This is a genomic window from Haliea atlantica, assembly GCF_054779855.1.
Genome location: NZ_BAAGXL010000007.1, coordinates 1 through 57,671, shown reverse-complemented (window position 1 = coordinate 57,671; position 57,671 = coordinate 1). Strand labels below are relative to the sequence as shown.

Annotated in this window: 39 protein-coding genes and 1 pseudogene (1 of these 40 running past the window's edge); 24 read left to right on the top strand and 16 right to left on the bottom strand. The window is 64.6% G+C overall.

Going from position 1 to position 57,671, the window contains the following annotated elements; translation table 11 throughout:
• Positions 1–703, bottom strand: the 5' portion of a protein-coding gene (locus tag ACYVGS_RS08245; RefSeq protein WP_460588195.1) for a PhoX family protein. 1,163 nt of this gene lie to the left of the window's left edge; only the first 703 of its 1,866 coding nucleotides appear in the window; the start codon lies at positions 701–703; the stop codon falls past the left edge of the window.
• A gap of 195 nt (positions 704–898) precedes the next feature.
• Entirely contained in the window at positions 899–3,331 is a 2,433-nt protein-coding gene (locus ACYVGS_RS08240) for a TonB-dependent receptor (RefSeq protein ID WP_460588194.1), read from the bottom strand.
• A 501-nt stretch (positions 3,332–3,832) separates the two neighbouring features.
• Here ACYVGS_RS08240 and ACYVGS_RS08235 point away from each other — a divergent pair.
• Positions 3,833–7,102, top strand: coding sequence for a bifunctional diguanylate cyclase/phosphodiesterase (locus tag ACYVGS_RS08235; protein ID WP_460588193.1), 3,270 nt, complete (start codon positions 3,833–3,835; stop codon positions 7,100–7,102).
• Here the strand turns inward: ACYVGS_RS08235 and ACYVGS_RS08230 are convergent.
• The 5 genes from ACYVGS_RS08230 to ACYVGS_RS08210 form a co-directional block, all read right to left on the bottom strand.
• Positions 7,085–8,053: a sodium:calcium antiporter gene (locus ACYVGS_RS08230; RefSeq protein ID WP_460588192.1), complete on the bottom strand. Its 969-nt coding sequence runs from the start codon at positions 8,051–8,053 to the stop codon at positions 7,085–7,087. The genes ACYVGS_RS08235 and ACYVGS_RS08230 overlap by 18 nt on opposite strands.
• 112 nt (positions 8,054–8,165) lie before the next feature.
• Positions 8,166–9,179, bottom strand: a complete 1,014-nt coding sequence (locus ACYVGS_RS08225) for an LLM class flavin-dependent oxidoreductase (protein ID WP_460588191.1) — start codon at positions 9,177–9,179, stop codon at positions 8,166–8,168.
• Positions 9,176–10,063 (bottom strand): DUF3014 domain-containing protein, encoded by an 888-nt coding sequence (locus ACYVGS_RS08220; RefSeq protein ID WP_460588190.1) that lies wholly within the window; start codon positions 10,061–10,063, stop codon positions 9,176–9,178. Before ACYVGS_RS08220 ends, ACYVGS_RS08225 begins: the two co-directional genes overlap by 4 nt.
• Before the next feature lie 35 nt (positions 10,064–10,098).
• Entirely contained in the window at positions 10,099–10,812 is a 714-nt protein-coding gene (locus ACYVGS_RS08215; protein WP_460588189.1) for a TSCPD domain-containing protein, read from the bottom strand.
• A gap of 2 nt (positions 10,813–10,814) precedes the next feature.
• Entirely contained in the window at positions 10,815–12,971 is a 2,157-nt protein-coding gene (locus ACYVGS_RS08210) for an adenosylcobalamin-dependent ribonucleoside-diphosphate reductase (RefSeq protein WP_460588188.1), read from the bottom strand.
• Positions 12,972–13,259: 288 nt separating this feature from the next.
• Between ACYVGS_RS08210 and ACYVGS_RS08205 the strand changes: the two genes are divergently transcribed.
• Positions 13,260–13,688: an FKBP-type peptidyl-prolyl cis-trans isomerase gene (locus ACYVGS_RS08205; protein ID WP_460588187.1), complete on the top strand. Its 429-nt coding sequence runs from the start codon at positions 13,260–13,262 to the stop codon at positions 13,686–13,688.
• 13 nt (positions 13,689–13,701) lie between these two features.
• Here the strand turns inward: ACYVGS_RS08205 and ACYVGS_RS08200 are convergent, their stop codons facing one another.
• Positions 13,702–15,348 carry an acetolactate synthase large subunit gene (locus ACYVGS_RS08200; RefSeq protein WP_460588186.1) on the bottom strand — a complete coding sequence of 549 codons (1,647 nt, stop codon included), beginning with the start codon at positions 15,346–15,348 and terminating at the stop codon, positions 13,702–13,704.
• Positions 15,349–15,439: 91 nt separating this feature from the next.
• A complete protein-coding gene (locus ACYVGS_RS08195; protein ID WP_460588185.1) occupies positions 15,440–16,795 on the bottom strand; it encodes a sigma-54 interaction domain-containing protein in 1,356 nt (451 codons plus the stop codon).
• Between the two features lie 193 nt (positions 16,796–16,988).
• Here ACYVGS_RS08195 and ACYVGS_RS08190 point away from each other — a divergent pair, with 193 nt between their 5' ends.
• The 7 genes from ACYVGS_RS08190 to ACYVGS_RS08160 all read left to right on the top strand — a co-directional run bounded on the left by ACYVGS_RS08190 (position 16,989) and on the right by ACYVGS_RS08160 (position 27,189).
• On the top strand, positions 16,989–18,326 hold the full coding sequence (locus tag ACYVGS_RS08190) for a cytochrome ubiquinol oxidase subunit I (protein ID WP_460588184.1): 1,338 nt from the start codon (positions 16,989–16,991) through the stop codon (positions 18,324–18,326).
• A 2-nt stretch (positions 18,327–18,328) separates the two neighbouring features.
• Positions 18,329–19,321 carry a cytochrome d ubiquinol oxidase subunit II gene (locus ACYVGS_RS08185; protein ID WP_460588183.1) on the top strand — a complete coding sequence of 331 codons (993 nt, stop codon included), beginning with the start codon at positions 18,329–18,331 and terminating at the stop codon, positions 19,319–19,321.
• A gap of 61 nt (positions 19,322–19,382) precedes the next feature.
• The gene (locus ACYVGS_RS08180) at positions 19,383–20,279 is read left to right on the top strand and encodes an MBL fold metallo-hydrolase (protein WP_460588182.1); all 897 of its coding nucleotides are present in this window, start codon (positions 19,383–19,385) and stop codon (positions 20,277–20,279) included.
• 14 nt (positions 20,280–20,293) lie between these two features.
• Positions 20,294–21,970: a bifunctional protein tyrosine phosphatase family protein/NAD(P)/FAD-dependent oxidoreductase gene (locus ACYVGS_RS08175; RefSeq protein WP_460588181.1), complete on the top strand. Its 1,677-nt coding sequence runs from the start codon at positions 20,294–20,296 to the stop codon at positions 21,968–21,970.
• Between the two features lie 3 nt (positions 21,971–21,973).
• The gene (locus tag ACYVGS_RS08170) at positions 21,974–23,731 is read left to right on the top strand and encodes a SulP family inorganic anion transporter (protein WP_460588180.1); all 1,758 of its coding nucleotides are present in this window, start codon (positions 21,974–21,976) and stop codon (positions 23,729–23,731) included.
• A gap of 73 nt (positions 23,732–23,804) precedes the next feature.
• Positions 23,805–25,013, top strand: coding sequence for a chromate transporter (chrA, locus tag ACYVGS_RS08165; protein WP_460588179.1), 1,209 nt, complete (start codon positions 23,805–23,807; stop codon positions 25,011–25,013).
• Positions 25,014–25,125: 112 nt separating this feature from the next.
• Positions 25,126–27,189 (top strand): SDR family oxidoreductase, encoded by a 2,064-nt coding sequence (locus ACYVGS_RS08160; RefSeq protein ID WP_460588178.1) that lies wholly within the window; start codon positions 25,126–25,128, stop codon positions 27,187–27,189.
• Positions 27,190–27,228: 39 nt separating this feature from the next.
• Here the strand turns inward: ACYVGS_RS08160 and ACYVGS_RS08155 are convergent, their stop codons facing one another.
• The 4 genes from ACYVGS_RS08155 to ACYVGS_RS08140 form a co-directional block, all read right to left on the bottom strand.
• Positions 27,229–27,720 carry a hypothetical protein gene (locus tag ACYVGS_RS08155; protein WP_460588177.1) on the bottom strand — a complete coding sequence of 164 codons (492 nt, stop codon included), beginning with the start codon at positions 27,718–27,720 and terminating at the stop codon, positions 27,229–27,231.
• A gap of 63 nt (positions 27,721–27,783) precedes the next feature.
• Positions 27,784–27,942 carry a hypothetical protein gene (locus tag ACYVGS_RS08150; RefSeq protein ID WP_460588176.1) on the bottom strand — a complete coding sequence of 53 codons (159 nt, stop codon included), beginning with the start codon at positions 27,940–27,942 and terminating at the stop codon, positions 27,784–27,786.
• A 68-nt stretch (positions 27,943–28,010) separates the two neighbouring features.
• The gene (locus tag ACYVGS_RS08145) at positions 28,011–29,051 is read right to left on the bottom strand and encodes a DUF2804 domain-containing protein (protein ID WP_460588175.1); all 1,041 of its coding nucleotides are present in this window, start codon (positions 29,049–29,051) and stop codon (positions 28,011–28,013) included.
• A gap of 8 nt (positions 29,052–29,059) precedes the next feature.
• Positions 29,060–31,423, bottom strand: coding sequence for a TonB-dependent receptor (locus ACYVGS_RS08140; protein WP_460588174.1), 2,364 nt, complete (start codon positions 31,421–31,423; stop codon positions 29,060–29,062).
• Positions 31,424–32,129: 706 nt separating this feature from the next.
• Between ACYVGS_RS08140 and ACYVGS_RS08135 the strand changes: the two genes are divergently transcribed.
• The 11 genes from ACYVGS_RS08135 (at position 32,130) to ACYVGS_RS08085 (ending at position 46,651) form a co-directional block, all read left to right on the top strand.
• Positions 32,130–33,416 carry a TolC family protein gene (locus ACYVGS_RS08135; RefSeq protein ID WP_460588173.1) on the top strand — a complete coding sequence of 429 codons (1,287 nt, stop codon included), beginning with the start codon at positions 32,130–32,132 and terminating at the stop codon, positions 33,414–33,416.
• Complete coding sequence (locus tag ACYVGS_RS08130) at positions 33,413–34,732, top strand: efflux RND transporter periplasmic adaptor subunit (RefSeq protein ID WP_460588172.1); 1,320 nt, start codon at positions 33,413–33,415, stop codon at positions 34,730–34,732. Before ACYVGS_RS08135 ends, ACYVGS_RS08130 begins: the two co-directional genes overlap by 4 nt.
• Positions 34,729–37,851: an efflux RND transporter permease subunit gene (locus tag ACYVGS_RS08125; RefSeq protein WP_460588171.1), complete on the top strand. Its 3,123-nt coding sequence runs from the start codon at positions 34,729–34,731 to the stop codon at positions 37,849–37,851. The genes ACYVGS_RS08130 and ACYVGS_RS08125 overlap by 4 nt, the downstream gene beginning before the upstream one ends.
• 39 nt (positions 37,852–37,890) lie before the next feature.
• On the top strand, positions 37,891–38,793 hold the full coding sequence (locus ACYVGS_RS08120; RefSeq protein WP_460588170.1) for a cation diffusion facilitator family transporter: 903 nt from the start codon (positions 37,891–37,893) through the stop codon (positions 38,791–38,793).
• Positions 38,794–38,863: 70 nt separating this feature from the next.
• Positions 38,864–39,271, top strand: a complete 408-nt coding sequence (locus tag ACYVGS_RS08115) for a BlaI/MecI/CopY family transcriptional regulator (protein ID WP_460588169.1) — start codon at positions 38,864–38,866, stop codon at positions 39,269–39,271.
• Entirely contained in the window at positions 39,268–40,239 is a 972-nt protein-coding gene (locus ACYVGS_RS08110; protein WP_460588168.1) for a M56 family metallopeptidase, read from the top strand. Before ACYVGS_RS08115 ends, ACYVGS_RS08110 begins: the two co-directional genes overlap by 4 nt.
• Positions 40,236–41,417: a TolC family protein gene (locus tag ACYVGS_RS08105; RefSeq protein ID WP_460588167.1), complete on the top strand. Its 1,182-nt coding sequence runs from the start codon at positions 40,236–40,238 to the stop codon at positions 41,415–41,417. Before ACYVGS_RS08110 ends, ACYVGS_RS08105 begins: the two co-directional genes overlap by 4 nt.
• Complete coding sequence (locus tag ACYVGS_RS08100; RefSeq protein ID WP_460588166.1) at positions 41,414–41,665, top strand: hypothetical protein; 252 nt, start codon at positions 41,414–41,416, stop codon at positions 41,663–41,665. Before ACYVGS_RS08105 ends, ACYVGS_RS08100 begins: the two co-directional genes overlap by 4 nt.
• Positions 41,655–43,184, top strand: coding sequence for an efflux RND transporter periplasmic adaptor subunit (locus ACYVGS_RS08095; RefSeq protein ID WP_460588165.1), 1,530 nt, complete (start codon positions 41,655–41,657; stop codon positions 43,182–43,184). Before ACYVGS_RS08100 ends, ACYVGS_RS08095 begins: the two co-directional genes overlap by 11 nt.
• 14 nt (positions 43,185–43,198) lie before the next feature.
• Entirely contained in the window at positions 43,199–46,291 is a 3,093-nt protein-coding gene (locus ACYVGS_RS08090; RefSeq protein ID WP_460588164.1) for an efflux RND transporter permease subunit, read from the top strand.
• Between the two features lie 9 nt (positions 46,292–46,300).
• On the top strand, positions 46,301–46,651 hold the full coding sequence (locus ACYVGS_RS08085; protein ID WP_460588163.1) for a DUF3147 family protein: 351 nt from the start codon (positions 46,301–46,303) through the stop codon (positions 46,649–46,651).
• A gap of 9 nt (positions 46,652–46,660) precedes the next feature.
• On the opposite strand, the gene ACYVGS_RS08080 is transcribed toward ACYVGS_RS08085, so the two are convergent.
• The 3 genes from ACYVGS_RS08080 to ACYVGS_RS08070 form a co-directional block, all read right to left on the bottom strand.
• Positions 46,661–47,752 carry a glycosyltransferase gene (locus ACYVGS_RS08080; RefSeq protein WP_460588162.1) on the bottom strand — a complete coding sequence of 364 codons (1,092 nt, stop codon included), beginning with the start codon at positions 47,750–47,752 and terminating at the stop codon, positions 46,661–46,663.
• Positions 47,749–48,822 carry a quinolinate synthase gene (nadA, locus tag ACYVGS_RS08075; RefSeq protein WP_460588161.1) on the bottom strand — a complete coding sequence of 358 codons (1,074 nt, stop codon included), beginning with the start codon at positions 48,820–48,822 and terminating at the stop codon, positions 47,749–47,751. The genes ACYVGS_RS08080 and nadA overlap by 4 nt, the downstream gene beginning before the upstream one ends.
• 76 nt (positions 48,823–48,898) lie before the next feature.
• The gene (locus ACYVGS_RS08070) at positions 48,899–51,163 is read right to left on the bottom strand and encodes a hybrid sensor histidine kinase/response regulator (protein WP_460588160.1); all 2,265 of its coding nucleotides are present in this window, start codon (positions 51,161–51,163) and stop codon (positions 48,899–48,901) included.
• Between the two features lie 234 nt (positions 51,164–51,397).
• Between ACYVGS_RS08070 and ACYVGS_RS08065 the strand changes: the two genes are divergently transcribed.
• The 4 genes and pseudogenes from ACYVGS_RS08065 to ACYVGS_RS08050 all read left to right on the top strand — a co-directional run.
• A complete protein-coding gene (locus ACYVGS_RS08065) occupies positions 51,398–53,092 on the top strand; it encodes a putative bifunctional diguanylate cyclase/phosphodiesterase (protein WP_460588159.1) in 1,695 nt (564 codons plus the stop codon).
• A gap of 80 nt (positions 53,093–53,172) precedes the next feature.
• Positions 53,173–54,996 (top strand): putative bifunctional diguanylate cyclase/phosphodiesterase, encoded by a 1,824-nt coding sequence (locus ACYVGS_RS08060; RefSeq protein WP_460588158.1) that lies wholly within the window; start codon positions 53,173–53,175, stop codon positions 54,994–54,996.
• A 1-nt stretch (position 54,997) separates the two neighbouring features.
• The gene (locus ACYVGS_RS08055) at positions 54,998–56,995 is read left to right on the top strand and encodes a S8 family peptidase (protein ID WP_460588157.1); all 1,998 of its coding nucleotides are present in this window, start codon (positions 54,998–55,000) and stop codon (positions 56,993–56,995) included.
• Between the two features lie 291 nt (positions 56,996–57,286).
• Positions 57,287–57,671, top strand: a pseudogene (locus ACYVGS_RS08050) (hypothetical protein); the annotation flags it as partial.

Below are 57,671 nucleotides of genomic sequence, written 5' to 3'. Positions count from 1 at the left end.
TGTTGAGCGTACCCATGGGGGTGCTGTCACCAGCGATGAACTCACTGCCGACCACCGGTCCACTGAAGCTTACTTCGGTGTTGCCATGGACGCGGCGATTGTAAATGCTGTCCTTGACCAGGTGCCAACGGCCGCTATCGTCGCGACGCAGTTCCAGCACGGAAATGCCGTGGGCATGCTGGGAGATGCGTACGTCGTCGATGGAGGTGGGCAGGCTCTTGCCCAGGACATGACCGTTACCCCCGAACTCGTGGTTGATCGCCAGCAGGCCTCGGCTGTTGCTGCGCCGGAAAGGGAAGAACCACATGCCATCGTGGCCGATACCTACCTGCTGCTCCTGGTAGGCCAGTGCCGAGCGGTCCGTTTCCCCTTCGTAGCTGGGGATGCCCGACTTCAGAGCCTCGCCCCAGGGGATGATGACCTGGTACTGGTAGTCTTCGGAGATGCTGGGCACCGGGCCGCTGCCTTCGGCAACCGGCACAGGGGTGAAATTGATCAGACCGTTTTGCCGGTTCTGGCCAGTGGGTGCGTTGGGCCCTTTCTTGCCACCCTTGGCCGCCAGTGCTGAGCTGGCGAAGAAGGTCCCTGCTGCCAGGGTCAGGCCGCCCTTGACCACCTCGCGCCGGGAGGAGAAGACTTCCAGAACGCTCTGGAATGTGCGGTTTTTCGAGTCGTTGCTGATACCGTCGTCGTTGATGTTCATGCTGGTATACCCCGTGAGAGCCATCGGTGATGTGACCGGCGGGTCTCCGGCCGGGGAGATTGGCTCCCGGACGTCCCGCAGGCGACTTCCATGATTCTCCGGCGTTGTTGCAGCATGGTGACGCCCCCATTGCGGGGGCGTGACAGTTTGTGACAGGAGGGCGTCCCGGCCGTGTGGCCGGGACGGGAGCAGGAGCTAGAAGTTGTAGACCGCGTCGATACCGAATGTGCGCGGGCGACCATAGGTGTTGCCGGCAAAGCCGAGGCTGCCGAAGTCGATGCCCCACTCCCGGTACTCCTCGTCGGTGAGGTTTTTCACCCAGGCGGACAGCCGCAGGGAGCTGTCATTCCCAATCGACAGGTCATCCAGCGTGAGCCGTGCGTTGACCAGGGTCCTGCTGTCAGCACTGTCGAAGGTGTTCAGGAAGGGGTGGAAGGTATAGCCATCGGTGTAGGCGAAGTCCACCCGTGCCGAGAGCGCGCCGAGGTCGGTGGGCTGGAAGGTGTACTGCAGGCCCAGCGAGGCGGTGTTCTCCGGCGCCCGGGTCACCGTGGTGATGTCGGAGATGTCCTCGATCTGGTTGGTGGCGGGGTTGCGGGCGTTGTACTCGTCGAATTCGGAGTCCATGTAGCCGTAGCTGAACTCGGCGGTCAGGCCTTGCGTCAGCAGGGCGATCACCTCCAGTTCCAGGCCCATGTAGGTGGCTTCGCCGGCGTTGACGATCCGGCTTGAGGCACCGCCGCTGCCCGCTTCGAATACCGCCAGCTGCATGTCCTTGTAGTTGTTGTAGAAAGCCGCGGCATTGACCCGCAAGCGACGATCCCACCAGTCGGATTTCAGGCCCACTTCAAAGGCGTCGATGGTCTCCTCGTCCACCGCCTCTTCCCAGGCCGTCAGCGTGGAAGCCCGCGAGTTGAAGCCGCCGCTGTTGAAGCCGGTGGAGTGGGTGAAATAGAGCCGGGCGTCCTGGGTCAGGGCATAGTTCAGGGTCAGCAGGTAGCTGATGTTGTCCCACTTGTCGTCGTTGAACAGCCGGTCGTCGAAGCTGCTGTGGCCGAGACTTTCATTGAAAAGGAAGGCATCCCGCTCGTCCTCGGTGTAGCGGATGCCCGCGGTCAGGTCGAGGTCGTTGGTCAGAGAATAGGTGAACTGGCCATAGGCCGCGGTCGACTCGGTTTTCTGCCCGTAGATGAAATCCACGAAGCCGTTCATGTTGGGGTCGGCACCGGGGAAGGGGAAGGGCAGCGGCAGTCGCTGGCTGCCCTGGCAGAAGGGGCCGATCCCCGGGATCTGCTGGCAGAAGCCGGCGTCAAAGTAGGCCTGGTCCAGGGCGCTGCCGAGGAGGAACTGGATCGGCAGGCCGAAGGTCTGCGGGTTGTCCTGGTAGACCTCTTCCTCGTAGTAGTAGAAGCCCAGGGTGTACTGCAGGCGGTCATCCATGGCGTCGCCGATGAACTGCAGCTCATGGGTTTCCAGGTCGATCCAGCCCTCGGGGATACCGGCGTGGAAACCGGGGAAGGGCACCGGCTGGCCGCCGCCGTAAAACAAATCCGGGGCGACGTGAGCGCCGCCGTCCAGGTCGGTTGACCCATACCCGGACTCGGTCTCCCGGTTGGCATAGATGTACTTCACGGTAACGGGGTCGAGCTCCCAGGCCACCGTCAGGTTGTGCCCCTGGACTTCCAGCCATTCCTTGGTGGAGCCGTCCAGAGTGTAGTTTTCCCGGCGGTCCTTGGGATTGCCCACCGTGGCTGCCATCTGCTGGTAGAGTGGGCCGCCGAGCGTGGTGAAGGGCACATCCGAGCGGGTGAAGCCGTCGAACAGGCTGTCCTTGACCTTGCTGATCTGGAAGGGCGTGGGAACGCCCTCGTTGTCGGTGTCGTCGTAGGCGTAGTCGATGGTCAGGCCGTCCATTGGCTCGAAGCGGAAAGCCACGCGGAAGGAGGTGTTGTCCTCACTGGCGAGATCCGGCTCCGCCCCTGGGAAATCGTTGGTGGCCCAGCCGTCATACTCCATCTTGGCCGCGGACAGTTTGACCGACAGCAGGTCGGCAAATTTGGGCAGGTCGATCGATCCCGCGAGGCGTCGATAACCGTCATTGCCCAGGCTGGCTTCCAGACGCCCGCCCAGTTCCCCGCTGGGTTTGACCGTGGTGACGTTGACGGCACCCCCGGTGCTGTTGCGGCCGAACAGGGTGCCCTGGGGCCCCCGCAACACTTCCACGGCCTGCAGGTCGACGATATCGAAGACCGCGCCGACCGTCTTGCTCATGTAGACCCCATCCAGGTAGAAGCTGGTTTTCGGGTCCACCATCAGCGAGGTCTCGCCACTGCCCACACCGCGGATATAGATGGACATGTTGGAGTTGGAGGAGGGCTGCTTCTGGATATTGGTGTTGGGGACATAGCCACCGAGATCGGTGACATCGTAGACGCCGAGATCGGCAATCTTTTCCGCACTGAAGGCGGTCACTGCGATGGGGGTGTCCTGCAGCAGGGTTTCCCGCCGCTGTGCGGTCACCACGACTTCCTCCAGGGCGCCGGCCTGGGCAAATACCGGGACGGAAACGGGCAGGGCAGTCGCAGCCATCAAGGCAGCGGCAATCGGGGTGGGCAAGGTCTTCGACATAGTGAGACTCCATCTAATTATTATCGCCAACCGGTGACCGGAGGCGGGTCCGTGTCTACTCTGCAGCACTCTGTGCTGGCATTCGAGGGTGGGTTGTGCTAACCGACCTCATCTGCAGTGTATCCCCAGCGACCGGACTGCGACCAACCTTTACCCTTGTCAGGGAAAATAGTTCAAAAAAATGAACCAATAAAGGTGAATATTGCGCTTTGTCCGGGTGATTGCCCGGGTATGCCGGGTTTGCCGGGATGGCCGGCTGTTGCGGGGGCGCCGGGTCTATCGCCACGGTGAGCCCTTCGGGTATCGCCCCTGACACCGTGGGCGGGCGGGTCCCGGTGCGTTAAACCGTTTGCGTGCCTCCCGCGTAAAGCAAGATGACATTTCTCAAAAATAATCCACACCGGGGCTGCGGTAATTGCTAGGATTCTGCAGTAGAGGGGCCGGGTCGGCGTATCAGTGAACCGGCGCGGCGGTCGTCATCGGGAGTGCGCCACTATTGCCATGTTCGCTCAAGTGTTCAGGCACCTGAGGCTGTTGGCCCTGCCCGGGGTGCTGGCCCTGGCGGTTTTGTCCGCCGGGGTGTCGGTCACCCTGATTTATCAGGACGTGGTGCGGGATCGCGAGCAGGCCGCCCTGCAGCAGGCCTTTCGGGCCAGTGCCGACCGCGCCGCCGCCCTGATTCAGCGAGAGTTCGGCATTTACAAAACCGTCCTGCGCGGGCTACAGGGCTTCTTCCAAGGCTCCAGTTCGGTCTCCTTCGATGAATTCCAGCGCTACGTTCGCTCGCTGCACCTGCATTCGGATTTGTCGGCCCTGCGCGCGGTGGGCTGGGTGCCCTGGCTGTCGCGTGAGGAGGTGCCCAGGTATCTCGCGCGCCTGCACTATGAGGTCCCGGGCGAGCACCGGATCTACCCGGATACGGGCGCCGAACACCTGGCACCCATTACCTACATTTATCCTCTTGATGCAGACAATCGCAGCGCCATCGGTTTCGATATCCTCTCTAACCGCGGTGCGGGCGCGGCTGCCCTGGCTGCCCGGGACAGCGGCGAAATGCATATCTCCGAGCCGACGACGCTGATCCAGGACATCGATAAACCCGCCAAGGCCTTTGTCATGTACCTGCCCGTGTATCGGGGGGGTGCTGTTCCCCCCTCGGTGGCGGAGCGGCGGCAGCGCCTGTTGGGCTGGGTGGATGTGCCGCTGCGCGTGGAGGACTTCTTCGCCGGTCTGGCGGCAGAGCTGGATCCGGCAGTCAGGTTGCGTCTCTACGATGGGGTGCCGGGTGAAGGCACTGCCCCTATGATCCATGACACGCATCCGGTCGCTGGCCACCCGGTCACCCTGTCACATCGCTATGACCTCGCCATCGGGGGACGTACCTGGACGCTCGAGGCCTGTGCCACAGCCGATTTCCGTGCCGGTCTGGGGGTGTTGCCGCCATCCCGGATGGTAATGGCATCGGGCTTGTTGCTGAGCCTGGCGGGTGCGCTGCTGGTCTTCATGGTAGCCCGCAGCCGGGATCGCTCCGCGCGTCGAGCCCTGCGCCTGGAAGACCTCTACCACGCCTTGAGCGAAGTCAACCAGGCGATTGTGCGCATGGGGCAGGAGGAGGACCTGTTCCCCCTGGTCTGTCGCATGGCCGTGGACTACGGCGGTATGGATATGGCCTGGGTGGGTTCCCTGGATACCGTCAGCGGGCGGATCCAGCCGTCGGCTGTATGGGGGGACACGCAGGATTACCTTGCCGGGGTAGATGTCAGCGTCGATGCCGAGCTGCCCAGTGGTCGCGGGCCTTGCGGTACCGCGGTGCGGGAAAGTCGCCCGGTTGTGGTCAACGACTATTACGCCGTGTCCTCCACACAGCCGTGGCACCGGCGTGTGCGGGAGGCGGGCTGGAGATCCGCGGCGGCCTTCCCGATCCTGCGGGGAGGCCGCCCATATGCCGTGCTCAATGTCTATCACCGCAAGGCGGGGGTTTTCGATGACCACGCCACCCGCCTGCTGACAGAGATGAGCACGGATATCAGCTTCGCCCTGGACAACTTCGATCGCGAAGCGGAGCGGGGGCGTATCCAGGCGGCGCTGCGGGAGAGCGAGGCCCGGCTGTCGACCATCCTGGAAAACGTCGGAGCCTGCATCTATCTCAAGGATACCGGGGGGCGCTACCTCTATGCCAACCAGCAGGTGAAAGACCTGTGGGGTGTGGGTTCCGGGGATGTGGTGGGGCAGACCGATGAGGCCTTCTTCGATGCCGCGACGGTGAAGCGGCTGCGCGAGAACGACCGCCGCGTGCTGGAGGGCGGAGAGATCCTGGAACTGGAGGAGGTGGATACGGTCAAGGGTGAGGAGGGCCCGCGGGTATTCTGGTCGGTCAAATTGCCCATGCGCCGGGAGGACGGCAGTATTTATGCCCTCTGCGGGATCTCTACGGATATCACCGAGCACAAGCGCAACCGCGAGCAGATCGATTTCCTTACTCACTACGACGCGCTCACCGGCCTGCCCAACATGTCTTTGCTGCGGGAGCGAGCGCGCCAGGCACTGGCCCAGGCCGCTGCCAGTGGTCAGCCATTAACGCTGTTGTGCATTGACCTCGATCGCTTCAAGAACGTCAATGACTCCATGGGCCTGGACATGGGTGACCAGGTGATACAGGGTCTGGCCAAGCGTCTGCTGGAGCGCCTGCACCTGAATGCCAGCCTGTGCCGCAGTGGCGGCGACGAGTTTTTCGTGCTGTTGCCGGGTACCAGTGCGGCGGGCGCGGAGCAGCTGGCAGGGACTCTCTTGCGCGAGATTGCCAGGCCCCTGGAAGTGCGTGGGCAGCGCTTTACCTTGACGGCGAGTATTGGCATTGCCTGTTTCCCCCAGCATGGCAGCAATTTCGACGAGCTCAATCAGGCGGCGGACGCGGCGCTGTTTGAAGCCAAGCATGCCGGACGCAATACCTTCGCCCTGTTTACCTCCAGCATGCGCGACCAGGCCACCCGGGCCCTGCGTCTGGAAACCGAGTTGCGCGACGCCATGGCGCTGGGCCAGCTCGAGCTGCACTATCAGCCCCAGGTGGATATCCACAGCGGGGAGCTGCTGGGGCTTGAGGCCCTGTTGCGCTGGCGTCACCCCGAATCCGGCTATATTGCGCCGTCCCGTTTTATCCCTGTGGCAGAGGAAAGCGGCCTGATCTCGGAGCTGGACGCCTGGGTGATGCGTACCGCCCTGGCCCAGCAGGCGGCCTGGCGCGCCGCCGGTTTCCGCATTCCCACGGTCTCCGTGAATGTCTCTGCCACCCGCTTCTATCGCACGGATTTCTGCGATCAGGTGGCAGCCCTGCTGAAAGAGTACTGGGTGGCCCCCGAGTGTCTGGACCTGGAGCTCACCGAGCGTATAGCCATGGTGCACAGCAGCGCGACCCTGAACACCCTGACGCGCCTGCACGACATGGGTCTGACCCTGTCGATCGATGACTTCGGTACCGGCTATTCATCCCTGAGCTATCTGAAGCGCTATCCGGTCAGCAAGTTGAAGATCGACAAGTCCTTTGTCGATGGCCTGGCCGACGACCCCGAGGACCAGGCCATCGTGTTGGCCATTATCGGTGTGGCGCGGGGGCTCGGCTTCAAGACCGTCGCCGAAGGTGTGGAAACCGAGCAGCAACTGGCCTTCCTGCGCGAGCACGGTTGCGATGCCTACCAGGGCTATCTGTACAGCCGTCCGCAAGCGGCCGAGGTGATCGAGCCCTTGTTGACCCGGGCCTCAGAGGAGCACGGTTGATACCAGGTAGGCGTTGTAGCCGAGGAAGCAGGCGAGCAGAAACACGCCGGCCAGACGCCCTATCTGGCCGTGCCCTTCGCGCCGGTAGCTGAGGCCGAGTATCAACAAGGTCAGCGCACCCATGACAGCAGCATCCCGGGTCAACACTTCCGGCTCCACGGTCATGGGGTGGATGGTGCCGGCGATCCCCACCACGGCCAGGGTATTGAACAGGTTGGAGCCGATCACGTTGCCCAGGGCAATATCGTTTTCACCCTTGCGGCAGGCGGCAATGGAGGAGGCCAGCTCCGGCAGTGAAGTGCCGATGGCGACGATGGTGAGGCCGATGATCAGGTCGCTGACACCCAGTCCCTGGGCGATTTCCACCGAGCCCCAGACCAGGGCGCGGGAGCTGGCAATCAGCAGCAACAGCCCCAGCAGCAGCCAGAACAGGGCGGGCCCCAGCTTGTTCTGGTGCGTGCTCATTTCCGCTGTCACTTCCTGGGCCAGGACGTCGTCCGGTTGCCGGAGCCCATGCCAGATGGCAAGCCCCATGATGCCGGCGAAAACGACCAGCAGGATGATGCCCTCCAGGCGGGTGATCGCGCCATCGGCGAGTTGCCAGACGGCGATGAGGGTAGCACCAATGAGTACCGGGAGTTCGCGCCGGACGATCTGCGACTGCACCACGATAGGGGCGATCACGGCGGTGGTCCCGAGGATCAGCGCGATGTTGCTGATGTTGGAGCCGTAGGCGTTTCCCAGCGCGATACCCGGGTTGCCTTCGCTCGAGGCCAGTGCGGAGACCACCAGTTCCGGTGCCGAGGTGCCGAAGCCGATGATCACCATGCCGATCAGCAGCGGCGGAACACCCAGGATGGCCGCGGTGTCTGCGGCGCCCTCGACAAACCGGTCGGCACTCCAGATCAGGACGACAAGACCGATCAGGACGGCAATAGCCGGAAGCAACATAGGTGAACCTCGTGAGTGACGTTTTGGCCATGGCGGGCGGGTACCCGGCCCCCGGGGCCGGCATTGTCCCGGCTCGGCGGACAATTGTCGATCCCCGGTGGGCTGCCTGGTATCACGCCGCCTGGGGTTGCAGCCCGGTCGCCTCGGCGATCAGCTCGCAGGAGCGCAAACGGTCCGCCTGGTGGTAGACATCGGAAACCACCATCAACTCGTCGGCCCCGGTTTCCTCCAGCAGGGCTTCCACGCCCCGGCGCACGGTGCCGGGGGAGCCGATGATGGAGCGTTCCAGCATGGCCATCACGCTGGCCTTTTCGGCGGGTGTCCAGAATTCGTCGATGTTGTCGACTGGCGGCTGGCTGAGGAGGCGGCTGCCGCGGAACAGATTGGTGTAGCCCATGCGCTGGCTGCTGGCGAGAAATTGCGCCTGTTCATCGCTGTCGGCTGCAATGATATTGACACCGACCATGCAGTGCGGGCGCTGAAGTTGCCGGGAAGGCTTGAAGCGCTGGCGGTAGACGGACAGGGCGGCGTGCAGTTGCTGGGGTGCGAAATGCGAGGCAAAGGCATAGGGCAGCCCCAGCTCCCCGGCCAGCATGGCGCCAAAGGTGCTCGAGCCGAGGATCCACAGGGGGACTTCAGTGCCAGCACCCGGCACCGCCACGATGGCCTGGTTGGGCTGCGGCGGCGCGAGCAGGGCCTGCAGCTCCAGCACATCCTGGGGAAAACGCTCGGCGGCGGCATGATTGCGGCGCAATGCGCGCAGGGTCTGCCCGTCGGTGCCCGGGGCGCGGCCGAGCCCGAGGTCTATGCGGCCGGGATGCAGAGCCTCCAGCGTGCCGAACTGCTCGGCAATCACCAGTGGCGAGTGGTTGGGCAGCATGATGCCGCCGGCACCGACGCGAATGTGACGGGTGCCGGCGGCAATGTGATTGATCACCAGGGACGTCGCAGCACTGGCGATGCCCGGAATATTGTGGTGTTCCGCCACCCACACGCGATTGAAGCCCACGGCTTCCGCGCGCTGGGCCGTCTCCCGGGCGCAGGCAAGCGCCGAAGCGACGTCGCCGTCACGATTGACACGCCCCACCTCCAGCAGGGAGAGGGGCGCCAGGCCGGATGCACTCATGTCGGGCTGTTGGCTCCCAGCAGCGCTTCGCGCAGCTCCCGGGCCTGGGCCTTGATCAAGCGCAGGTTGGCCGGTCCCATCCGCAGCAACTGTTTTTGCAGCGGCGTCAGCGCCTCGAGCTCAGGGTCGGCGTAGGTGTACATCACGGCTTCCTGCTCCAGGGCCACTGGCCCCTCCAGCTCCGGTGTCGCCAGGATGCGGTCGAGGGTGCGGATGACCGCATTGTCAAAGTCCTCGGGTGCCAGGCCCAGCTGCTGCCAGCCCGCCTCGAACAGGGGGCGCAGGCGGTGGAACTGTGCCGCCATGGCTTCTGTGTCCAGGCCGGCGATGGCCAGGGCGTAGGGGTTATAGCGCTGGTAGCCCGAGGGGTCCATGATGGTCAGGCCATCGTCGGTCTGCATGACCGGGAAGGGCGCTTCGGGCGCCTCAACCGGAAGCAGTTTGCGCATGATGACGCCGCGACTGCTGCCGTCCACCAGCGCCCCGAGTGTCGAAACCAGGTTTTCCTTTTCCTGCAGTGGCTCGAACAGCCCGCTCGTGGCGCCCACCTCCTGCAGTGAATCGCGCAGCACCGGGTCGCTTTCTTCCAGCGGCGGCAGGGGTTCGGCCTCAGGCTCGGCGGGGCTTTCCGCTGGGGCCTCCGCCTCGACCGGCTGTGCCGGGGCGGTCGGCTTGGGAATGTCCTCGGCCGGGGGCAATGCCGCGGGCGCTGCCGCCGTGTCGGGGGTAGCGACAGTCTCCGCCTCGGGAGGAGCGTCGTTCTGCCTGGGCCAGAACAGGGCCGCCAGCACCGCGAGTGCGGCTGCCCCCAGGACAAGAGCCCTGATCGGCAGTCCGCCGCTCTTGTTGTGGCGAGTCAGCTGGTCATCGGGGTTGGCTTGCATGACAGTCTCCGTGGCTCATTTACCCGTAGTGTAGACTACCCGCACTTGGAGTCGCCGCAGTTGAGGCAGGTCATGCAACCGTCCATGAGGATCATGGCCTGGGTCATGCATTTGCCGCAGAGCTGGGCGCCCTCGGGGAAGCCTCCCTGGCCGCCCTCGTCCTTGCCTTTGCCCTTGCTCTGGCGCGATTCATACTCCGCCCGCTTCTGTTCGAGAATGCGGCGTTGGTGCTCGGGAAGTTCCGGTGCCTCTATCAGACCGATACTCTTCATGTGAGTTTCCAGGCACTCGCCGATTTCTGCCACCAGGGAAGGCATGAACTTGCCGCCGCGCTTGAAGTAGCCCCCCTTGGGGTCAAACACGGCCTTCATTTCCTCGACCAGGAAGGTGCAATCGCCCCCCTTGCGGAACACCGCGGAGAGCACTCGGGTCAGGGCAACCACCCACTGGAAGTGGTCCATGTTCTTGGAGTTGATGAACACCTCGAAGGGGCGCCGCTGCTCGTGGTCGGTGCCCGGGTTGAGCACGATGTCGTTGATGGTGATGTACAGCGCGTGATCCGAAAGCGGTGTCTTGATCTTGTAGGTGGTGCCGTGCAGCGTCTCGGGGCGATCGACGTTCTCGTCCATCTGCTGTACGGCCAGCTCCAGGCTCTCCGGGGCCGTACTGTTGGCCGCTTCGGCCTCTGCCCGCGCCTCCGGTGTGAGCACCTTGTAGCTGACGATTTTCTTGTCCAGTTTTACAGTCATGTTCAGAACTTCCCGTAGTAGCCTTCTTTCAGGGCGTCGAAGAGGTTGGCGGCGGTGTGCTCCTCGCCGTCGTATTCCACTTTTTCATTGCCCTTGAGTTCCACTTTGCTGCCATCTTCCAGGGTGAACTGGTAGGTGGTGTTCTCCAGGTCTTTTTCCTTGACCAGCACGCCCTGGAAGGCCTCCGGGTTGAAGCGGAAGGTGGTGCAGCCCTTGAGGCCGTTCTGCCAGGCGTAGAGGTAGATGTCCTTGAACTCCTCGAAGGGGAAGTCCGTCGGCACATTGATGGTTTTCGAGATCGACGAGTCGACCCATTTCTGCGCCGCGGCCTGCACGTCGACGTGCTGGATCGGCTTGATGTCGTCGGCGGTGACGAAGTAGTCCGGCAGTTGCTCCCCGGGGTTGTCCGAGTAGGGCATGGCGTGGGCGTTGACCAGTTCCCGGTAGGCGAGCAGTTCGTAGGAAAATACGTCCACCTTTTCCTTGCTCTTCTTGCCCTCGCGAATCACGTTACGGCTGTAGTGGTGGGCAAAGCTCGGCTCGATGCCGTTGCTGGCGTTGTTGGCCAGGGACAGGGAGATGGTCCCGGTGGGGGCGATCGACGAGTGATGGGTAAAGCGGCACCCTTCTTCTGCCAGCTGCGATACCAGGTCCGGGTCCAGCTCGGCAATCTGCTGCATGTAGCGGCTGTAGCGCGCGTGCAGAATGCGCCCAGGCAGGGTGTCGCCCACCTGGTAGCCGTCCTCCGCCAGTTCGGGGCGCAGGCGCAGCATCGCCGGGGTGATCTCGAACTCCTCCTGCATGATCGGCGCCGGGCCTTTTTCCCGCGCCAGCTCCAGACCGGTGCGCCAGCCCGCCAGGGCCAGCTCGCGGCTGACCTGCTCGGTGAGTTCCAGGGAGGCGGGGCTGCCGTAGCGCAGGCAGAGCATGTTCAGGGTCGAGCCCAGGCCCAGGAAGCCCATGCCGTGGCGGCGCTTGCTGAGGATTTCGTGGCGCTGCTCTTCCAGCGGCAGGCCGTTGATTTCCACCACGTTGTCCAGCATGCGGGTGAAGATGGAGGCCACCTCGCGGTAGCTGTCCCAGTCGAAACGGGCCCGGTCGGTGAAGGGGTCGAGCACGAAGCGGGTCAGATTGATCGAGCCCAGCAGGCAGCTGCCGTAGGGGGGCAGGGGCTGCTCGCCACAGGGGTTGGTCGCGCGGATGTTTTCGCAGAACCAGTTGTTGTTGAGGTCGTTGACGCGGTCAATCAGGATGAAACCCGGCTCCGCGTAGTCGTAGGTGGAGGTCATGATGACGTTCCACAGCTTGCGTGCCTGCACCGTGCGGAAGATGCGACAGGCGGCGCGGCCCTCGCTGTCGTGCACGTACTTGTTGCCCGCGGGCACATCCCGCCACAGGATCTGTGCCGGGTCGTTGAGATCGATCTGGCCGTCCTCGACTTCCTTCTCGGTGACCGGGAAGCTAAGGGGCCACTCGGCGTCCTCCTCGACCGCCTGCATGAATTCGTCGGTGATCAGCAGAGAGAGGTTGAACTGGCGCAGGCGGCCGTCCTCGCGCTTGGCGCGGATAAAGTCCGCCACGTCCGGGTGGCTGATATCGAAGGTGCCCATCTGTGCGCCCCGGCGGCCGCCGGCGGAGGACACGGTGAAGCACATCTTGTCGAAGATATCCATGAAGGACAGCGGGCCCGAGGTGTAGGCGCCGGCGCCGGAGACATAGGCGCCCCGCGGACGCAGCGTGGAGAACTCGTAGCCGATGCCACAGCCCGCCTTCAGGGTCAGGCCGGCCTCCAGGTTGCGCTCGAGGATGCCCTGCATGGAGTCCGGAATTATCCCCGAAACGGTGCAGTTGATGGTCGAGGTGGCTGGTTTGTGCTCCAGGGCCCCGGCATTGGAGATGATGCGACCCGCCGGGATGGCGCCGTTGCGCAGGGCCCAGAGGAAGCGCTCGTACCATTTGTCGCGCAGGGCTTCGGTGGCCTCGACTTCCGCCAGGGCGCGGGCCACCCGCTGATAGGTGCCGTCGATATCGGCATCCACCGGGTTGCCGCGCTTGTCCTTGAGGCGGTACTTGCGGTCCCAGATATCTTCCGAGGCCGGTTGCAGGTGGAGGTCGATGTGACTCTCGTGGTGGCGCTTTTGCAGGGATTCTATGGACATGATGCGGGTCGCTGAGGCTGGTGGCTTGATTGCGTATATCTTGGGCCAAGTGCCGCCATGAATACAAGATATGGTGTCCGGGTGGGTGAAAATTTTTCCTTGTCAAGGGCCTGCCGGGCCCTGGTGGGGACAAGGTCGCGACGGCGTGTGCGAGCGCGCGACGCCGGCATGCCGGGTCCCTTCCCGGTTTCATCGCCGGGCCCGAGCCGGTACACTGGGCGGCTCGCGAGTTACTGCGCTGCCGAATTGCGTGGTTTCCCATTCACCCGCACATCTCAGGAGCGTTACATGAGCGCAGTCAAATCCGGCGACAACGTCAGCATTCACTACACCGGCACCCTGACCGACGGTTCCGTCTTCGACAGCAGCGAGGGGCGCGACCCCCTGCAGTTCGAAGTCGGCTCGGGCCAGATCATCCCCGGCCTGGACAAGGCTCTGCCGGGCATGACCGTGGGCGAGAAGAAGCAGGTGGAAGTGCCTGCCGACGAGGCCTACGGCCAGCCCATGGATGAGGCCCGCCAGTCGATTCCCCGGGACCAGATCCCCGCCGACATTCCCCTGGAGCTGGGCACCCGCCTGCAGATGCAGACGGCGGACGGCCAGGCAGTACCGGTGGTCGTCACCGAGCTCAGCGACGAGAGCGTCACCCTGGATGCCAACCACCCGCTGGCGGGCCAGGACCTGACCTTCAACATCGAGCTGGTCGCGATCGACTGAAGTCCCGCGCGGGCTATTCCTCCAGCGCCCGGGCCTGCTCCCGGATGGTCACGTTCAGGGTCTGGTCATTGAGACTGTAGTCCACCGGCACATCGATCAGGTGGACTGCGGGCTCTTCCAGACAGCTGCGGATCAGGGGTTGCAACTCCTCGGTGGCCCCCACCCGCCAGCCGCGGGCGCCGTAGGCCCGGGCGTACTCCACAAAATCCGGATTCCCGTAATCCAGGCCGAAGTTGTCGAAGTGCATGTTCGACTGCTTCCACTTGATCATGCCGTAGGCGTCGTCACGCAGGATGATCACGACGATGTGCAGGCCCAGCCGCACGGCCGTCTCCATTTCCTGGCTGTTCATCATGAAGCCGCCATCCCCGCACACCGACACCACCGCCCGGTCGGGATAGACCATTTTCGCCGCCATGGCCGAGGGCAGCCCGGCGCCCATGGTGGCCAGGGCGTTGTCCAGCAGCAGTGAGTTGGGGAAAGCCGCCGGGAAGTTGCGGGCGAACCAGATCTTGTAGACCCCGTTGTCCAGGGTGACGATGCCGTCCCGGGGCAGGGCGCGCCGCAGGTCCTTGACCAGGCGCTCCGGCAGCATCGGGAAGCGCTGGTCGTCCTCCAGCTCCCGGCGGTGCTCGACGTAGGCGGCGTGAACCTTGCGGAAAAAGGAGAAGTCCCAGTGGGACTGGGTGGTGGTCTGCTCTTTGATCTGCCAGATGCTGTTGGCGATGTCGCCGACCACTTCCAGCTGGGGGAAGTAGACCGGATCCACCTGCGCCGACTGGAAGTTGATATGGACCACCCTGGCGCCGTCGGGGCGCATGAAGAAGGGTGGCTTCTCCACCACGTCGTGGCCGACGTTGAGGATCAGGTCGGCGTGGCTCAGGGCGCGGTGAATGAAGTCGTTATCCGACAGGGCGGTGTTGCCGAGGAAGGCCTCGCCGTGCTCGTCGAGTACCCCCTTGCCCATCTGGGTGGTGATGAAGGGGATGCCGGTCTTGTCCACGAACTCCCGCAGCATCTTGCAGGTCAGCTTGCGGTTGGCGCCGGCGCCGATCACCAGCACCGGGCGGTCCGCCTGTTCGATCATCGACACCGCCGCATTGATTGCCTTGTACTCGGCGATCGGGCGGCGCACGGTGCTGGCGGGAATCAGGGGCGCCGAGGTGTCCTCGGCGGCGATGTCCTCGGGCAGTTCGATGTGCACGGCGCCGGGGCGTTCCTCCGAGGCGAGGCGGAAGGCCTCGCGCACCACCGAGGGGATGCGGTCGCCGCTGACGATCTGGCAGGTGAACTTGGTCAGCGGCCGCATCATGTCCACGGCGTCGATCACCTGGAAGCGTCCCTGCTTGCTGGTCTTGATCGGTTTCTGCCCGGTGATCATCAGGATCGGCATGGCGCCGAGCTGGGCGTAGGCAGCGGGGGTCACCAGGTTGGTGGCGCCGGGGCCCAGGGTGGACAGACATACGCCGACCTTGCCGGTGAGGCGACCGTAGGTGGCGGCCATGAAGCCCGCGCCCTGCTCGTGACGGGTCAGGATCAGCTGGATGCTGGACTGCCGCAATGACTCCAGCAGATCGAGGTTTTCCTCGCCGGGAATGCCGAAGATGTATTCGACACCCTCGGCTTCCAGGGCCCTCACCATCAGGTCCGATGCTTTCATTGCTTGCCTCCCGGGAAAATGTCAGGTGCGTCTGAACACACCATAGCAGGGAAACGTCGGGGGAGCAGGTCGACAGGGCCTTTGGGCGAGTTCACTCCAGCTTGCGGTAGAGGCTGCGCAAACTGATGCCGGCGATTTCCGCCGCCCGCGCCTTGTCCCCCGCGCAGTGAGACAGCAGTGCGCGCAGGTATTCCCGTTCCTGGGTTCGCAGGTCGGTCCAGCGGTCAGCGTTGGCTGCGCCGTCTGTGTCGCTGCCCGTTTGCCCGGGCGGCGAGGCCGTTTGTGGAAGGGAGCAGGTCGCGAGGCCCGCCAGGCTGCGGGCGATGACGTGGTGGTCGATGACGTTGCCGTGGGCGAAGATCAGCGCGCGCTCCAGCAGGTTGCGCAGCTCGCGGATGTTTCCGGGGAAGGGCTCATCCTGTAATCGCCGCACTGCGGATTCGGTCAGGTGCACCCGGCGTCCGCGGGCCAGCTTGCCAAGAATGGAGTGGGCCAGCAGCGGCAGATCCGCGCGACGCTCCCGCAGGGCGGGCAGGCGAATGGGGAAGGCATTGATGCGATAGAACAGGTCGCGACGGAACGCGCCCTGCTCGACCATCGCCGGCAGGTCCTTGTGGGTGGCGCAGACCAGGCGGAAGTCGGCGCTGCGCAGGGCGGTGCTGCCCACCGCCCGCCAGGTGCCGGTTTCCAGAAGTCGCAGCAGTTTCACCTGCATGCCCAGGGGCACGTCGCCGATCTCGTCCAGGAACAGCGTGCCGCCCTGGGCCGCTTCCAGCAGCCCCGGCTTGTTCTGGGTGGCGCCGGTGAAGGCCCCGCGGACATGGCCGAAGAGCTCGCTCTCGAACAGGGTCTCGGTCAGTCCGGCGCACTCCACCGTGACCAGGTTGCGGGTGCTGCGGGGGCTGGCTGCGTGGATAGCGCGCGCAGCCAGCTCCTTGCCGGTACCCGACTCCCCGAGCAGCAGTACCGAGGTGTCGTGACCGGCCACTAGGTTGATCAGGTCGAGCATCTCGTTAAACGCCGGGCTGCGCCCCACCATCTGGTCGGCGGAGGTTTCGGCGCTGGCGATGCTGACCGGCTTCAACAGCTCGACGAAGTAGCGCAGCCGACCCTCGGCGTCGAGGATCGGCAGCATTTCCACGTCGACATGCTGGCGACCCTCGGGGGTCAGGTGCACATGCAGTACGCGCTCCTTGCGACCGCTCTCCCGGGCTGCCGCCAGGGGGCAGCTTTCCCCGGCCTGGTCGCAGGGGACACGGTAGCCGTGGGAGACCCGGTAGCAGAGTGCTTCGTCCTTGTCCGGGGGGATGTCGCCGAAAGCCTCCCGGTAGGACTCATTGGTGGCGAGGATACGGTACTCGGGGTCCACCAGGATGGCGGGGCAGTCGTGGCCCTCGAGCATGCGGGCGACAGAGCGGTCGGTGTCACTGGCGATCAGGGGCGGCATTGTCATTCCTGGCAAAATTATTGCCAATAATGACAAAAAAGTTCGCGTGGAGGAAGAGGTCGGCCGGCTCTGTGTCCATGTCAGTCCCGTATCGCCGGGCTGCGCTGCAAGGTGGCACGCCCTGTGCTAATACCGATGTGACGCTGCCGTTGCTCCGGCGACGGCCCAGATCGCTCAGAGAGGTGTGTTTACCGTGGATCCGGTTTTGCTTGCACGCATACAGTTCGCCACCAACATCAGCTTTCACATCCTGTTTCCGGCGATCACCATCGGCCTGGCCTGGGTGCTGTTCTATTTTCGCTGGCGTGCCTGGCGCGGGGGCGAGGCCTTGTGGGACCAGGCCTACACCTTCTGGGTCAAGGTGTTCGCGCTGACCTTCGCCATGGGTGTGGTCTCGGGCATCACCATGAGCTTTCAGTTCGGCACCAACTGGCCCGGCTTCATGGAGCGGGCCGGCAATGTCGCCGGCCCGCTGCTGGGCTACGAGGTGCTCACCGCTTTTTTCCTGGAGGCCTCCTTCCTCGGCATCATGCTGTTTGGCCGCAACCGGGTCTCCCCGCGGATGCACCTGATCGCGACCTTGCTGGTGGCGGTGGGCACCACGCTGTCTGCGTTCTGGATTCTCAGCCTGAATTCCTGGATGCAGACCCCGACCGGTTATTACCTGGAGGACGGCGTGGTGATGGTGGAGAGCTGGTGGGCGGTCATCTTCAATCCCTCCTTCCCCTATCGACTGGTGCACATGCTGCTGGCCTCGCTGCTCACCTGTGCCTTCCTGATTGCCGGCGTCAGCGCCTGGCGCCTGCGCCGTGGCGTCGGCGGCCCGGGTACGCGCCGCGTGCTGCGCACCGGCCTGCTGCTGGCCGCCGTGGGTGCCCCGCTGCAGGTCCTGGTGGGCGACTTTCACGGTCTGAATACCCTGGAACACCAGCCGGCCAAGGTGGCGGCGATGGAAGCGATCTGGGAGACGCAGGCGGGGGCGCCTTTCACCGTGGTGGGCTGGCCCGATGCCAGTGAGCGCCGCAACCATTTTGCCCTGGAGATTCCCTACGCAGCCAGCTTCATTCTCACACACGAGCTGGAGGGCGAGGTGCGTGGTCTGAATGACTTCGATGGCCTGCATCCGCCGGTGCCCATGGTGTTCTGGTCCTTCCGGGTGATGCTGGGGCTTGGCGTACTGATGCTGCTGGTGGCCTGGTGGGGCAGCTGGCAGACCCGGCGTGGTCGGGCGCCGTCTCCGGCGCTGTTGCGCGCGCTGTCCTGGATGACCTTCTCCGGCTGGGTCGCGGTACTGGCCGGCTGGTACGTCACCGAGATTGGTCGCCAGCCCTGGATCGTCCAGGGCGTACTCAGCGTCGCCGATGTGGCGGCGGATCACCCCTCGACCACCCTCGCGGGGACCCTGTTCGGCTATGTCCTGCTCTACGCGCTGTTGCTGGCCGCCTATGTCGGCGCACTGCGGCAGATGTCCCTGAAACCCGCGGCATCGCTGGGCCTGTCCCCGCAGCCCGCGACTGTACAGGAGGCCTGATCATGGCGTACTGGTTGCCGGTTATCTATATGCTGATCATGGGCCTGGCCCTGCTCATCTACGTGGTGCTGGATGGTTACGATCTCGGCGTGGGCATGCTCCTGCCGCTGGCAGAGGAGGCCGAGAAGGATGTCATGGTGGCCTCCATCGGCCCCTTCTGGGATGCCAACGAGACCTGGATCGTGCTCGGTGTCGGGGTCCTGCTGATTGCCTTTCCCGAGGCCCACGGGATCATTCTCACCCAGCTTTATCTCCCGGTGACACTGATGTTGATGGGGCTGATCCTGCGCGGGGTGGCCTTTGACCTGCGGGTCAAGGCCGGCGACCACCGTCGCCAGTTGTGGAATCGCGCCTTCTTCGTCGGCTCCCTGGTGGCAGCCGCGGCACAGGGCTGGATGCTGGGCGCCTGGGTGACCGGCTTGCAGGGCGGGCCCCTGGGTCTGGCCTTCAGTGCGCTGATCGCGATTACCCTGCCGGCGCTCTACCTCTTGCTGGGTGCCGGCTGGTTGATGATGAAAACCGAGGGGGCGCTGCTGGAGCGGGCGATTCACTGGGCACGCATGGCGGTGTGGCCGATGGCGCTGTGCCTGCTGCTGGTCAGTATCGCAACGCCAGTGGTCAGCCCGGTGATTGCCGGCAAGTGGTTCACCTTCCCCAACATTTTGCTGCTGGCGCCGATTCCCCTGGCCTCGGCCATCTGCCTGGCGGTGATTGCCGTGCTGCTGCGACAGCCGGAGCTGATCCGTCGCGGGCGGGGCTGGTTGCTGTTCGTGGCGACTGTGCTGATCTGCGTGCTCGCCACCCTCGGTCTGGCCTACAGCGTGTTCCCCGATGTGGTTATCGGCCGGCTGGATATCTGGGAGGCCGCGGCGTCGGTCAAGTCACTGCAGTTTGTGCTGGTCGGTGTGGTGATCACGCTGCCGGTCATCCTTTTCTACACCGTGTATGTGTACCGGGTCTTCCACGGCAAGGCCACCGAGCTCTCCTACGAGTGAGCGGCGCAAGGGCCGGCAGAACCGGGACAAAGTCCGATTGAACAACCGCGAGGATATCGCCATGTCACAGACTCCGAAAATCAACGTCGATCTCGATGTCAAACCCGAGGTGGTGCCCTTCTTCGATGAGGACACCAATACCTTTTCCTATGTGGTGCGCGATCCCGGTTCGCGCGCCTGCGCGGTGGTGGATTCGGTGATGGACATCGACTACGCCGCCGGACGTATCAGCTTTACCGGGGCCGACCGCATCATTGCCTATGTGCGCGAGCACAAGCTCGAGGTGGAGTGGTTGATCGAGACCCATGTTCACGCCGACCACCTCTCCGCCGCGCCCTACATCCAGGAGGCCCTGGGCGGCAAGCTGGGGATTGGCGAGCACATCGTCACGGTGCAGGAAACCTTCGGCAAGATCTTCAACGCCGGCACCGAATTCGCCCGCGACGGCAGCCAGTTCGACCGCCTGTTTGCCGATGGCGACGAATATCATGTCGGCGGGATGCGCTGCCAGGCGCTGCATACCCCGGGCCACACACCGGCCTGCATGGTGCATGTCATGGGCGATGCGGCCTTTGTCGGCGACACCCTGTTCATGCCGGATGGCGGCACCGCGCGTGCCGATTTTCCCGGTGGCGACGCCCGTGTGCTCTATCGCTCGATTCGCCGGGTGCTCGAACTGCCGGGCGCCACCCGCCTGTTCATGTGCCACGACTACCAGCCGGACGGCCGCGAGCTGGAGTATGAAACCACGGTGGCTGCGGAGCGCGAGAACAACATCCATGTCCACGACGGGATCAGCGAGGACGACTTCGTGCGCATGCGCGAGGCTCGCGATGCCACCCTGGGCATGCCGCGCCTGATCCTGCCGTCACTGCAGGTGAATATGCGCGCGGGCCACCTGCCGGAGGCCGATGACAACGGCACGGTCTACCTGAAGCTGCCGATCAACGCCCTGTGAGCGGAGGAGCGAACATGGACATCAAGCAACTGGATGATCAACTGAGTGTGTCGGCACAGATCCGGCCCGACGATATTCCCGCCCTCGCCGATGCCGGTGTGCGGCACCTGATCTGCAACCGCCCCGATGGCGAGGGGAGCGATCAGCCGAGTTTTGCCGAGCTGCAGCGCGCCGCGGAAGCGGCCGGGCTCGACGTGCACCATCTGCCGGTCGTGGCCGGCCGGGTCTCCGACGAGGAAGCCGAGGCTTTTGGCCAGCTGCTGGACGGGCTCGAGGGCCGGGTGCACGCCTGGTGCCGCAGCGGCATGCGCTCCACCACGCTGTGGGCCCTGGCCAAGGCGCGGGCGGGCCTGGCGCCGACCGAGATCATCCGCCGCGGTCGTGCCGCCGGCTATGACATGAGCGGTGTGGTGGCCCGCGTCACCGCCGGTGAAAGTGCCTCCGGCGATGGCCTGGTACTCGCCAGCTACGATGTGCTGATCGTGGGGGCGGGGGCCGGTGGTGTTTCCGTGGCCTCCAGCGTGCTCGCCCGCGACCGCAGCCAGTCCGTGGCCATCATTGATCCCGCCGACGTACACTACTACCAGCCCGGCTGGACCTTTGTCGGCGCCGGCATCTTTTCGCCGGAAGTTACCGCGCGCACCCTGGGCTCGCTGATCCCCCACGGGGTCGACTGGGTCAAGGCCGCGGTGGCCTTCTTCGACCCCGAGCGCAATGCGGTGGTGCTGGAGGGCTGTCGGGTGATTCGCTACCGGCGTCTGGTCGTGGCCGCGGGCCTCAAGCTCGACTGGGAAGCGATTCCCGGCCTGGTGGACACCCTGGGCCGCAATGGTGTGACCTCCAACTACCGCTACGACCTGGCCCCCTACACCTGGCGCCTGGTGCAGTCCCTGGAACGGGGGAAGGCCCTGTTTACCCAGCCACCGATGCCGATCAAGTGTGCCGGGGCGCCGCAGAAGGCGATGTATCTTTCCGCCGATTACTGGCAGCGGCAGGGCCGGCTTCAGAACATTGATGTCGAATTCTACAATGCCGGTGCGGTGCTGTTTGGCGTCAAGGACTACGTGCCCGCACTGATGCAGTACGTCGAGCGTTACGGCGCCCAGCTGAACTTCCAGCATCGGCTGGTGCGCATCGACGGGGATGCCCGCAGCGCCTGGTTCGAACACACCGATGCCGAGGGCAACACCCACGAGGTGCAGCGTCACTTCGACATGATCCATGTGGTGCCGCCGCAGACCGCGCCGGACTTTGTGCGCAGCAGTCCCCTGGCGGACGCCGCCGGCTGGGTGGATGTCGACCAGACCACCCTGCGGCATACCCGCTATGACAATATCTGGGCGCTGGGTGATGTGATGAATGCGCCCAACGCCAAGACGGCGGCCGCCGCACGCATGCAGGCGCCCATCGTCGCCAACAACCTGCTGGCGGATGCCGGACTGGCGCCGGGAGTGGCACACTACAATGGTTATGGTTCTTGCCCCCTGACCGTGGAGCGGGGCAAGATCGTGTTGGCGGAGTTCGGCTACGGCGGCAAGTTGCTGCCCAGTTTCCCCGCCTGGCTGCTGGATGGTCGCAAGCCCAGCCGGCTGGCCTGGTACCTCAAGGAACGCCTGCTGCCGCCCCTGTACTGGAAGGCGATGCTGCGGGGACGGGAGTGGATGGTGAAGCCGGTAATCGGCGAGGACTGAGCTTTGCAGGGACGATGGAAACGCTATCTGCCAATACTCGAATGGGGGCGGCGCTATAACCGCGACACCCTGGTCAGCGACCTGCTGGCGGCGGTCATCGTCACCATCATGCTGATCCCCCAGTCCCTGGCCTATGCCCTGCTGGCGGGTCTGCCCATGGAGACCGGGCTCTACGCGAGCATGCTGCCGCTGGTGGCCTACGCGCTGTTCGGAACCAGCACCTCGCTGTCCGTGGGCCCCGTGGCGGTAGTGTCATTGATGACGGCCTCCGCCGTGGCACCCGTCGCCGAGGCCGGCAGCGTCGCCTACCTCGAGGCGGCGATCCTGCTGGCCCTGCTGTCCGGGGGCATGTTGCTGCTGTTCGGTGTCTTGCGCATGGGCTTCCTCGCCAGTTTCCTGTCGCACCCGGTGATTGCCGGCTTTATCACCGCCTCCGGGATCATCATTGCGGTCAGCCAGCTGGGCCATGTGCTCGGGGTGCGCGGCAGCGGCGATAACCTGTGGCATTTGCTGGAAAGCCTGCTGTCCCAGTGGCGGGCACTGCACTGGCCGACGCTGCTGATCGGGGGCGGCGCGCTGGCCTTCCTGTTCTGGTCTCGCAGCGGTCTGCAGCCACTGCTGCAGCGCACTGGCCTCAGCAAGCGGGCGGCGGGCACCCTGGCGCGCACAGGGCCGGTCCTGGCCGTGATTGCTACCAGCCTGCTGGCCTGGTGGCTGGATCTGGGAGCGCATGGCGTGGCGCTGGTGGGCGAGATTCCCGCGGGCCTGCCGGGCTTCACATTGCCTTCCAGCATTCCGCCGCTATGGAGCGAGCTGCTGCTCTCGGCACTGCTAATCTCCATTATCGGTTTCGTCGAGTCAGTTTCGGTTGGTCATACCCTGGCCGCGCGTCGCCGGGAACGCATCGCGCCGGACCAGGAGCTGATTGGGCTCGGTGCGGCGAACGTGGCGTCCGGGGTTAGTGGCGGCTTTCCGGTCACCGGGGGGTTCTCGCGCTCCATCGTCAACTTCGACGCCGGTGCCGCCACGCCTGCGGCCGGAGCCTTTACCGCCCTGGGCATCGCCCTGGTGGCGCTGTTCTTTACTCCCTGGCTGGCCTGGCTGCCGAAGGCGACCCTGGCCGCCACCATCATTGTCGCGGTGCTGTCGCTGGTCGACCTGGGCATCCTGAAACGCAGCTGGGACTACGGCCTCTCCGATTTTGCCGCCGTGGCCATCACCATTGGCGTCACCCTGCTGCTGGGGGTGGAAACCGGGGTGGCTTGCGGTGTTCTGGTCTCGCTGGCGCTGCACCTCTACAAGACCTCGCGCCCGCACATGGCGGTGGTGGGCGAGGTGCCGGGGACCGGCCACTTCCGCAACGTCGAGCGGCACCAGGTGATTACCCACAGCGATATCCTCTCCCTGCGCATTGACGAGAGTCTGTACTTTGCCAATGCGAGTTTTGTGGAGTCGCGCCTTTACGGCATTCTTGAAAAATACCCCGAGACCCGTCATGTGATCCTGATGTGCACGGCGGTGAACGAGATCGACCTGAGCGCACTGGAGGCCCTGGAATCGATCAACCGGCAGCTGGCGGAGCGTGAAATCACGCTGCACCTGTCGGAGGTCAAGGGGCCGGTGATGGACGTCCTGGCCCACACCCATTTCCTGGAGGAGCTGACCGGCAAGGTCTTTCTGTCCCACCACCACGCGGTTCAGCAGGTGATGGAGATGGAGGACGAGCAGCGCGGTGACCCGGTGCGCAACTGGGTGATCTGATTCCGGGCCCGGACATACGCCTGTCACAAGTGGGTGATACTATCTTGCCGGTTTCTGCGGGTGCGAGCGTCCGATGAGCGAACAGCGCGCGACAGGGTCGGCCGATACCCGGTCCGGCTTCTGGTACACACTGGTGATTTTCCTGCGTCTGGGCTTGACGTCCTTCGGTGGTCCCATCGCCCACCTCGGCTACTTCCGCGAGGAATTCGTGGTGCGCCGCGGCTGGCTTGGCGAGCGCGCCTACGCCGACCTGGTCGCCCTGTGCCAGTTCCTGCCCGGCCCCGCGAGCAGTCAGGTCGGGCTGGCCCTGGGCCTGTCCCGCTGCGGCTATCGCGGCGCCCTGGCGGCCTGGCTGGGCTTTACCCTGCCATCGGCACTGTTGCTGATCCTGTTTGCCCTCGGAGTGACCCGCTGGAGTGACAGCCTGCCGACCGGGGCGCTGCAGGGGCTCAAGGTGGTGGCTGTGGCGGTGGTGGCGCAGGCCCTCTGGGGCATGGCCCGGAACCTTTGCCCCGACCCACCGCGCCTGACCCTGATGGCGTTCGCGGCCTGTGGGGCACTCGCCCTGCCGGGGGTGTGGGGGCAGGTGGGAGTTATTGTGTTCGGTGCTGTGGCGGGGCGGGCGTTTCTGCGTGTCCCGGTTGATGACCGGCATGAACGCCTGCCCTTTACGCCGGGCCGGCGCAGCGCTGCCCTGTGTCTGGGCCTGTTTGTCCTCTTGCTCGGCTTGCTGCCGGTCCTCGTTTTGCTCTGGCCGGTGCAGGCACTGGCCCTGGTGGATGCCTTCTATCGTGCGGGAGCGCTGGTATTCGGCGGCGGACATGTGGTGCTGCCACTGCTGCAGGCGGAGGTGGTGCCCAATGGCTGGGTGGGCGGCGATACCTTTCTCGCCGGCTACGGTGCGGCCCAGGCCGTGCCCGGCCCCCTGTTCACCTTCGCGGCGTTTCTGGGGGCCGCCATGCAGCAGGCTCCCAGCGCCTGGGCCGGTGGGCTGCTCTGCCTGGTGGCCATCTTCCTGCCGTCCTTCCTGCTGGTCGCGGGGGCCCTGCCGTTCTGGGAGAGCCTGCGCCGCCATCGGGGTATCCAGTCGGCGCTGCTCGGGGTGAATGCCGCGGTGGTCGGCCTGCTGCTCGCCGCTTTTTACGACCCGGTGTGGACCAGCGCGATTCGCGGTCCCGGTGACTTTGCCCTGGCCCTGCTCGCGCTGCTGGCGTTGATGGCCTGGAAGCTGCCGCCCTGGCTGGTGGTGCTGGTCTGCGGGCTGGCGGGTCTGGCCCTCTGAAGCGTCTCTAGCTGTCCGGTTTTTGTCGCGCTTGCGGCGCCGGGTGACCCCGGTGACAAGTGCGGGCTTTGCCAGTAAGGTGCCTGAACAAGAATCAGAAGAGGGTGCCGCCATGGATTATTTCGTGACCGGTGGAACCGGCTTTATCGGTCGTTTCCTGGTGCCGCGTCTGCTGGATCGTGGCGGGCGGGTCTTTTTGCTGGTGCGTCCGGCCTCACTGGAGCGCGTGGAAGCCCTCCGCGGTATCTGGGGTGCGGCCCCCGAGCAGGTGATTGCGGTACCCGGCGATCTCACCCGTACGCGCTTGGGCGTCAAGCCCGCCTGGGTGCGCGGGCACCAGGGGCAGATCGCTCATTTCTTTCATCTCGCCGCCATCTACGATTTGCAGGCCGACGCGGAGAGTCAGCACCTGAGCAACGTGGAAGGCACTCGGCAGGCCCTGGCCCTTGCCCGTGCTCTCAAGGTTGACTGTTTTCATCAGGTCAGCTCGATCGCCGCGGCCGGCCTCTACGAGGGCGTCTTCAGCGAGGACATGTTCGAGGAAGCCACCGGCCTGGAGCATCCCTACTTCCGCACCAAGCACGAATCCGAGGGTCTGGTACGCCGCTCCCGCGGGGTGCCCTGGCGTATTTACCGGCCGGGCATGGTGGTGGGGGATTCCCGCAGCGGCGAGATGGACAAGATTGATGGCCCCTACTACTTCTTCGAGGCCCTGAACACGCTCAGCGATCGCGTCCCCGAGGGCTTCCCTCTTCTGATGCACAAGGCGGGGCTGCTGAATATCGTCCCCGTGGACTACGTGGTCGCCGCTATCGACCACCTGGCCCACCTGCCCGACCACGACCGGGAATGCTTCCACATCACCGACCCCGCCGGCATCCGCGTGGGGGACGCTCTTCGGGTGCTGATGCGCGCCGCCCACGGGCCGCGGCTGACCGCCCTGGATGCCTCGCTACTGGACGGCGCCTCGAAGTGGGCCGAAGAGGGGCTCTCGCGGCTGGGGCCGGTGCGGCAGTTGGGGGAAAAGATGCTGGCGCGCATGGGGATTCCGCCGCAGGTCATGCGCTATCTCAACTACCCCACGGAGTTCGATTCCCGCAAGACCCGCGCCCTGCTGGAGCCGGCGGGTATCCAGTGTCCGCCCTTCGAGAGTTACGCGCCGGTGCTCTGGGACTACTGGAAGCACTACCTGCGCCAGGGGGCCCCGGATCGTCGCCGTCAGCTGGACGGGCTGTTCAGCCGCCTGGTGGGCAAAACCAGCCTCGCTGCGCTGCGGCGGCGGGCGCAGGGCAAGGTGGTGGTGGTCACCGGCGCCAGTTCGGGCATCGGCCGGGAGTGCGCCCTGCGCCTGGCCCAGGCCGACGCCCGGGTACTGCTGGTGGCGCGCAGCCTGGAGAAGCTGGAAGATACCCTTGAGGAGATTCACGCTTTTGGCGGCGAGGCCCAGGCCTATACCTGCGATGTCGCCGACCTGCGGGCCTGCGATGACCTGGTCCGGCATATCCTGGATGACCACGACCGGGTGGATATCCTGATCAACAACGCGGGGCGCTCCATTCGCCGTTCGGTGCGCTACAGCTACGATCGCTTCCACGATTTCGAGCGCACCATGCAGCTCAACTACTTCGGTGCCCTGCGACTGATCCTGGGCTTCCTGCCCACGATGGAGACACAGCACAGCGGCCAGATCATCAATATCTCCTCCATCGGCGTGCTGACCAGTCCGCCGCGCTTCTCCGCCTATGTCGCCTCCAAGGCGGCGCTGGATGCCTTCAGTCTCTGCGCGGCGCCGGAGTACGCCCGCAGCAACATCGACTTCACCACCATCCACATGCCCCTCGTGCGCACGCCGATGATTGCGCCGACCAGCCTCTACCGGGCGTTCCCCACCCTGTCTCCCGAGCAGGCGCGCGACCTGGTGATGAAGGCCATTGTCGAGCGCCCCAAGCGGCTGTCCACCGGCCTCGGGGTGGCGGGGGCCGTGGCCCAGGCGACCTTGCCGGGCTTGAGCGAGGCGCTCCTCAGCCAGGCCTACGAGTTGTTTCCGGACTCCGCCGCGGCGCGGGGCCTGAGCGAGGAGGAGGCCGCGGCACTGGATGAGGGCGGTGCGCCGCGTTCGCGGCTGGAGCTGGCCCAGCGGGTGTTTGCCGGGGTGTTGCGGGGCGTGCATTGGTAGGTGGCCGGGCCGAGTGGTACCCGACCGGCCGAATCGGGGTTACCGACTGGCTTGGTGAAGCGTGAGCCGCCCGCTGGTCTTTCCCGGATGCACGACGAAAATTGACTCGATGACCGTCGACGTCCCGGCCTTGCGGACCAGGAGGTTGAAGTTCATCTTGATATCGATGCCACCTCCAACTTTCGCAGACAAGCTCATCTCACCCGAGCAGTCAGCGTTGATACTGTAGTTGCCCTTGCCTTCCCAGCCGATGTTGTTTCCATTGCTGGAGCTGAGGCCTCGAACCACCTCGACCTGGCCCGCGGCGTCGAAGATAAAATAGCCTTGCATGTAGGCGGATGAGCTGTCTTGGCTCGCTGGTGCGTCGATCAATGAACCGGAGGCAAGGTAGCGGCCCGAAAGCAACTCGGCTGAGCAGTCCGTTTTTTCTGGCTTGTCGGTTTTCGGAGCGGGTGTGTTGACGCAGCCACTGGTCGCCACCAGAGTGCCAAAGCCCGCGGCTAATACGATGGTCCGAATTGTCGGGTGCAATGATACCTCCTGGTCAATGCTCTGCAATTGGGGCCGCGATGGTGCGGCCCACTACCGCTTTTTTCAGGCGTCTTCCTGTTGCATCTGTTGCTGCACGAAGTCCCGTTCCAGTGACTGAAGCCAGGTGATGATGCTTTCGGCAGCATGCATCTCGTCGCGAAAGACGCCCGCCCTCACCAGTTTCTGGATATGCTCCTGGAGTTTCTGTTCGTGATCCGTCATTGCCTGTTACCTGCCCGCAAAAGCTGTATGGCCGCCCCAATCCCCGGGTCTGTGCCGGTCTGAGCATCCTACCATGCTGCGCTGTGGTCCTCGGCCCAGCCAAACAGCCCGTCAATCGGATGGTAATTGCCCTTGTCATCCCTGATCTCGCCGGAGTAGTGCCCCAGCATCTGGTGCACCTCCGAGCGCACGATCAACAGATTGGAGCTGGCCACGCGTTCCATGCACGGGGTGAAAACCAGGTCGACACCGGCGGTGCCCTGTTCCCCGCCCCCCGTGATACGCCAGGGTTTGTGGTAGTCGCTTGGGCTGTAGTGCCAGCACAGGGTGTCATCTATCTTGCTGAGTCGGCCGTCAATGCACAGCGCGTTCTCCGTCGCGCCGGTGCCGTCGGTCCACTGGCCACCCAGGTTGAGGCCGACGATATGTCCGGCCTGTCGCCCGGAGGCGGCGCCCCAGTTCCAGCATGAGCGGTAGGGCCAGACGCCGCGCCCCAGGTCCAGGCAGGCGAAGGATTCGGGTCCCTCGAATCGGTATTCCGTCTGGCCGACGCGAATGTTGCCTTCAGCGGGCAGCGTATTGTGCTTGGCAGTGAACTGATAGTGCCGCTCGGACCAGGGCACCACGACGTTGAGGGTCTCGTGGCCCGGGGGGTAGTCTACCGACAGGCGTCCCGTGAGTGGCTGCCCCCCGAAGTCGGGAATATCGATGGCGAATTGCACCTGCTTGCCGCCTTTTTCTCCTGGCTCGGATGTCATGAGAATGTTCAGGGCGCGATGGTGAAAGGCAGCGTTGCCGGAGACCGCGCTCGAGAGCGAGCAGCCTCTGCCCAGCGCGGTAGTGACGGTTTTTTCCACCAGCCTGCCGCTGCCGGTGTCCGCGAGGTAGACGAAAGCCAGGCCGGCGTAGTCCAGGTCTGCCACGGTGACGGAGAACAGCAGGTCGTCACAGGTAAAAGCCCAGTAATTCCAGCGTTTTCGCCGCAGCCAGTTGCCCTTCAGGCGACAGTCGTGTTGCGGGTGGCGCGACCAGCCCACTGCGGCGGGGTTCAGTCGACCCCGCCCGGACTGCAGGGGAATCTGTGTGTGTTCGGGGGACAGTTCACTCATGCGGCAGCCTAGAAACCCTTTCTCACGGTAATGCCCCACATCAGGGGCTCGTTGTAGGAGGCAATATAGTTACCGGTCTGGGCTACGGTGTCGGCGATGGTGTGGGTGTATTCGGCCTCGAGGATATTGCGTCCCCACACTGTCAGCAGTATGTCCGGGGTCAGGAAGTGCAGATTGGCGCGGAGGTTCAGCAGGTTGTAGGAGCCATCCAGTTTCTCGGGATCGTTGTTCAGGTCGGTCATGCGCTCGTCGGTGAAGCGGTACTCCAGGAACAGGCTCGCCCGCAGCGTGTCCGTCAGGGCCAGGGATTGCTCGGCGTTCAGGGACAGGGCGTGCTCCGGGTTGCTGGACAGCATGCCGCCACTGCGATCGCAGGAGCCGTCGCCATTGGCCCCCGGGTCGGGCTGGTCGGTATGCCAGGGTGTTCCGACCCAGCAGGAGCCCGCTTCGAAATCCTTGTACTCGCCATGGGTATAGGCATAGGCGGCGCCGAGGCGCAGCGACCCGGTGGGTTGCCAGGACAGGTCCAGTTCGCCGCCCCAGGTTTCCGCGACCCCGGCATTCTGCAGCGCAAAACCGGCTCCCTGGAAAGAGACGGTCTGCAAGTCGTCGGTGGTCGTGGCATGCAGTGCCAGGTTGAGGCGCAGGGCCTGCGCCGGAAACTCAGTTTTCAGACCGAGCTCAAAGGATTCAGAGGTTTCCGGCGCAAAGATGATATCCAGCGCTTGATTTACCCGGTCGGTATTCATGCCGCCCGACTTGTAGCCGGTGCCGTATGAGGCATATAGCAGGGTCTCGGGGCTCGCGTACCAGGACAGCTTGAGTGTGCCGGTGGTTTTCTCGTCTTCGAGCGTTTCGTCGACATTTTCCCGCGGCGCGAGGGGAGGGAAGAGCCAGAAACCCCAGCCCGGGGAGCTGAAGTCCAGAGTTGCCGAAGCGTCTTCGGTGAAGGTGTTGGCGAGATCCTTGTCTTCTCGGGTCCAGCGCAGCCCGGCGGTCAGTACCCAGTCCCTGGAGAGCTCGTAGTCAATCTGTCCGAAGGCTGCATAGCTCGAGTGCTCCTGGCTGCCGACATCCAGTGCACCGGTTCCGCTGGGGAAAGCTTCGCCAAAGGCGCCCACCAGGTAGGTCAGGTCTTCACCGATCAGGTAGCGTGTTCGGGAGTCGATGTCCTGTTCGAAGTAGTACAGGCCTGCGACATAGCTGAGTCGCTCGCCGCTGTCGCTGATGCGAAGCTCCTGGGACAGTTGGTTCTGCTGGGCGTCAACGCTGCGGCGGATACCGTCGACATTGGAAAAGTCGATGTCGAGTTCATCCAGGGAATCGAAGCTGCGCCAACTGGTGATGCTGGTCAGCAGGAAGTGTGTGGCCTCCCAGTCGAGTTGCAGCGAAACACCCTCGTCCCGGTTGCTGGAGGTCGGGGCGAAGCTGGTTGAGACGCGGTAGTCATAGAAATCATCCTGGTCCAGGACAATGCCGCCGAGCTCGAGTATGCGCACGTCCGAACCGGTTTTCGGTGGGCTTCCGGGTGGCAGGTCCTGGGCCACCAGGTTGTTCTTCCAGGTGCCGGAGGCACAGCAGATCTCGTCGGTCTCCGAGCGGTCGATGATTAGCCGGGCCGTCAGCCTGTCGTTGGGCGTGTACAGTGACTGCAGGCGAAGCCCCCAGCGGTCGCGGTCGTTGACCAGGTCGTCGGCATCCAGGCCAACATTGTCCACATAGCCGTCGCGCTGCATCACGAAGCCCGTGGCCCGGAAGGCCAGCTCGTCTTCGATGGCCGAGAAGGAGGCGGCGCCGTTGGCGTTCCACAGGTTGTAGTTCCCCGCCGTGAGTTCGAGAAAACCGCTGTTGTCGTGGTCGGGTGCGACGCTGTTGATCTGCACTGCGCCGGCGGGTGTGTTGCGACCGAAAAGCGTGCCCTGCGGTCCACGCAAAATCTCGATGCTCTGGATATCCACCATGTTGTTGATCATTGAACCCTGGCGGGCGCGGTAGACGCCATCCACATAGAGTCCGACCGAGGATTCCAGCCCGAGATTCTGGGAGCTGGTGAAAACACCGCGAATGCCGAAGGCCGTGTTGGAGGCGCTCTGTTCCTGATTGACGATCAGACTGGGTGCGCTGGTTTGCAACTGGAACAGGTCCTGTACGCCGGATCGCTGCAGCGCTTCCCCGCTGAACTGGGAGACGGCGACCGGCACATCCTGCAGGTTCTGCTCCCGCTTCTGGGCGGTGACTATGACCTCCTCCAGCGTGCCGGGACCCTGGGCCAGGGCCGGGACCGGCAGGCAGAGCAGGGGGGCGAGTGTTGCGGCGGTAAGGCTTGCCGCGCGCGCAGATCTGAGGGGGGAGCGTCCATTATCCGTTGTCATTTTTCTCTCCTTGGCCAGCGCCTGTTGGCCTATTATGTTCACGCTGTGAACCGTATGACAAACATGGCTTGTGAACCCCCTCATATTGCGCGGCGACGGCATGCTATACTCGGTTCATCGCCCGCCACTGTAGTGACGTCCTCCGGCATGCGTTTGAAGCCCACGGTTCTATTGGTCCTGATACTCGTACTGTTGTGCCGCACAGCAGTGGCGGGGGCGTGGCCGTGTCACGTGGTGCCGCAGAGCACAGACAGTGTCGCTGTGGATCATGTGACAGAGACGCAGAGTTCACCCTGTCACGATGCGTCCACTGATGCCGGCGCAGCAACCGCCGGTCCGGAGCAGGGTGCCTGCTGCGCCAGCAGCGCCGCCGGGCAGGCCTGTATGTCAGACGGTTGTCTGCTGACACCGTTTGCGCTACCGGCTGTCCTGTCTGTGTCCGCGCAGTCACTGTTCACGCCGTCCGTGGCAGCCAGCCAGGCCCTGCCTCCCGCCCCGCCTTACTCGTTTCTCAGACCGCCCATCAGCTGATTCCAGCCCGGTTTTCCCGGCCGCTCCGAATACGCCCTTTGGCCTTTCGCCAAAGGCGTGACTGGTGCGTGCGTGCATGGCACCCACGCGCAACCAATTCTGCAGGAACAGCGAGATGCAGTGCATTCAAAATCGATGGCTCCCGGCGTTGTGGGGCCTGTTTTTCTTAATCGCCTTGCCATTTGCGAGCGCGGCGCCGGGCACCGGCGAGCGTCTCGGTCTGGACACCGCGGTGGCACTCGCCGTGTCGAGTGACCCCTGGCTGCCCGGCAGCCGACATACCGAGAACGCCCTGGCCGAGGAGGCTGTCGCCGCCGCCACCCTGCCGGACCCGAAGCTGAGCCTGATGGCGGGTAACTTCCCGGTGGATACCCTCGATCTCAACCAGGAGGCGATGACCCAGCTGTCCGTCGGCGTCAGCCAGATGTTTCCCCGGGGCGACACGCTGTCGCTGTCGAGGGAGCAGAAGGAACTGCTGGCGCGGCGCCAGCCCTTGCTGCGGGAGAATCGCCGCGCCCAGGTAAGGATGACGGTGAGCACACTCTGGCTGGATATCTTTCGAGCCCAGGCGAGCAGCCGCATCATCGAGACCAGCCAGGGTCTGTTCGAGCACCTAGTGGATGCGGCAGAAGCCAGCTATGCCTCGGCCCAGGGTCGTACGCGCCAACAGGACCTGATCCGCGCGCAGCTGGAGCTCACGCGCCTGGAGGACCGGCTGGTGGGTCTGCGACAAGCGGAGGAGGGCGCCCGGCGCCGCCTGGGTGAATGGTTGGGGGCGGAGGCTCAGCGTCGGCTGCCGGATGAAATGCCGGTTCTGGCGCCCGTCCGGCCACTGCCCGTCGAGGCCGCGAATCAGGCGCGCTATGAGCAGGTCCGCGGGCACCCGCTGTTGCGCGCGATGGACCTGCAAATCGCGGCGACCGAGACCGACGTGGCGCTGGCGCAGCAACAGTACCGTCCCGAATGGGGCCTCACTGCCCAGTACGGCTACCGCGACGAGGACGCCCTGGGACGTGAGCGTGCTGACTTGTTCTCCCTGGGCGTGACGCTGGAACTGCCCCTGTTCACGGCCAACCGCCAGGACCGGCGCCTGCAGGCCGCCGTCAGCCGCGGTGAGGCGATGCGCACCGAGAGACAGCTATTGAGCCGCCGTCTGGTGTCGGAGCTGGCTTCGCTGAAATCCGAGCTGGTCCGGCTCGAAGAGCGCAGCGCGCTCTACGCCGATCGGTTGTTGCCACAGATGTCCGATCAGGCGGAGGCGGCACTCACGGCCTACAACCATGACGACGGCGATTTTGCCGAGGCGGTGCGTGCGCGCATCGCTGAAATGAGTGCGCGTATCGAGGCCCTGGCCATCGCCGTGGAGCGACAGAAGACCGTTGCCCGCATCAACTATCTGCTGGCGGGAGCAGGCTCCGGTCAGCCCGGCGCTGCCCCTAACCGTCAAGGAGAATCAACGTGACCTCGCATACCCGAATACTGGCTGCGGTCGTCCTCGGCGCTCTGCTCGGAGCGGCGGGCGTCTGGCTCCTGACCGCAACTGACGACGAACGCGGGCAAGCCACCGCCGGCGAGCGTGAGCCGCTCTACTGGGTGGCGCCTATGGATCCCAGCTACCGGCGCGACGGGCCGGGCAAGTCGCCGATGGGCATGGATCTGGTCCCGGTCTACGCCGAGACCTCCGACGCGCCCGCCGAGGCAGCTGGCACCGTGCGGGTTTCTCCGGCGGTCATCAACAATCTCGGGGTGCGGACGGTGCGGGTTGAGCAGGGCCAGCTGCCCGCGCGCATTGTGACCGTGGGACATGTGCAGTACGACCAGAGCCAGCTGGTGCATATTCACCCCAGAGTGGAAGGCTGGGTCGAGACCCTGCACGTGACGGCCGATGGCGACCCGGTCAACCGGGGCCAGCCGCTCTACAGTCTGTATTCGCCGACCCTGGTCAATGCCCAGGAGGAGTTGCTGCTTGCGCTGAAGCGCGACAACGCGCAATTGATCGAGGCCGCGCTGGCTCGGCTCCGGGCCCTGCAGGTGCCCGAGGCCGAGGTGGATCGCCTGCGGCGGGAGCGCAAGGTCAGGCAGACGGTGACAATTGCCGCCCCCCAGACCGGTGTGGTGGACAACCTGGCGGTGCGCGAGGGCATGTTCGTGGGCCCCGGCATGAGCCTGATGACCCTGGGTGATCTGACGCGGGTCTGGGTGGTCGGCGAGGTCTTCGAGCGTCAGGCAGCGCTGGTCCAGCCGGGTGACCGGGTGCGCATGAGCCTCGACTACCTGCCCGGGCGGGAATGGACCGCCGAGGTGGGCTATGTGTACCCCTCCCTGAACGAGACCACACGCACGGTGCGCGTACGCGTGCCGGTCGACAACCCGGACGGCGCGTTAAAGCCGGGCATGTATGTCCGGTTGCAGATCGAGAGCGCGCCGACCCCCGCGCGGCTGCTGGTGCCGCGGGAGGCGCTGATCCGCACCGGTGACGACAATCGCGTGGTGCTGGCCCTGGGGGAGGGCCGCTTCCGCTCGGTGTCGGTAGAAGCGGGCCGCGTCGGGGAACGGCAGGTGGAGATTCTCGAGGGACTGCGTCCCGGACAGCGCGTGGTCACTTCGGCCCAGTTCCTGATCGATTCGGAATCCAGCAAGCGCGCGGATCTGCAGCGCATGGAAGCCGGCGGTCAGGATGATCACACCGGGCATGTTGACGGCGGCGGGCCCCACGACGATGGCGAAGCCGCGGGGCAGGGCCACCACCAGCATCACGCGGGAGGCGCGGGACAATGATCGAAGCTCTGATTCGCTGGTCCATTCACAACCGCTTCTTTGTCCTGCTCGCCACCCTGATCCTGGCGGGGGTGGGCACCTGGTCGATGAAGCACACGCCGGTGGACGCGATTCCCGATCTCTCGGACGTCCAGGTCATCATCAAGACCAGCTACCCCGGGCAGGCACCCCAGGTGGTGCAGGACCAGGTGACCTATCCCCTGACCACGGCGATGCTGTCGGTGCCCGGGGCCGTCACCGTGCGCGGCTATTCCTTCTTCGGGGATTCCTATGTCTACGTGATTTTCGACGACGATACGGATGCCTACTGGGCCCGCTCCCGGGTACTGGAGTACCTGTCCCAGGTGGCCCCGAACCTGCCCGCCAGCGCCCGGCCGCAGCTGGGCCCCGATGCCACGGGGGTGGGCTGGGTCTATCTCTATGCCCTGGTCGACCGCAGTGGCCAGCACGACCTGAGTGAGCTGCGCAGCCTGCAGGACTGGTTCCTCAAGTACGAGTTGCAGACGGTGCCGGGAGTGGCCGAGGTGGCGCCACTCGGGGGCATGGTCAAGCAGTACCAGGTGGTGGTGCGCCCGGAAAAACTGCGCGCCTTCGGCATTCCCCTGTCCCACATCCAGACCGCCATCCAGCGCGGCAACCAGGAGGTGGGGGCTTCGGTGGTGGAGATGGCCGAGGCGGAGTACATGGTGCGGGCCACCGGCTACCTGCAGAGCGTGGAGGACGTGGCCGCGATTCCCCTGGGACTGAATGATCAGGGAACACCACTCTTGCTCGAGGACGTGGCCGATATCCGTGTCGGCCCGCAGATGCGCCGCGGTATAGCGGAGCTGAATGGCGAAGGGGAAGTGGTCGGGGGCATCGTGGTCATGCGTTCCGGCGAGAATGCCCGGGCCACCATCGATGGCGTAAAGGCGCGTCTGGCCGATCTGCAGGCGGGCCTGCCCGACGGGGTCGAGGTGGTGACCGTGTACGACCGTTCGGGATTGATCGAGCGGGCGGTGGACAACCTGAGTGAAAAGCTGATCGAGGAGCTGCTTGTGGTGGCCGTGATCTGCATGCTCTTCCTGTTCCACGTGCGTTCCAGCCTGGTGGCGGTGATCAGCCTGCCCCTGGGTATTCTGGCGGCTTTCATTGTCATGCATCTCCAGGGGCTGAACGCCAATATCATGTCCCTGGGCGGGATCGCCATTGCCATCGGCGCCATGATCGACGGGGCCATCGTGATGATCGAGAACTTCCACAAGCACATCGAGCGCACCCCGATCACGCCGGAGAATCGCTGGCAGGTGGTGGCGGAGTCCGCGGCGGAAGTGGGGCCGGCCCTGTTCTTCAGCCTGTTGATCATCACCGTCAGCTTCCTGCCCGTGTTTGCCCTGGAAGCCCAGGAGGGGCGGATGTTCAGCCCCCTGGCCTTCACCAAGACCTACGCCATGGCCGCCAGCGCGGCCCTGGCAGTGACGCTGGTGCCCGTGTTGATGGGCTACTTCATCCGCGGCAAGGTGGTGTCCGAAGCGCGCAACCCGATCAACCGGCTACTGGTTTCACTGTACTTGCCAGTGCTGGGCGCAGTGCTGCGGCATCCCCGCATCACCCTCTGCCTGGCACTGGTGGTGACGCTGAGCGGCTTGTGGCCCCTGCCGCGCATCGGCAGCGAGTTCATCCCCGACATGGACGAGGGCGACCTGATGTACATGCCCACCACCTATCCGGGGCTGTCGATTGGCGAAGCGCGTGAAATTCTGCAGCAGACCGACAAATTGATCGCCACGGTGCCCGAGGTGGCGACGGTATTTGGCAAGATCGGTCGCGCCGAGACTGCTACCGACCCCGCACCACTCACCATGATCGAGACCTTTATCCAGCTCAAGCCGCGGGAAGACTGGCGCGCGGGCGTGACGCCGGAATCCCTCAAGCGGGAGCTGGATGCGCTGGTGACCTTCCCCGGCCTGACCAACGCCTGGGTCATGCCGATCAAGACGCGGATCGACATGCTGGCCACGGGGATCAAGACCCCCGTGGGGATCAAGGTGGCCGGGCCGGAGCTGCCGCAGATCGAGGCCATCGGTCGACGTCTGGAGCAGATCCTGGCGACGGTGCCCGGTACCGCGTCGGTCTATGCTGAAAGGGTCAGTGGCGGGCGCTACATTACCGTGGACATCCAGCGCCGGCAGGCGGCCCGTCACGGCTTGAACATTGCCGATCTGCAACAGGTCGTGGCCACTGCCATCGGTGGCATGAACGTGACCCAGACGGTGGAAGGCCTGGAGCGCTATCCGGTCAACCTGCGCTATCCCCAGGGGCAGCGCGATACGCCGGAGCAGCTGGCCTTGCTGCCCATCCTGACCCCGGCGGGGGAGACCATCGCCCTGGGGGACGTCGCCCGTATCGCCATTGAAGACGGCCCGCCGGCGATCAAGAGTGAAAACGCCCGGCTCAACGGCTGGGTCCTGGTCGACATCGCCGATGTCGATGTGGGCTCTTACGTCAAGGAGGCGCGGGCCGTGGTCGCCGAGCAGCTGGATTTGCCGGCGGGTTACTCGCTTACGTGGTCCGGTCAGTACGAATACATGCAGCGAGCCAAGGCCAAGCTCAGCTATGTGGTGCCCCTCACTCTCGCGATTATCGTGGTGCTGCTCTACGCCGCCTTCCGCAGCTTTGCCGAAGTCGCGCTGATCATGGGTACGCTGCCCCTGGCCATGGTGGGTGCGGTCTGGCTGATGTACCTGCTCGACTACAACTTTTCCGTCGCGGTGGGGGTCGGCTTTATCGCCCTGGCCGGCGTGGCGGTGGAAATCGGGGTGATCATGCTGGTGTTCCTGAATCAGGCCTGGCAACGGCTGCAGTCGAGTTGCCGGGAGCGCGGAGAGGCGTTGAATCGCGCGGGACTGCGCGAGGCGGTGCTGGCGGGGGCCGGGCGCCGCGTGCGCCCGGTGATGATGACCTCGATCGCCACCGTCGGCGGCCTGCTGCCGATCATGTTGTCCAGCGGCACCGGCTCGGAAGTGATGAGCCGGATTGCCGCGCCCATGGTGGGTGGTATGCTGAGTGCCGTGTGCCTGACGCTACTGGTAGTACCGGTGCTGTACTACCTGTGGCGCGCGCGGGCCCTGCCCGAATGATTCGGCCATTCACCCTGATCGGAAGGACGTGACGCAAGCATGGGGCAGCATCATCACCACGACGCCAGCTCCCAGCGCCTGGGGCTGGTGTTTTTCCTCAACCTCGGCTTTACCGTGGTCGAGTTTATCGGCGGTCTGCTGACCAACAGCACGGCGATCCTGGCGGATGCGGTGCACGACCTCGGTGACAGCCTGTCCATCGGCTCCGCCTGGGTCCTGCACCGCCTCGGCCGGCGCGATGCCAGCGACGCCTTTACCTACGGCTTTCGCCGACTCTCCCTCTTCGGGGCGCTGGTCAACGGCCTGGTGCTGCTTGCCGGATCCGTCTGGGTGCTGCGCGAGGCGATTCCCCGCCTGTTCGACCCGGTCATGCCGGTCACCGAGGGCATGTTGCTGTTGGCGCTGCTGGGGGTGACGGTGAACGGCTACGCCGCCTGGCGACTGACCGCTGGCAAGACCCTCAATGAGCGCATGCTCAACTGGCATCTGCTGGAAGACGTACTGGGCTGGCTGGCCGTGTTGGTGGCGGCGATCATCATGCAGTTCGTCGACTGGCCGATCCTCGACCCCCTGCTGTCGGTGGGCTTCACGCTGTTTATTCTGGTCAACGTCGTGCGCAACCTGTGGCAGACGGCGCGGCTGTTCTTCCAGGCGGTGCCGGATGCCGAGCTGCGGACCGGGGTTGAGCGGGCACTGCTGTCGGTGGACGGGGTCATCAGTCTGCACCATCTGCACCTGTGGTCACTGGATGGTGAGCACCATGTGCTGACGGCCCACGTGGTTGCGCGGGGCCCTCTCGATCACGCCCGGCTCAAGGCGCGGATTGCCGATGCCCTGGCGACCTTCGAGCTGGCGCATACCACCATCGAGGTGGAGTCCGAGGCGGAATACTGTCGCGACGCCTGGGCATTCGCTGGAGTGGAATCGCAAAAAACCGATTGACGGTCGGTTTTTTTGGCACGCTACCCTGCAAGGCTTCCAGTACCACGTTATTGCAGAGGTCGGTCCAGCCATGTCGAATCAGGGAATGTCCCCCGCAGCCATGCCCGTGCTGGGTGCGCTTGAAGTCACGGTGCTCGAGCTTGTCTGGGCCCAGCCTGGTATTTCCGCCAAGCAGGTGCATGAGACGGTCGGGCGAGAGCGGGGGGTGACGCTGAATACCGTCCAGTCCACTCTGGATCGACTCTATCGAAAGGCGTTGCTAGAGCGGGAAAAGGTCAGCCACGCATTTCGCTACCGGGCCCGGGTGCAGCGGGAAACGCTGGTTGCGGGCATGATCAGTGCGCTTCTCGGTCGCTTTACGGATGACAACCCGTCAACCGTTGCCGCATTCGTCGAGGCAACCGAGCAGCTCGACGAGGACGTCGTGCTCGCGCTGGAGAGCGAGCTGAGGGCCCGTCGGGAGCAAAAACAGCAATGATGGACTGGGTGGCGGGGTTGTGGCCGCTGGTAATTGTCGCCTTGACCGGCTGGTTGATCGGGGTTCTTTGCGTTCTGTTCATGCTGATCGGTCTTTGGCGTGAGAATCTGACTCCGAGTTGTCGAGCGCGTCAGGTGCTGTTTCTGGCTGCATTGCCGTGGATGACAATGGTCGGTGGACTGGTCGCTGTGCACGGCAGCGTTTTGCTTGATGTGGGTGCTGGAGGTGGTCACTGCGCGGCTCACAGTCATATCCATTTGCACGCGTGCCCATTGATCAATAACGGATGGGTGGCGGGCACCCTCGAGCTCGTGGTGACGCTTGGCCTGATCGCGGCCGTGATCGGTGCCTGGGTGCGTCTTGGCTGCCGCGAGTGGCAATTTCACAGGCGCGCTTCGGGACTGGCCGGGCTGGCTGCGGGTGGCGCCCGATACAGGGTGCTGGAGGATGACCGGATGCTGGCATTCGCAGCAGGTGTGGCTCGACCTGTCGTCCTGGTAAGCAGCGGTCTTCTGCAACGACTCAGCTACCGCCAGTGTCGTGTTGTCATGGCGCACGAAGCGGCGCACATCCGCCATCGCGATGGCCTGCGCACGCTGATGGTCGAGGTTTTTTTGGTGGTCTTGCCCGCTTGGCTGGCGGGGCGTCTGCGCGAGTACTGGCGGCAGGCCCTTGAGGAATCGGCGGATGATGTCGCGGCGAGCAGGTTCGGCAGGGAGGCTGTGGCTGAAACCCTGATTCGGATTGCCCGGGCCTCCCAGTCCCCGGTGGTAGCGGGGTTTCCCGTCGCGGGAGGGCAGGTAGTAAAGCGGGTGCGGCGCCAGTTGTTTCCGCCGGAGGAGCGACCCCGCAGGCCTGTGCTCGCCACGCTTCAGGGCGGCCTGTTGGCTGGCGTGTTCTGCGTTGCCGCCAGTCTTCATCACGCTCTGGAAACTCTCGCAAGCATCTGGCTGGGAGGTGGCCTGTGAAGGGGGTCTGTCTGTTGCTGTTGCTGGCGCAGGGCACACTGGCCTGGGGACTGACGGAATCGGAAGCGGTCGGCCTGGCCCTGCGCCTTCCCGTCATGGAGCGGCAGCTTGCCGCACGGCGCTCCCTGGCACTGGCCCGGGTCGAAGCTGCCGGTCGCTGGGATAACCCCGAACTCGAGTACACGCGTGAATCCGTGGATTTCCCATCTGGCTCACTGGATGAGGACAGTTATCTGATTCGTCAGAGGATCAATCTGGCCGGGGTAAAGGCCCTGGAGCGCAGCGCCGCGCGCTGGGAGCTGGGGGCGGAGGAGTCGCGCATTGAGTTGACACGGCGCGAGTGGGTGGCGGAGATTCGCCAGGTCTTTTATACCGTGCTGCTGCACGAACAGCGTCAGCGGGTTGTGGGGCTTTGGCGGGATCGCCTTGCCGAGCTGGCTGACGCCGTTGCCGCACAGGCGCGGGCGGGGGATCTTTCCCACTATGACCGGTTGCGCGTTGTGCGCGAACAGTCCCGGCTACAAGCACTCGAGCTGGAAGTGGAGGCCGCCCTGCAGACGGCGCGCGACAGCTTGTCGGCTTTGCTGGACACCAAGCTGTCGAATGTCACCGGAACGTTGTGGCCCCCCGCGCCTCCGACGAAGCCGATGCTGCAGCTTGCAGAGCACCCGGTCCTGTTGGCACTGGATGCGGAGATTGAGAGTGCAACGGCGAACGCGAAAGCAGCCGGTCGTGCAAAGTGGCCGGAGCTGACCCTTGGACTGGGGCACAAGGAGGTGACTGAACCCGATGTGCGCGGAGACGGTCTGGTGATCTCCCTGGGGGTCGAGCTGCCATTGTTTGATCGCGGCCGTGGTCGGGAGGCTATGGCGGCACACAGACGTCATGTCCTGGAGACGGAGCGAGTGCTGATGTCACGACGTCTTGAGGTGGATGCCAAGGGAGTGCTGCAGCGCTGGCGGTCGAGTCTTGAGGCGTTCGAGCTTTGTGAAAGGGACGCCTTTGAGCCACTTGCCGACATGGCAGAGGCCGCCTACCGCGGTGGGGAGATCGGCATGATGGAAATGATGGATGCCTGGCGCGGCGAGCGCGAGCTGCGCCTGGAGATGCTTGATCACGCTCACCGCGCGCGACAGGCCTGGATTGAATGGCAATTACTGACAGGAGAGTCTCCATGAAAACCCTGATATACATGACCTTTGCACTGCTCGGAATGCTGCTGGTGGCCTGTGACGGCGGTGAGCCCGAGGGGCACATGCACGACGGTGAAGCATCCGCTCATGCACACGGTGAGGATGGTCACGACGACCATGCGCAGGACAGCGGCGGCGGGGCCCCGGCCACCCGGGCGTTTTACGGTGAGGAAGAGGTGACCGAGCAGGATCAGACACACCACCACGATGAAGCGGCTGAGCATGAGCACTAGAAGCAGACTGCTCGCCGTTGCGCTGCTGTTGCTGGCGGGCTGCGGTGAGTGGGGGCACGATCATGCGGATGACGTGCATGATGATCACGGCCCCGAGCCGCTGGTCTACACCCACTACAGCGGCAGTGCAGAACTGTTCGTCGAGTTTCCGCCTCTGGTGGCGGGACAGGGTTCGCGGGCGCTGGCACACTTTACCCACCTGGCGGATTTTTCGCCGGTCACCCGGGGTTCGGTGGACGCTCTGCTTGAGCAGGAAGGCCGCACGGTGGCGCGCTTCCGGGTTGAGGCCCCGGTCCGGGATGGCCTGTTCACACCGGTGATCACGCCTCGCGAGGCGGGTCGCTTTCAACTGCGGTTTGTCCTGACCTCCCCGCAGGGGAGCTCCTCCCATGATCTGGGGGAAGTCAGCGTGTTCACTTCCGGGGAACAGGTCGTCCCGCAGCGTGCCCCCGAACAGGGCGAGATCAGTTATCTGAAGGAGCAGCAGTGGGAGGGGCGTTTCGCCACCGAGGTGGTTGCGCAGCGTGGCATGCGCCCCGCGGTGCCGGGCTTTGCCACGGTGCTGGCGCCGGCTGACGGCGGGGCCGCGGTGTTGGCCCCCGAGGACGGCCATGTCGCCAGCGGCAGACTGGCGGCGGCGGGGGATACGGTAGCCGCGGGTGATGTGCTGGCATTTCTGGTGCCGCGGCTTGGTGCGGGTGCCGACCTGGGGACGGCTCGAGTGGCACTGCAGCGGGCCCGCAGTGAGAAAGCGCTGCGCCAGCAGGATGTCGAGCGCCTTCAGGACCTGCTGGAGCTGGGTGCGGTACCCGAACGCCGGCTGTTCGAGGCCCGGCAGGCCCTGACAGTTGCCGAGTCGGAACTGGCAGCGGCTTCCGCGCGCCTCGAGCAGCTCCATAGCGGTGGCGACGGTTCCGGGTTCGCCCTGCGGGCGCCGGTAGCCGGAGAAATCGTCGAGGCCAGAGCGCGCCCCGGCGCCTTTGTGAATGCGGGCGACGCGGTATTTCGCATTGCCACACCGGAGCGTCGCTGGCTTGAAGTTCGGGTAGCCGAGCATTTTGCGCCAATGCTGCCCTCGGCTTCCGGCGCCTGGCTGGAAACGGGTGACGACGAGCCTGTCCTGCTGGACCAGAGCATCGGTGCCCGGATCGTCCAGGTGGCCACTGCGATCGATCCCGAAAGCCGTACGGCAAGCCTGACCCTGGAATACCCGACGACAGGGGGCCCCGCCCTGATTGGCGCTCGCTACGCGGCCAGAGTTTTCGTCGACCGGACCTCGCCTGGCCTGGCGGTACCCCGGACTGCCCTGGTCGATGATGGCGGTCGCGAGGTGGTCTTTGTGCAGACCTCGGGCGAGACCTTTTCCCGCCGCGTGGTGGAAACCGGTATGCGCGATCACCGCTGGGTGGAAGTGCTGTCGGGTGTGCAGGCTGGCGAGCGCGTAGTCAGCGAGGGCGCCTACTACATCAGGCTGGCCGCTGCCGGCGGTGATGACCTCGGCCACGGCCATGCTCACTGACACGGAAGCTGTCCATGATTGACCGCATTATCAACTGGTCTCTGGGCAACCGCCTGCTGGTGCTGGCCGCAGCCCTGATTCTGCTCGGCTGGGGTGGCTGGGTGGCCCGCGAGACGCCCGTGGATGTCTTTCCCGACCTGACCGCACCCTCGGTGACCCTGGTGGCAGAGGCCCACGGCATGTCGCCGGAGGACGTGGAGGCGCTGGTGACCCGCCCGCTCGAGACTGCGATGAACGGCGCGGCAGGCGTGCGCCGGGTGCGTTCGAATACTGGCGTGGGCAGCAGTGTGGTCACCATCGAATTCGAGTGGGGGACGGACATCTATCGGGCCCGGCAGATCGTGTCCGAGAAGCTGCAGAGTGTTCGCGGAAGTCTGCCGGCAGATCTGCCGCCGCCACAGATGGCACCCATGTCCTCGATCATGGGTGAAATCCTGTTCCTGGCGCTGCGCTCGACCGCGCACGACGAGATGGCACTGAAAAGCACCGCGGACTGGGTGGTGCGCCGCCGTCTGCTGGCCGTCCCGGGGGTGGCCGAGGTGATTCCAATCGGAGGGGAAACACGACAGTTCCAGGTGACGGCCGACCCCGAGCGGCTGTCCGCCCACGGCATTACCCTCGGCCAGCTGAAGGCGGCCGTCGCGGCGGCCAGCCGCAATGCCTCGGCCGGTTTTTTGACGCGCAATGACCAGGAGTTCCTGATTCGTGGCATGGGCCGGGTCACCGACATCGGTGAGCTGGAACAGGCCCTGGTGGCAGAGCGGGATGGCCGGCCGTTGCTGGTTCGCGATCTTGCCGAGGTGCGTATCGGGCCAGCTCCGCGTCGCGGTACCGGAGCTTACCGGGGCGAGCCGGCAGTCGTGCTGGGTGTGCAGAAACAGCCAGGCGTGAATACCCTGGCCCTTACCGCGGAGCTGGACCAGGTGCTCGCCGAAATCCAGGCGAGCCTGCCGCAAGGCATGAGCATTGAGACCGACGCCTTTCGCCAGGCGGATTTCATCGAGACCGCCATCGACAACCTGCGGGCTGCGCTCAGGGATGGTGCCATCCTGGTAGTGGCAATCATGTTCGTGTTTCTTTTCAGTGGCAGGGCGACGGGCATCGCGCTGCTGGCAATCCCGCTGTCGTTACTGGTGGCGGTGCTGGCGATTCGCCTTCTGGGGGGCACGATCAACACCATGACACTCGGGGGCATGGTGATCGCCCTGGGCGCCCTGGTGGACGACGCCATCATCGTGGTGGAGAACATCGTCAGGCGATTGCGGGAAAACCAGTTGCGGAGCGTGTCAGAGCGACAGTCGGCAAGGGCCGTCGTATTCTCGGCGACCCGCGAGATCGAGGGCTCGATTGTCTTCGCCACCTTGATCATCATCCTGGTATTCCTGCCGCTGTTTTTTCTCAGCGGTGTCGAAGGGCGCCTGTTGCAGCCCCTGGGGCTGGCCTACGTGGTATCCCTGGCGGCGTCGCTGCTGGTTGCCCTGACCGTGACCCCCGTGTTGTGCCTGATGGGCCTGCCCGGTAGCGCTACCGTGCACAGCAGTCACGATACCCGCTTCATTGCCTGGCTCAAGCGGGCTTACCGCCCCGTGCTGGAGCAGGTGATGAGGCACCCCCGGGTCGTGCTGGCTGGCGCCGTTGCAATGTTGCTGGCGGCGGTAATCTCGCTCGCGGTGGCAGGGCGTGGTTTCCTGCCCGAGTTCAATGAGGGCAGCCTGACGGTGAGCGCGGTGACCCTGCCGGGAACGTCCCTCGAGACTTCGGATGCCATCGGACGACGGGTCGAGGCCATTCTGCTCGCCCAGCCCGAGGTGGTTGCGACCGCTCGGCGCACGGGGCGCGCAGAGCTGGACCCGCACGCCCAGCAGGTCTTCGCCTCGGAAATCGACGTCAGCCTGGTGATGCAATCGCGCAGCAAGGAGGCGCTTCTCGCGGCCCTGCGCAGGGATTTTGCCCGCGTGCCGGGAACCAATGTCATCATCGGTCAGCCAATTTCCCATCGTATCGATCACATGCTGTCCGGAACCCGCGCAAATATCGCCATCAAGATCTTTGGCCAGGATCTGGCTGAACTGCGCCGCCTGGGCGCCCAAGTGGAGTCTCTGGCGAGCGGCGTCCGCGGCGCGGTGGATGTGGCCATGGAGGAGCAGAGCGAGATCCCCTTCGTGAGCGTCAGGTTCGACCGCGAGGCGCTTGCCAATTATGGTCTGAGCATGGCCGAGGCCGCCGAGGCGCTGGAAACGGCATTTACCGGAACCGTGGTCGGCCGAATACGCGAGGGGCAGGCCAATATCGACCTGGTGGTTCGCCTGGGAACCGATACCCGGGGTGACATCGACGCCATAAAACAAACACATATTGCCCTGCCATCCGGGGCCAGCGCGCCCTTTGCCGCCCTGGCGGATATTCGAATGGAGCGGGGGCCCAACAGTATCGGCAGGGAAAACGTGCAGCGTCGCATGGTGGTGATGGCCAATGTCGCCGGGCGTGATCTCATCAGCGTCGTGGATGACTTACGGCGCGCGGTGGATGACACCATCGACCTTCCCACGGGTTACCACATCGAGTACGGAGGGCAATTTGAAAGTGCGGAGGCGGCCAACACGCGTCTGTTGCTGTTGACGGGTGCCGTTATCCTGGGCATTTTCCTGCTGTTGATGACAGCCTTCGGCAGCGCCCGGGACGCGGGACTGGTGATGCTCAACCTGCCGCTGGCGCTGATCGGCGGAGTTATCGGCGTCTGGCTGTCCGGCGGGGTGCTGACCATCGCAGGTATCATCGGATTTATTACCCTGTTTGGAATTGCGACTCGCAACGGGGTGATATTGATCGATCACATAGGTCGGCTCATGCGCGACGAGGGTCTGGGTCTTGAGCAGGCGGTGCGACAGGGGGCAGAGGAACGGCTGGTGCCGATCCTGATGACTGCGCTGGCGACGGCACTGGCATTGGTGCCGCTGGCTCTGGCGGGGGGAGAGCCAGGCAGTGAGATCCAGTCACCGATGGCGGTTGTCATTCTCTGGGGGCTGGTCAGCTCGACCGCACTCAACATGCTGGTGGTTCCGGCGATCTACCAGTGGTCCGGGCGGAGAAAGTCCGTACAGGATTAGGGGGCAGACATGAGCTGGCTGATCACCAAGTACCTGATAACCGCCCTGATAGTGGTGGTCATCTCCGAGGTGGCCCAGCGCAGCGGTAAACTCGGCGCACTGATCACCGCATTGCCGCTGGTGGCCGTGCTGAGCCTGATCTGGCTACATCTCGAGAGCCAGCCACTGGACAGGATTGGCAGCTATGCCCGCTATACCTTCTGGTATGTCCTGCCGACACTGCCCATGTTTCTGCTTCTTCCCCTGCTGCTCGAACGGCTGGGCTTCTGGGGTGCCTTGCTGGCAGCCGTGGTGGTGACTCTGCTGTGCTTCTGGCTGTTCAGCCTTCTGATGCGGCGGTTTGGCATCTTCCTTGTGTAGTGTCCGGAGCTACTGCGAGCGGGTTCCCGCGTGAAACAGAAAAGCGCGCTGGAGGACAAAGTTCGCCAGGAACAGCAGGGAGTCGACTGCCACCTTGACCAGGACCACGTTGGCGGCGGTTTTACTGCTGATCAGCGACACCAGGAAGCCCGAAACCGTGGCGGTGACAAGCACCAGCGCGGTGTAACCGGCCATCTCCCGGGGGATGCGCGCATGCTGGCGGGAGCGAAACACCAGGTACTTGTTGCACAGGAAGTTGAAGCTGGCGGACACCGCCCGGGCCACATAGGTCGCCGCGAATATGCCCCAGGCCAGTTCGATAAACAGTGCGAACAGCAGGATGTCGACCAGGAAGGCCGCTACCGACGCCAGTACGAAGCGGGCGAACACCAGGTAAATGCGCATGGAATCCACCAGCGGTCGAAAATGTGAATCGCTGTTGCCGTGCAGGTACACCGTGGTGATGGGTACTTCCTGGATGCCAACCTTGAGATCGCGCGCCCGCAGCAGGCATTCCAGCTCGAATTCGTAGTGATCGTGGCGGATTCCCAGGCATTCTCGGGCCAGGGAAAGGGGCAGGGCGCGCAGGCCTGTCTGACTATCCTGTACATTGACGCCGCGCAGCCAGCTCAGAACCCGGCGCGTGATGCGGTTGCCGAGCGCACTGCGCAGGGGGGTATGGTTGTCGAATTGACGCACGCCGAGCACCAGCCGGGGGCCATCACGGGTCGCGCTCTCGGCAATTCGGGCGATATCGGCGGGCAGGTGCTGGCCGTCCGCGTCGGCGGTAACAATATTGTCGACTCGCTCCGACAGGTGGTCGAGGATGTGGGCGAAACCGGTTTTCAGGGCAGCGCCCTTGCCGCAGTTGCTGGCGTGATGCAGCACACTGATGCGCGGGTTGTCTTCCAGTCTCTCAAAGGGTTCTCGCGTGTCCGAGCCATCGTCAACGACGACGATGTGCGCAAAGCCGCGCTCGATCAGCCCGTCGATCAAGCCGTGGAACTCACCCGGTGGATTGAGCGCGGGAATCAGCACCGCGCAACGGGCGAGAGAAGGGGGGGGCGGCATCCGTCGCGCTGGCGACAGATCCTCGTTCAAGCCCGACCCACCACGCCCGTGTTCAGCGACGCGGCGAAATCCAGCATGCGCCGCAAGGGCACCATGGCGCGTTCGCCCACAGCGGGGTCGACGTGGATTTCGTTGTCGGCCCGCTGGAAGACCTGGTCCAGGGCCTCCAGTTCGTTCATCGCCATCCAGGGGCAGTGGGCGCAGCTGCGGCAGGTGGCCCCCTTGCCGGCCGTGGGGGCAATGATGAACTCCTTGTCCGGCGCCTGCTGCTGCAGCTTGTAGAAAATGCCCTGGTCGGTGGCGACGATAAAGCGGGGGTTGGGCATCTCCTTCGCCGCCTTGATGATCTGCGACGTGGAGCCGACCCGGTCCGCCAGTTCGAGCACCGCCTGGGGTGACTCGGGGTGGACCAGCACCGCGGCGTCGGGATAGACCTTCTTCAGATCGGCGAGGCCCCGGGCCTTGAACTCCTCGTGCACGATACAGGCGCCGTCCCACATCAGGACATCGGCCCCGGTTTCCCGTTTCACGTAGTCGCCCAGGTGGCGATCCGGCGCCCACAGGATCTTCTTGCCCTGGGAAGCCAGGTGTTCAGCCACGTCCAGGGCGATGCTGGAGGTGACCACCCAGTCCGCGCGCGCCTTGACGGCCGCCGAGGTGTTGGCGTAGACCACCACCTCGCGGTCGGGGTGCTGGTCGCAGAAGGCGGCGAATTCATCCGCCGGGCAACCCAGGTCGAGGGAGCAGGTGGCTTCCAGGGTGGGCATCAGCACACGCTTGTCCGGGGTCAGGATCTTCGCCGTCTCGCCCATGAACTTCACCCCGGCGACCACCAGGGTGGAGGCCGGATGATCGTGCCCGAAGCGCGCCATTTCCAGGGAGTCCGACACGCAGCCACCGGTCTCCTCCGCCAGGGACTGGATCGCCGGTGGCGTGTAGTAGTGGGCCACCAGGACGGCATTTTCCGCCTCAAGGCGTTCGGCGATACGCGCCTTGAGGGCCCGCTCCTGCTCGGGGCTCAACTGGTGCTGCTCCGCGTGGTCCAGGTGCTGCTGTACCTGCTGGCGGATAACTTCGAGTTTTTCGGTAGCTATGCTCATGTGAACTTCGACAGCCTTGGGGACGGGAAATTCTATCACAGGGTAATGCCGGGGGCCTTGTTGTCGCGCCGGCGGCTCAGGGGGAGTCCAGCACTTCGCGCACCTTGCGCGCCAGCTCCTCGCGCCGCCAGGGTTTGCCGAGCAGGGTGACCCCGGCGTCAAGGCGACCCTGGTGCACAATGGCATTCTCGGTATAACCCGAGGTATAGAGGACCCGGAGCCCCGGCCGCTGAGCGCGCACGCGCTCCGCCAGTTCGGGGCCGTTCAGCCCGCCGGGCATGATGACATCCGTCAGCAGCAGGTCGAACTCTCCCGTCGCCGCCAGCTGTTCGAGGGCCGAGGGGCCGTCCCCGGCGCTGCTGACGCGATAGCCCAGGCTTTGCAGCTGGGTCACCAGGTGCTCCCGCACCAGCTCGTTGTCCTCCACCACCAGGATGTGCTCGTCCCCGGTTGGCAGTGGCTGCGGTTCCTTCGGTGTCTCAATCTGCGCTGTGGCATCGGCGCGCGGAAAGTAGAGTTTTACCGAGGTGCCCTCACCCACCTCGGAGTAGAGCTTGATGTGTCCCCCCGACTGCTTGACGAAGCCAAACACCATGCTCAGGCCGAGGCCGCTGCCCTGGCCAACTTCCTTGGTGGTAAAGAAGGGCTCGAAGGCCCGGGCCAATACATCGGGGGGCATCCCTTCGCCGTTGTCGGAGATGGATACCCGCACATAGGGGCCGGGCGTCACCTCGTTGTGCTGTGCGGCGTAGTCCTCGTCCAGCCAGGCATTGGCAGTCTCGAGGGTCAGGCGGCCCCCCCGGGGCATGGAGTCCCGGGCGTTGATCGCCAGATTGAGCAGGGCCACTTCGAATTGCCCGGGGTCGACTTCGGCGGACCACAGGCCGTCGCCGGAGATCTGTTCAATCGCAATGGATTCGCTCAGGGTGCGCCGCAGCAGGGCCTCCATCCCGGCGATCTGCTGATCCAGTCGCAATACCCGCGGCTGCAGGGCTTGTTGGCGGGCAAAAGCCAGCAGACGGTTGGTCAGCTCGGCGCCGCGCTCGGCGGTAGACAGGGTCAGCGCGGCCAGTGACTGCAGGGGACTGTCCTTCGCCAGATCCTCCGCCAGGCGCTCGGCGTTGCCAATCAGCACCGTCAGCAGATTATTGAAGTCGTGGGCGACGCCGCCGGTCAACTGGCCCACCGCTTCCATTTTCTGTGCCTGCTGGACACGCTGCTCCAGTGCCCGCTGCTCGGTGATATCGATCATGCTGCCCAGCATGCGTATCGCGCGTCCCTGGTCGTCGCGGGTTACAACACCGCGGTCGACCACGATGCGGGGGCTGCCATCGGCGTGCAGAAAGCGGTATTCGTGGACCCAATGCATCGCGCTGCCGTTGATTACTGCGTTGATGCTGTCCAGCACTGCTGCCTGGTCGTCGGGGTGAATGCGTCGGCTCCAGGACTCTGGCCCGGGTTCAACCTGCTCGGGGTGATGGCCGAACTGGGTATGGAGATTTTCATTCCACCACACCTTGCCGGTACGAAAATCCCAGTCCCAGATCACGTCGTTGGTCGCGCTTGCCAGGAGATTGAAGCGCTCCTCGGCGACCTTGAGCGCTTCCTCCCGGAGGTGCTCCGCGGTGATATCGCGAATATACACCGCCAGGCCCTCGGGCACCCGGTAGGCGGTGACTTCGAACCAGAGATTCAGGTCCTCGCCATACCAGGCGGTAAAGCGACTGGTTTCTCCCGTGGCGAGAGTGTGCTCGTAGTGTTTCTGAAAGTCGGAATCGCGGCCCTCGGGGAACAGTTCCCACAGGGAGTGTCCCAAGAGCCTTTCCCGGCTTCGGCGCACGATTTCGGCAGCGCGGCTGTTGACGAAGGTCACCTGCCAGTCGTGGTCGAGCGTAAAGAAACCGTCGTTGATATGCTCCAGGGTGCTCTCCAGCTGGTGCGCGAGCTGGTCCGCGCGCTGCCGGGTCTCTACCAGTTCGGTCAGGTCCTGTATGAAGCCCAGCCACTGCCCCCCCGCGTCGGGTAGCAGATCACCGGTGATCACCAGCCAGTATTCGCGCCCGTTAGGGTGCAGCAGGCGGTGCTGTACCGAGAAGGCCTTGCCCTGCTCAAAGGCTTCGCGCATGGCCTTGCTGACCCGCTCCCGGTCCTCCGGATGGATACGGGTCATGGTGGCGTCACGGCTTGGCACGGTGGGGGTGGTGACCCCATAGAGCGCCTGCACCAGGGGCGACAGCGAAAACGCATGGCTGCGGGTATTGTAGGTCCAGACCCCGGAGTGCAATTGGGTCTCACTGCACGCGAGCAAACGCTCGGGGTTTTCCAGGTAGAAGGCCGTCATGCTTCGCTGCTCCTGCTGTCTGGGCAGGCATTTCCCTTGAATTTGGACATTACTCCGCCCCTGCCAGTGTCGCAACTGGTCTGCCCGGGGCACACACAGCACGAAAAATTTGGCAATTTCCCGCCCAAGCTGTAGAAAACTGGTGAATTGTCGCGTATAAGCAACTGTAATTACTACAATAACGAACTATCGCAGGCGGAGTGCAAGCAGGGGAAGCCTCGGAATGGAGCGACAGTGACAGAGCATGCCATCCACCTGGTGTCCGAACAGCCGGCCGATTCGCTGCTGGTCGGGGCCTGTCTCTCTCGCGCACGCCCTGCCCGTTTTACCCTGACAGTTCATACGACCCTCGAGCGTCCGCTGGAAACCCTGCGCGATGCCGCACCGGATGCCCTGCTGCTGGCCGATGGGCCCCAGACCACCTACCTGTTGCGGCTGCTGCAGAAACAGGCACCCGGGTTTCCGATCATCCTCCTGCTCGACAGCGCTCCGACCGAGGAACTGCCCCAGGGGGTGACTGACCACCTGGTGCGTGGCGATTTGCCGGATGCCCTGGTGCACCGCGTACTGGATTACAGTATCCAGCTGCATCGGGCGCAGCGCGCCGTGACAGACCTCGCAACGCGTGACCCCCTCACGGGTGCGCTCAACCGTGCGGCTTTTCGTGCCCACCTCGAGCGCGCTCTGGATCGCTCCACCCGCTACCAGTTTCACACCGGCCTGCTGACCCTCAACGTCGATCAGTTCGCCAATATCAATGATCACTTCGGCGAGCAGCAGGGCGACCACCTGATCCGCATTCTCTGCGAGCGCATCACCGGCAAGCTGCGCAACACGGACAGTATTGCCCGCCTGGCGGGTGACGAGTTTGCCGTGGTGCTGGAAGATATTGGCGGTGGGGAAGATCTGCAGGCCATGGGCGAGAAAATTCTGCAGGCGGTGAGCGGCCCGGTTAGCCTCGAGGGTGAGCAGCTGGATGTGGATGCCAGCATAGGCGCAACCCTGTTCCCCGAAGATGCTCAGGGCCCCGGCGACCTGCTGGAGAACGCACGCAGCGCCATGCAGCAGGCCAAGGCAGTGCCGGGCAGCAAGCTGATTCGTTATTGCGATCGCCTCAGTTTCAACAGCGAAGGCGTCCATAGCCTGATTGCCGATTTGCGCGCTGCGGCGCGCCATAACCAGTTTGAACTGCACTACCAGCCGCGCATCCACCTCGAGAGCGGCCGTCTGAGCGGGCTGGAGGCGCTGCTGCGCTGGAACCACCCCGAGCGGGGATTGATCTGTCCGGGGGAGTTTCTTGCCGCCTGCGAAGACATGGGGCTGATGCGCACTATCGGCTATCAGGTGATCCAGCATGCCTGCCATGCCCTCAACTGGCTGGCGGAGGAGGGGCTGGGTGACATTACCGTAGCGGTGAACATCTCCTTTTCCCAGATCCAGGATGACCGCTTTGTACCGGCGGTACACGATATTCTCGAGCGCACTGGCGCCGATGCGCGCCACCTCGAGTTCGAACTGACCGAAAGCACCATCCTGAAAAGCCCCGAGGCAATCAAATTGCGCATGGATCAGCTGCGCGAGCTGGGGATCGTATTCTCGCTGGACGATTTCGGTACCGGGTTCTCTCAGCTGTCTCACCTGACGGCCCTGCCCATCGCCGCGCTCAAGGTGGACGCCAGTTTTGTCCGCGGTTTGCCCCACAACCGCCAGCAGGCGGCCATCTGCAGCCTGATTATCGAGATGGCCCGGCGCCTGGACATGAGCGTGATTGCCGAGGGTGCCGAGTGCCACGAACAGGTCGAGTTCCTGCGCGACGAGCGCTGTGACGAGGTCCAGGGCTTTTACTTCAGCCAGGCCATTCCCCTGCAGCAGCTGCCGCGCTTTGTCCGCGAGCAGCGTTACAAGCAACGTGAGCGAGTGGTTTCGTGAATCGGGGCCGACATCCGGTGACGCGGCCGGTAAAAGCGCTGGCCGCATACCGGCGCGGGTGGTAGCCTGAGGGAATAAGTGTGAACCAGGTCACAATCCGCTCCATGTCCAGCCGTTCCCAGTCTGCCCAGCGCGCCAAGGTGCTTGTCAGTGATGACGACTTCAATGTCCGTCTGCTGACCCGTCAGTGTCTGGAGGCGGAGGGACTCGACGTCGTGGAGGCGAGCAGCGGCCCGGAGGCCCTCGACCTCTTCGTGCGCGAGCGCCCCGATCTGATATTCCTCGACGTGGAAATGCCCGGGATGGATGGCCTCGAGGTGTGTCGGCGTATTCGCGGGCTGCCCCAGGGCGAAACCATCCCGATCATGATTGTCACCGGGTCCGACGACCGCGAGTCCATCGACAAGGGTTTCGAGGCCGGCGCCACCCAGTACAAGACCAAGCCCCTGAACTGGTCCCTGCTGGGGCGTGACGTGCACTACATGCTGCGGGCCAGCAATGCCTTCAACGCCCTCAAGCGGCAGGAAGACCGCCTGCGCTACCTGGCTTACTACGACCCCCTGACCAGCCTGCCCAACCGGCGCAGTTTCACCGAGCAGCTCAACCGCATCCTCAAGCGCTGTCAGCGCAACGACACCCACGCGGCCCTGATGTTCATCGACCTCGATCACTTCAAGCGCATTAACGACTCCATCGGCCACGGCCGCGGGGACCGGCTGCTGGTGGAAATCGCCAAGCGCCTGACCCTGGAGTTGCGCGAGGACGATGCCATCAACTACTTCTCCGACAAGAACGCCGCGGAAGACGATTACCAGGGCACCGAAATCGCGCGCCTGGGGGGTGACGAGTTTACCGTGGTGCTCTCGGACGTGGCCGACACCCTGCATGTGGAGCGGGTGGCGCGGCGCATTCTCAACAGCCTGTCCCAGCCGATCGCCCTGCAGTCCCACAACCCGGTGGTGACGCCGAGTATCGGCATCGCCATTTACCCCCAGGACGGCTGCGACCCCGACAGCCTGGTGCGCAACGCCGATACTGCGATGTACGCGGCCAAGGCGGAGGGGCGCGCCTGTTACCGCTTCTACAACGAGAAGATGAACGCGCAGGCGGTAGAGCAGCTCAAGATGGAGGAGGAGCTGCGCTACGCCATGGGGCACGACCAGCTGGAGCTGCGTTACCAGCCCCAGGTGGACAGTGCCAGCGGTGCGGTGGTCGGGCTGGAAGCCCTGGTGCGCTGGAAACACCCGGAGCATGGCATGGTTTCCCCGGGGGAATTCATACCCGTGGCCGAGCGGACCGGGCAGATCGTCGAGCTGGGCGAGTGGGTCATGCACACCGTGGCGAAGGATTGCCGCCACTGGGACAGCCTGGGTCTGCCGGACTTTCGGGTGAGCGTGAACATCTCGCCGCTGCAGTTCAATCAGGCGGGGCTGGCGCGCTTCGTCCGCGCCTTTGTCGAGCAGTCCGAAATGGCGCCGCACCGGCTCGAACTGGAGCTGACGGAAAGCGCCATCATGACCGATGCCGAAACCAATATCGCCAAGTTGCGCGAGCTCAAGGACATCGGCCTGGAGCTGGCGGTGGACGACTTCGGCACCGGTTATTCCTCCCTGAGTTACCTGAAACGCTTCCCCATCGATACCCTGAAAATCGACCAGAGCTTCGTGGCTGACCTCAACAGCCCCGACGGCGCGGCCATTGTCGATGCCATCATCGCCCTGGCCCGCACCCTGAAACTGCGGGTCATCGCCGAGGGCATCGAGACGCCGGAACAACTCGACTACCTGGTCAAGTTGCGCTGTGACCTGCTGCAGGGCTACCTGCTTTCCACCCCGGTCTACCCGGAGGAAGTGCCCGAGCTGCTGCGCCGCAACTACCTGGACCAGCTTTACCCGGGAGAGTGATTTGCCCCGCCTGACTCCCCTGGTCCTTGCGCTGAGCCTGGCCGGTAGCACCGCGCTGGCGGGCGCGGATGATGCCCCCGTTGCGCTTCCCGATCGGCTGCAGGTGATGCTGCAGGGAGAGTCGGCGGCCGCCATGCGCGAACTGGTGGAGGCGGCCGGCGGCGAGATCAGCCACGATCTGCCCATCATCAATGCCGTTGGCGCCTGGGTCAGCCCGGACCAGTTGGCGCAGCTGCGTGAGTCGCCCGCCATCCGGCGCATGATCGACGACCTCTCCCTGGAGCCGGATGCCCCCCCGGAGGGCCCCCCGGGCTGCGACGTGGGGGGTGCCCTGGAGGCAGAGATACAGCCCGCTGCGCTGGGCTGGCGCCTCTACCTGAAGCGCGGGCCTGCGCATCTGGCCAGCCTGACGCTGGCCTGGCCCGAGGAACTGGGTGCGCTGCAGGCATTGAGCCTGGGCGGGCGGGCGTTGCCGCTGGCGGCACAGAGCCCGGGCGAACTGTCTTTGACGTTTCCGCGGAAGGCGGCCCTGGCACTGGAAGACGGCCAGCGCCTGCAGCTGCAGTTTGCAGCCAATGCCGGCGCATCCGCAGCGCCAGTGCCTTACCCCCAGCGGGATTTCAGCATCCAGCTGGGCTTTCACGAAGACTGCGGCACCGAGCTCATTCCCGGCTACAGCGATTACGCCGCCGACACCTGGTACCCCCAGGTTTCCGGTGCCGCGGCCCTGCACCGCCTGGGCGTGACCGGGCGCGGCGTGACCGTGGCGGTGCTGGACTCCGGCCTGTGGGAGCACCCCCACCTCGCCCGCGACAGCCACGGTGAGCCGCGCATTGTCGGTCGCTATGACGCCATGACAGACCGCGCCGGTGACGAGGCCTTCGACGAGAGCGGTCACGGCACCCACATGAGCAGCGTGCTGGCCAACAGCGAACCGGCGCGCACCCTCGACGGCGCTCCGGCGGGGCACTACAAGGGGATCGCCCCGGACGCGCGCCTGGTGGCGGTGAAGGCCTTCAACCGCGAGGGCAGTGGCGACATGCTGGATATCGTGCGCGGCGTGCAGTGGGTGGTGGAGCAGCGTGAGGCCCTGGACATCCGCGTGCTCAACCTGTCCTTTGCCGCGCGCCCGCGCTGGCCCTATTTTCTGGACCCCATCAACCAGGCGCTGATGCGTGCCTGGGCCAGCGGCATTGTGCTGGTGGCCGCTGCTGGCAATGAGGGGCCGGAACCCATGACCCTGGGGTCTCCGGGCAACCTGCCCTATGGCATCACGGTCGGTGCGATTACCGACAGCTGGACCGTGGGCGAGCGCAACGACGACTACATACCCGACTTCTCCTCCCGCGGGCCGACCCCCTTGGGGCACATCAAGCCCGACCTGGTGGCTCCCGGTGGCCACATGGCGGCCTTGACCCGCCCGGGCAGTACCCTGACCGAAGAACACCCGGACTACATGATCAGTACCGGCGAGCTGGTGATGACCGGCACCAGCCAGGCGGCGGCGCTGGTCTCCGGCCTGGTGGCGCTGCTGCTGCAGATGCAGCCGGAGCTGAGCCCGGACGAGGTCAAATGCCTGTTGACCAGCAGCGCCGAGCCGGCAATCAACCGCGACGGGCGCCTGGCCTACAGTCCCTTTGAGCAGGGGCGCGGCCTGGTCAATGTCAGCCGCGCGGTTACCCTGGGGGAAACCGGTTGCGGTAACCTGGGCCTGGATATTCAGGCCGACATGGCCGGTGAGCGCTTCTTCGAGGGGCCCGCCGACGTCAGCGACGCCCGTGCACCGACCCTGCCGGGCCTGGATATCATGCTGGCGCCGCAGGCCAGCGAGAAAGGCCCCAGTGACAGCCGCCGCTGGGGCGTGAAAGACCACATCGAGCGGCCCGATCTCCCCCCGCAAGACCCCGCATTACCCTTCGATTGGGCCGGCCAATACGCCCGTGAGCGCGCGCGTATCGAAGCCCTGCAAGAGTCCAGGCAGTCGCCAGACCGGTCCTGATACCCCGTTTGGGTCAAACCCCGGGCCGCTCAAGTCAAGCGATTTTTTTCTTTTAGTTTCAATAGTTTGTGAGCCGCGTCACAAATCCCTCCATCGTTCCGGCGAAAAGCCTGCCAAGTGTTGACCGCTAGCTACCCCAAAGTGGGTATGGCGTGCGGTTAAACCACATCTTGGGCATCTCTATAACGGGTGCATGTGTCGTGAAGCTGACACGTTTTAGTCGGATCGAGATAAATCTGTCTCAGCGGCAAAACCCAAGGAATGAAGCATCAACACAGGGCGGGATTGATTATGAAGAAGTTGACCAAAGTTGTAGGCCAGAGTGTCCTTGCCGCTGCTATCGCTCAGCTGAGTTTTCATGCAGTAGCTGAAGTAAATTCGGCAACAAGGACGTACCATGCGGTAGATAATTCATCTGTCGCCAGCACGTTAGCTTCCGAAGAGCAATATCGTGCTGAACGCTCATTTAAGTGGGGTGCTAGCCGTGCCCAGGCCAATACTGATGAAGTACAGTGGTCTGATGTGAAGGAAGCCGAAGGCTTTAAGTGGCAGCAAGCCGAGAGCCTCTCGCAGGATGTAGCCCAAACAGGAGCTTCATCTTCGGCTTCTCAAACTGGCTACCGCTGGGGCATCCGCAGTGACGCGGACCAGAGCGGCTACCGCTGGGGCATCCGCA

Coding starts and splice junctions, on each gene's coding strand:
- ACYVGS_RS08240 (WP_460588194.1), bottom strand. CDS start 3,331: ATGTCGAAGACCTTGCCCACCCCGATTGCCGCTGCCTTGATGGCTGCG.
- ACYVGS_RS08235 (WP_460588193.1), top strand. CDS start 3,833: ATGTTCGCTCAAGTGTTCAGGCACCTGAGGCTGTTGGCCCTGCCCGGG.
- ACYVGS_RS08230 (WP_460588192.1), bottom strand. CDS start 8,053: ATGTTGCTTCCGGCTATTGCCGTCCTGATCGGTCTTGTCGTCCTGATC.
- ACYVGS_RS08225 (WP_460588191.1), bottom strand. CDS start 9,179: ATGAGTGCATCCGGCCTGGCGCCCCTCTCCCTGCTGGAGGTGGGGCGT.
- ACYVGS_RS08220 (WP_460588190.1), bottom strand. CDS start 10,063: ATGCAAGCCAACCCCGATGACCAGCTGACTCGCCACAACAAGAGCGGC.
- ACYVGS_RS08215 (WP_460588189.1), bottom strand. CDS start 10,812: ATGACTGTAAAACTGGACAAGAAAATCGTCAGCTACAAGGTGCTCACA.
- ACYVGS_RS08210 (WP_460588188.1), bottom strand. CDS start 12,971: ATGTCCATAGAATCCCTGCAAAAGCGCCACCACGAGAGTCACATCGAC.
- ACYVGS_RS08205 (WP_460588187.1), top strand. CDS start 13,260: ATGAGCGCAGTCAAATCCGGCGACAACGTCAGCATTCACTACACCGGC.
- ACYVGS_RS08200 (WP_460588186.1), bottom strand. CDS start 15,348: ATGAAAGCATCGGACCTGATGGTGAGGGCCCTGGAAGCCGAGGGTGTC.
- ACYVGS_RS08195 (WP_460588185.1), bottom strand. CDS start 16,795: ATGCCGCCCCTGATCGCCAGTGACACCGACCGCTCTGTCGCCCGCATG.
- ACYVGS_RS08185 (WP_460588183.1), top strand. CDS start 18,329: ATGGCGTACTGGTTGCCGGTTATCTATATGCTGATCATGGGCCTGGCC.
- ACYVGS_RS08180 (WP_460588182.1), top strand. CDS start 19,383: ATGTCACAGACTCCGAAAATCAACGTCGATCTCGATGTCAAACCCGAG.
- ACYVGS_RS08175 (WP_460588181.1), top strand. CDS start 20,294: ATGGACATCAAGCAACTGGATGATCAACTGAGTGTGTCGGCACAGATC.
- chrA (WP_460588179.1), top strand. CDS start 23,805: ATGAGCGAACAGCGCGCGACAGGGTCGGCCGATACCCGGTCCGGCTTC.
- ACYVGS_RS08160 (WP_460588178.1), top strand. CDS start 25,126: ATGGATTATTTCGTGACCGGTGGAACCGGCTTTATCGGTCGTTTCCTG.
- ACYVGS_RS08150 (WP_460588176.1), bottom strand. CDS start 27,942: ATGACGGATCACGAACAGAAACTCCAGGAGCATATCCAGAAACTGGTG.
- ACYVGS_RS08145 (WP_460588175.1), bottom strand. CDS start 29,051: ATGAGTGAACTGTCCCCCGAACACACACAGATTCCCCTGCAGTCCGGG.
- ACYVGS_RS08140 (WP_460588174.1), bottom strand. CDS start 31,423: ATGACAACGGATAATGGACGCTCCCCCCTCAGATCTGCGCGCGCGGCA.
- ACYVGS_RS08125 (WP_460588171.1), top strand. CDS start 34,729: ATGATCGAAGCTCTGATTCGCTGGTCCATTCACAACCGCTTCTTTGTC.
- ACYVGS_RS08120 (WP_460588170.1), top strand. CDS start 37,891: ATGGGGCAGCATCATCACCACGACGCCAGCTCCCAGCGCCTGGGGCTG.
- ACYVGS_RS08115 (WP_460588169.1), top strand. CDS start 38,864: ATGTCGAATCAGGGAATGTCCCCCGCAGCCATGCCCGTGCTGGGTGCG.
- ACYVGS_RS08110 (WP_460588168.1), top strand. CDS start 39,268: ATGATGGACTGGGTGGCGGGGTTGTGGCCGCTGGTAATTGTCGCCTTG.
- ACYVGS_RS08100 (WP_460588166.1), top strand. CDS start 41,414: ATGAAAACCCTGATATACATGACCTTTGCACTGCTCGGAATGCTGCTG.
- ACYVGS_RS08095 (WP_460588165.1), top strand. CDS start 41,655: ATGAGCACTAGAAGCAGACTGCTCGCCGTTGCGCTGCTGTTGCTGGCG.
- ACYVGS_RS08090 (WP_460588164.1), top strand. CDS start 43,199: ATGATTGACCGCATTATCAACTGGTCTCTGGGCAACCGCCTGCTGGTG.
- ACYVGS_RS08085 (WP_460588163.1), top strand. CDS start 46,301: ATGAGCTGGCTGATCACCAAGTACCTGATAACCGCCCTGATAGTGGTG.
- nadA (WP_460588161.1), bottom strand. CDS start 48,822: ATGAGCATAGCTACCGAAAAACTCGAAGTTATCCGCCAGCAGGTACAG.
- ACYVGS_RS08070 (WP_460588160.1), bottom strand. CDS start 51,163: ATGACGGCCTTCTACCTGGAAAACCCCGAGCGTTTGCTCGCGTGCAGT.